At 42.9% G+C, this 57,409-nt stretch carries 59 protein-coding genes, 1 tRNA gene and 2 pseudogenes (1 of these 62 cut by a window edge); 54 read left to right on the plus strand and 8 right to left on the minus strand.

Annotation, left to right across the window (positions count from 1 at the left end; all coding sequences use genetic code 11):
• The 12 genes and pseudogenes from D8792_RS11855 to D8792_RS02020 all read left to right on the plus strand — a co-directional run.
• Positions 1-763, plus strand: a pseudogene (locus tag D8792_RS11855) (hypothetical protein); the annotation flags it as partial.
• 81 nt (positions 764-844) lie between these two features.
• Positions 845-3,109 carry a gp58-like family protein gene (locus tag D8792_RS11880; protein WP_514132993.1) on the plus strand — a complete coding sequence of 755 codons (2,265 nt, stop codon included), beginning with the start codon at positions 845-847 and terminating at the stop codon, positions 3,107-3,109.
• Between the two features lie 12 nt (positions 3,110-3,121).
• A complete protein-coding gene (locus D8792_RS01975; RefSeq protein WP_125372665.1) occupies positions 3,122-3,304 on the plus strand; it encodes a hypothetical protein in 183 nt (60 codons plus the stop codon).
• A gap of 2 nt (positions 3,305-3,306) precedes the next feature.
• The gene (locus D8792_RS01980; protein WP_125372666.1) at positions 3,307-3,651 is read left to right on the plus strand and encodes a hypothetical protein; all 345 of its coding nucleotides are present in this window, start codon (positions 3,307-3,309) and stop codon (positions 3,649-3,651) included.
• Between the two features lie 8 nt (positions 3,652-3,659).
• Positions 3,660-4,076 carry a phage holin family protein gene (locus D8792_RS01985; RefSeq protein WP_125372667.1) on the plus strand — a complete coding sequence of 139 codons (417 nt, stop codon included), beginning with the start codon at positions 3,660-3,662 and terminating at the stop codon, positions 4,074-4,076.
• Between the two features lie 3 nt (positions 4,077-4,079).
• Positions 4,080-4,412, plus strand: a complete 333-nt coding sequence (locus tag D8792_RS01990; protein WP_125372668.1) for a phage holin — start codon at positions 4,080-4,082, stop codon at positions 4,410-4,412.
• Positions 4,413-4,416: 4 nt separating this feature from the next.
• On the plus strand, positions 4,417-4,791 hold the full coding sequence (locus tag D8792_RS01995; protein ID WP_125372669.1) for a hypothetical protein: 375 nt from the start codon (positions 4,417-4,419) through the stop codon (positions 4,789-4,791).
• Positions 4,792-4,805: 14 nt separating this feature from the next.
• Positions 4,806-5,534, plus strand: a complete 729-nt coding sequence (locus D8792_RS02000; RefSeq protein WP_125372670.1) for a peptidoglycan amidohydrolase family protein — start codon at positions 4,806-4,808, stop codon at positions 5,532-5,534.
• Between the two features lie 921 nt (positions 5,535-6,455).
• Entirely contained in the window at positions 6,456-7,280 is an 825-nt protein-coding gene (locus tag D8792_RS02005) for a DUF695 domain-containing protein (RefSeq protein ID WP_125372671.1), read from the plus strand.
• Positions 7,281-7,318: 38 nt separating this feature from the next.
• A tRNA-Ser gene (locus D8792_RS02010) sits at positions 7,319-7,406 on the plus strand.
• 210 nt (positions 7,407-7,616) lie between these two features.
• Positions 7,617-7,997, plus strand: coding sequence for a CidA/LrgA family protein (locus D8792_RS02015; RefSeq protein ID WP_005590547.1), 381 nt, complete (start codon positions 7,617-7,619; stop codon positions 7,995-7,997).
• Positions 7,990-8,685, plus strand: coding sequence for an LrgB family protein (locus D8792_RS02020; protein ID WP_125372672.1), 696 nt, complete (start codon positions 7,990-7,992; stop codon positions 8,683-8,685). The genes D8792_RS02015 and D8792_RS02020 overlap by 8 nt, the downstream gene beginning before the upstream one ends.
• 57 nt (positions 8,686-8,742) lie before the next feature.
• Here D8792_RS02020 and D8792_RS02025 read toward each other — a convergent pair whose 3' ends face one another.
• Both D8792_RS02025 and D8792_RS02030 read right to left on the minus strand, forming a co-directional pair.
• A complete protein-coding gene (locus D8792_RS02025; RefSeq protein ID WP_125372673.1) occupies positions 8,743-9,291 on the minus strand; it encodes an NADPH-dependent FMN reductase in 549 nt (182 codons plus the stop codon).
• 87 nt (positions 9,292-9,378) lie between these two features.
• Positions 9,379-9,825, minus strand: coding sequence for a MarR family winged helix-turn-helix transcriptional regulator (locus tag D8792_RS02030; protein ID WP_125372674.1), 447 nt, complete (start codon positions 9,823-9,825; stop codon positions 9,379-9,381).
• 85 nt (positions 9,826-9,910) lie between these two features.
• Here D8792_RS02030 and D8792_RS02035 point away from each other — a divergent pair, with 85 nt between their 5' ends.
• The 7 genes from D8792_RS02035 to D8792_RS02065 all read left to right on the plus strand — a co-directional run bounded on the left by D8792_RS02035 (position 9,911) and on the right by D8792_RS02065 (position 18,219).
• Positions 9,911-10,399 carry a cell wall elongation regulator TseB-like domain-containing protein gene (locus D8792_RS02035; protein ID WP_125372675.1) on the plus strand — a complete coding sequence of 163 codons (489 nt, stop codon included), beginning with the start codon at positions 9,911-9,913 and terminating at the stop codon, positions 10,397-10,399.
• Positions 10,396-11,574, plus strand: coding sequence for a pyridoxal phosphate-dependent aminotransferase (locus tag D8792_RS02040; RefSeq protein WP_125372676.1), 1,179 nt, complete (start codon positions 10,396-10,398; stop codon positions 11,572-11,574). Before D8792_RS02035 ends, D8792_RS02040 begins: the two co-directional genes overlap by 4 nt.
• A gap of 2 nt (positions 11,575-11,576) precedes the next feature.
• The gene (locus tag D8792_RS02045; protein WP_125372677.1) at positions 11,577-11,942 is read left to right on the plus strand and encodes a VOC family protein; all 366 of its coding nucleotides are present in this window, start codon (positions 11,577-11,579) and stop codon (positions 11,940-11,942) included.
• A 20-nt stretch (positions 11,943-11,962) separates the two neighbouring features.
• Entirely contained in the window at positions 11,963-13,309 is a 1,347-nt protein-coding gene (asnS, locus tag D8792_RS02050) for an asparagine--tRNA ligase (RefSeq protein ID WP_125372678.1), read from the plus strand.
• Between the two features lie 157 nt (positions 13,310-13,466).
• Positions 13,467-14,654 (plus strand): MFS transporter, encoded by a 1,188-nt coding sequence (locus D8792_RS02055; protein ID WP_125372679.1) that lies wholly within the window; start codon positions 13,467-13,469, stop codon positions 14,652-14,654.
• Between the two features lie 96 nt (positions 14,655-14,750).
• Positions 14,751-16,493: an ABC transporter ATP-binding protein gene (locus D8792_RS02060; protein ID WP_125372680.1), complete on the plus strand. Its 1,743-nt coding sequence runs from the start codon at positions 14,751-14,753 to the stop codon at positions 16,491-16,493.
• The gene (locus D8792_RS02065) at positions 16,483-18,219 is read left to right on the plus strand and encodes an ABC transporter ATP-binding protein (RefSeq protein ID WP_125372681.1); all 1,737 of its coding nucleotides are present in this window, start codon (positions 16,483-16,485) and stop codon (positions 18,217-18,219) included. Before D8792_RS02060 ends, D8792_RS02065 begins: the two co-directional genes overlap by 11 nt.
• Positions 18,220-18,294: 75 nt before the next feature.
• Here the strand turns inward: D8792_RS02065 and D8792_RS02070 are convergent, their stop codons facing one another.
• The 3 genes from D8792_RS02070 to D8792_RS02080 all read right to left on the minus strand — a co-directional run bounded on the left by D8792_RS02070 (position 18,295) and on the right by D8792_RS02080 (position 23,106).
• Positions 18,295-19,821, minus strand: coding sequence for an ATP-binding cassette domain-containing protein (locus tag D8792_RS02070; RefSeq protein ID WP_125372682.1), 1,527 nt, complete (start codon positions 19,819-19,821; stop codon positions 18,295-18,297).
• Positions 19,822-20,191: 370 nt separating this feature from the next.
• Positions 20,192-20,932, minus strand: coding sequence for an amino acid ABC transporter ATP-binding protein (locus D8792_RS02075; protein ID WP_005590533.1), 741 nt, complete (start codon positions 20,930-20,932; stop codon positions 20,192-20,194).
• Positions 20,932-23,106: an ABC transporter substrate-binding protein/permease gene (locus D8792_RS02080; protein ID WP_125372683.1), complete on the minus strand. Its 2,175-nt coding sequence runs from the start codon at positions 23,104-23,106 to the stop codon at positions 20,932-20,934. The genes D8792_RS02075 and D8792_RS02080 overlap by 1 nt, the downstream gene beginning before the upstream one ends.
• A 166-nt stretch (positions 23,107-23,272) precedes the next feature.
• Here D8792_RS02080 and D8792_RS02085 point away from each other — a divergent pair, with 166 nt between their 5' ends.
• The 5 genes from D8792_RS02085 to D8792_RS02105 all read left to right on the plus strand — a co-directional run bounded on the left by D8792_RS02085 (position 23,273) and on the right by D8792_RS02105 (position 27,943).
• Positions 23,273-24,220, plus strand: a complete 948-nt coding sequence (locus D8792_RS02085) for a CPBP family intramembrane glutamic endopeptidase (RefSeq protein WP_125372684.1) — start codon at positions 23,273-23,275, stop codon at positions 24,218-24,220.
• Positions 24,221-24,378: 158 nt separating this feature from the next.
• On the plus strand, positions 24,379-26,367 hold the full coding sequence (gene uvrB / locus D8792_RS02090) for an excinuclease ABC subunit UvrB (RefSeq protein WP_125372685.1): 1,989 nt from the start codon (positions 24,379-24,381) through the stop codon (positions 26,365-26,367).
• Positions 26,368-26,389: 22 nt separating this feature from the next.
• Complete coding sequence (locus tag D8792_RS02095; RefSeq protein ID WP_125372686.1) at positions 26,390-26,887, plus strand: GNAT family N-acetyltransferase; 498 nt, start codon at positions 26,390-26,392, stop codon at positions 26,885-26,887.
• A gap of 35 nt (positions 26,888-26,922) precedes the next feature.
• Positions 26,923-27,468: a DUF1697 domain-containing protein gene (locus D8792_RS02100; protein WP_125372687.1), complete on the plus strand. Its 546-nt coding sequence runs from the start codon at positions 26,923-26,925 to the stop codon at positions 27,466-27,468.
• Positions 27,461-27,943, plus strand: a complete 483-nt coding sequence (locus D8792_RS02105; protein ID WP_125372893.1) for a hypothetical protein — start codon at positions 27,461-27,463, stop codon at positions 27,941-27,943. Before D8792_RS02100 ends, D8792_RS02105 begins: the two co-directional genes overlap by 8 nt.
• 564 nt (positions 27,944-28,507) lie before the next feature.
• On the opposite strand, the gene D8792_RS02115 is transcribed toward D8792_RS02105, so the two are convergent.
• Positions 28,508-29,284, minus strand: coding sequence for an XRE family transcriptional regulator (locus tag D8792_RS02115; RefSeq protein ID WP_125372689.1), 777 nt, complete (start codon positions 29,282-29,284; stop codon positions 28,508-28,510).
• A gap of 91 nt (positions 29,285-29,375) precedes the next feature.
• Positions 29,376-30,218: a DegV family protein gene (locus D8792_RS02120; protein WP_125372690.1), complete on the minus strand. Its 843-nt coding sequence runs from the start codon at positions 30,216-30,218 to the stop codon at positions 29,376-29,378.
• 126 nt (positions 30,219-30,344) lie between these two features.
• Here D8792_RS02120 and D8792_RS02125 point away from each other — a divergent pair, with 126 nt between their 5' ends.
• The 7 genes from D8792_RS02125 to D8792_RS11630 all read left to right on the plus strand — a co-directional run bounded on the left by D8792_RS02125 (position 30,345) and on the right by D8792_RS11630 (position 37,570).
• A complete protein-coding gene (locus D8792_RS02125; RefSeq protein ID WP_015605159.1) occupies positions 30,345-30,917 on the plus strand; it encodes a TetR/AcrR family transcriptional regulator in 573 nt (190 codons plus the stop codon).
• 327 nt (positions 30,918-31,244) lie between these two features.
• Positions 31,245-31,586: a LytTR family DNA-binding domain-containing protein gene (locus D8792_RS02130; protein ID WP_125372691.1), complete on the plus strand. Its 342-nt coding sequence runs from the start codon at positions 31,245-31,247 to the stop codon at positions 31,584-31,586.
• Position 31,587: 1 nt separating this feature from the next.
• Positions 31,588-32,319, plus strand: coding sequence for a response regulator transcription factor (locus D8792_RS02135; protein WP_061422713.1), 732 nt, complete (start codon positions 31,588-31,590; stop codon positions 32,317-32,319).
• Between the two features lie 32 nt (positions 32,320-32,351).
• Positions 32,352-33,698, plus strand: coding sequence for a sensor histidine kinase (locus tag D8792_RS11355; protein WP_142999390.1), 1,347 nt, complete (start codon positions 32,352-32,354; stop codon positions 33,696-33,698).
• 1,095 nt (positions 33,699-34,793) lie between these two features.
• The gene (locus D8792_RS02150) at positions 34,794-35,657 is read left to right on the plus strand and encodes an ABC transporter ATP-binding protein (RefSeq protein ID WP_125372693.1); all 864 of its coding nucleotides are present in this window, start codon (positions 34,794-34,796) and stop codon (positions 35,655-35,657) included.
• 71 nt (positions 35,658-35,728) lie between these two features.
• Positions 35,729-36,814: a hypothetical protein gene (locus D8792_RS02155; RefSeq protein WP_446677389.1), complete on the plus strand. Its 1,086-nt coding sequence runs from the start codon at positions 35,729-35,731 to the stop codon at positions 36,812-36,814.
• Positions 36,815-37,171: 357 nt separating this feature from the next.
• Complete coding sequence (locus D8792_RS11630; protein ID WP_125372696.1) at positions 37,172-37,570, plus strand: hypothetical protein; 399 nt, start codon at positions 37,172-37,174, stop codon at positions 37,568-37,570.
• Positions 37,571-37,814: 244 nt separating this feature from the next.
• Here D8792_RS11630 and D8792_RS02175 read toward each other — a convergent pair whose 3' ends face one another.
• Positions 37,815-37,985 (minus strand): DUF3042 family protein, encoded by a 171-nt coding sequence (locus D8792_RS02175; RefSeq protein ID WP_005590510.1) that lies wholly within the window; start codon positions 37,983-37,985, stop codon positions 37,815-37,817.
• 82 nt (positions 37,986-38,067) lie between these two features.
• On the opposite strand from D8792_RS02175, the gene miaA reads away from it, so the two are divergent.
• The 23 genes and pseudogenes from miaA to rfbB form a co-directional block, all read left to right on the plus strand.
• Positions 38,068-38,952 (plus strand): tRNA (adenosine(37)-N6)-dimethylallyltransferase MiaA, encoded by an 885-nt coding sequence (miaA, locus tag D8792_RS02180; RefSeq protein WP_125372697.1) that lies wholly within the window; start codon positions 38,068-38,070, stop codon positions 38,950-38,952.
• A 31-nt stretch (positions 38,953-38,983) separates the two neighbouring features.
• A complete protein-coding gene (gene hflX / locus D8792_RS02185) occupies positions 38,984-40,222 on the plus strand; it encodes a GTPase HflX (protein ID WP_125372698.1) in 1,239 nt (412 codons plus the stop codon).
• Positions 40,215-40,838, plus strand: a complete 624-nt coding sequence (locus D8792_RS02190) for a cystathionine beta-lyase (RefSeq protein ID WP_185758384.1) — start codon at positions 40,215-40,217, stop codon at positions 40,836-40,838. The genes hflX and D8792_RS02190 overlap by 8 nt, the downstream gene beginning before the upstream one ends.
• Positions 40,839-40,848: 10 nt before the next feature.
• The gene (gene rnz / locus D8792_RS02195) at positions 40,849-41,778 is read left to right on the plus strand and encodes a ribonuclease Z (RefSeq protein WP_125372700.1); all 930 of its coding nucleotides are present in this window, start codon (positions 40,849-40,851) and stop codon (positions 41,776-41,778) included.
• Between the two features lie 39 nt (positions 41,779-41,817).
• Positions 41,818-42,309, plus strand: coding sequence for a DUF7832 domain-containing protein (locus D8792_RS02200; RefSeq protein WP_125372701.1), 492 nt, complete (start codon positions 41,818-41,820; stop codon positions 42,307-42,309).
• Between the two features lie 23 nt (positions 42,310-42,332).
• Entirely contained in the window at positions 42,333-43,088 is a 756-nt protein-coding gene (locus D8792_RS02205) for an SDR family NAD(P)-dependent oxidoreductase (RefSeq protein WP_125372895.1), read from the plus strand.
• Positions 43,089-43,094: 6 nt separating this feature from the next.
• Complete coding sequence (locus tag D8792_RS02210) at positions 43,095-43,814, plus strand: class I SAM-dependent methyltransferase (protein ID WP_125372702.1); 720 nt, start codon at positions 43,095-43,097, stop codon at positions 43,812-43,814.
• A 15-nt stretch (positions 43,815-43,829) separates the two neighbouring features.
• The gene (locus tag D8792_RS02215) at positions 43,830-44,378 is read left to right on the plus strand and encodes a hypothetical protein (protein ID WP_125372703.1); all 549 of its coding nucleotides are present in this window, start codon (positions 43,830-43,832) and stop codon (positions 44,376-44,378) included.
• Positions 44,379-44,504: 126 nt separating this feature from the next.
• Complete coding sequence (locus D8792_RS02220; RefSeq protein WP_125372704.1) at positions 44,505-45,557, plus strand: acyltransferase family protein; 1,053 nt, start codon at positions 44,505-44,507, stop codon at positions 45,555-45,557.
• 219 nt (positions 45,558-45,776) lie between these two features.
• On the plus strand, positions 45,777-47,996 hold the full coding sequence (gene recJ / locus D8792_RS02225; protein ID WP_125372705.1) for a single-stranded-DNA-specific exonuclease RecJ: 2,220 nt from the start codon (positions 45,777-45,779) through the stop codon (positions 47,994-47,996).
• Positions 47,997-48,117: 121 nt separating this feature from the next.
• Positions 48,118-48,630, plus strand: a complete 513-nt coding sequence (locus D8792_RS02230; protein ID WP_005590499.1) for an adenine phosphoribosyltransferase — start codon at positions 48,118-48,120, stop codon at positions 48,628-48,630.
• A gap of 100 nt (positions 48,631-48,730) precedes the next feature.
• On the plus strand, positions 48,731-49,672 hold the full coding sequence (gene metA, locus D8792_RS02235; RefSeq protein ID WP_125372706.1) for a homoserine O-acetyltransferase MetA: 942 nt from the start codon (positions 48,731-48,733) through the stop codon (positions 49,670-49,672).
• Between the two features lie 9 nt (positions 49,673-49,681).
• The gene (locus D8792_RS02240) at positions 49,682-50,362 is read left to right on the plus strand and encodes a DnaD domain-containing protein (RefSeq protein ID WP_125372707.1); all 681 of its coding nucleotides are present in this window, start codon (positions 49,682-49,684) and stop codon (positions 50,360-50,362) included.
• Between the two features lie 67 nt (positions 50,363-50,429).
• Positions 50,430-51,218 (plus strand): glutathione-dependent disulfide-bond oxidoreductase, encoded by a 789-nt coding sequence (yghU, locus tag D8792_RS02245; RefSeq protein WP_125372708.1) that lies wholly within the window; start codon positions 50,430-50,432, stop codon positions 51,216-51,218.
• 119 nt (positions 51,219-51,337) lie between these two features.
• Positions 51,338-52,027 carry a tRNA (adenine(22)-N(1))-methyltransferase gene (locus D8792_RS02250; RefSeq protein WP_125372709.1) on the plus strand — a complete coding sequence of 230 codons (690 nt, stop codon included), beginning with the start codon at positions 51,338-51,340 and terminating at the stop codon, positions 52,025-52,027.
• Positions 52,014-52,811, plus strand: coding sequence for a Nif3-like dinuclear metal center hexameric protein (locus D8792_RS02255; RefSeq protein ID WP_125372710.1), 798 nt, complete (start codon positions 52,014-52,016; stop codon positions 52,809-52,811). The genes D8792_RS02250 and D8792_RS02255 overlap by 14 nt, the downstream gene beginning before the upstream one ends.
• Positions 52,812-52,822: 11 nt before the next feature.
• On the plus strand, positions 52,823-53,935 hold the full coding sequence (locus tag D8792_RS02260) for an NAD(P)/FAD-dependent oxidoreductase (protein ID WP_125372711.1): 1,113 nt from the start codon (positions 52,823-52,825) through the stop codon (positions 53,933-53,935).
• On the plus strand, positions 53,932-54,972 hold the full coding sequence (locus tag D8792_RS02265) for a hypothetical protein (protein ID WP_125372712.1): 1,041 nt from the start codon (positions 53,932-53,934) through the stop codon (positions 54,970-54,972). Before D8792_RS02260 ends, D8792_RS02265 begins: the two co-directional genes overlap by 4 nt.
• 110 nt (positions 54,973-55,082) lie before the next feature.
• Positions 55,083-55,553: an 8-oxo-dGTP diphosphatase gene (locus D8792_RS02270; protein ID WP_125372713.1), complete on the plus strand. Its 471-nt coding sequence runs from the start codon at positions 55,083-55,085 to the stop codon at positions 55,551-55,553.
• Positions 55,554-55,575: 22 nt separating this feature from the next.
• Positions 55,576-55,653 (plus strand): annotated as a pseudogene (locus D8792_RS02275) (zinc transporter); the annotation flags it as partial.
• 76 nt (positions 55,654-55,729) lie between these two features.
• Positions 55,730-56,599, plus strand: coding sequence for a glucose-1-phosphate thymidylyltransferase RfbA (gene rfbA / locus D8792_RS02280; RefSeq protein ID WP_125372714.1), 870 nt, complete (start codon positions 55,730-55,732; stop codon positions 56,597-56,599).
• A gap of 4 nt (positions 56,600-56,603) precedes the next feature.
• Positions 56,604-57,197, plus strand: coding sequence for a dTDP-4-dehydrorhamnose 3,5-epimerase family protein (locus D8792_RS02285; RefSeq protein WP_125372715.1), 594 nt, complete (start codon positions 56,604-56,606; stop codon positions 57,195-57,197).
• 140 nt (positions 57,198-57,337) lie between these two features.
• Positions 57,338-57,409 carry the beginning of a dTDP-glucose 4,6-dehydratase gene (gene rfbB, locus D8792_RS02290; protein WP_125372716.1) on the plus strand. The gene runs 975 nt beyond the window's last position, so only the first 72 of its 1,047 coding nucleotides appear in the window; its start codon is at positions 57,338-57,340; its stop codon lies off the right edge, out of view.

Genomic DNA, 57,409 nt, shown 5'->3' on the forward strand with positions numbered 1-57,409 from the left:
CAAGTATCTTGGGCACAACGCCTTGAAAATCGTTGGGCAAGACCCAGCTGGCAAGGACGGCGGAAACCCTAAAATCACTTATCCAGCTACTGGGCAATATGGCAAAGTAGCGCCGGGAAGCATGACCAATCAGAATGTGACCATCAGCTTTTATGCCAAAGCAGAAAATGCTGGAACGATTTTACGGTCAAGACTTGGAAATATTGGTTATAAAGACGGGAATGTGACCTTGACCACGGAAGTCAAGCGNTATGTGGTTAANNTNNCGANNNNTTGGACTGGGTTGTCNAANTTAACGACNAACGAATGGCTGTTNAATCTCAACAGAGCNGACACGGTCTGGATTTGGATGNCAAAATTTGAAGTAAGCGACACAGATACGCCTTACTCAGAAGCCCCTGAAGATGTCGAAAATCAAATCTCAGCTGTTGNATCCAGTTTTAAACAACGAGCNGACTCNNTCGAAGCTGGCGTATCTAGCTTGCGTGAGGGGCTCAAGACTAAGGCTGACAGTAGTGCCTTGAACTTGCTCTCAGACAGGATATCGGCCTCGGTCAAGTCTTTAGAGACCGACACACAGAATAAGCTGNACTCAAAATTGAGCACAGCTGAGTTTGANGTGCGAGCGAATCGAATCAGCCAAGAAATCATCAACGCTACCAAAGACAAGGCTGATAGAGCCTTGGTCACAGCAGAGGCTGGGCGGTTGCGTGAGGAACTTGCGAGCCTGTCGGTTGGCGGTCGGAATTATTTTTTAAATTCCGACTTCGAAATCACATCTGGAAACAAAGGAATCAAGGTCCATCCTGATTTTGTCAAGCATGCAAAAGGAAAGAAAATTGTGATGAGTGTGCAGGTTTCGGGAGAAAATGTTGTTGCCCAAAACCAGGGAAGATTTGGTTTATCTGCATCCGCAGGAATTGCTGGCTCAGTACACAGAGATTGGCCTGAGGTTTGGGAGACGGGAACAGGAAATATCTCTAAGAAACGAATCTATCAGGTCTTTGATTTCAAAGATAATTGGGTTGATTTTGTTGCGAACCTATACATCCAGACTGGAGCTGGAGCAGTTGCCGGCTATCCAAAACTCGAAATTAGTACAGTACCGACTGACTGGTCACCCGCCCCTGAAGACGCAGACGGCCTCATCACCGAGGCCAAGGCTACCTTTGAGCGCACGGCTCAAGGCTTGCGCACAGACTTGTCAGCGGTCCAAGCCTACGTCAACTCTGACGGCACGAGAGCAGAAGCCTTGCGCACTTTCTCCCGTGAGGAAACAGCACGCCAGCTAACAGCTGAGCGTAAGGCTATTGAGGCTGGCTACGTTGCCAAAGCGCAGCACACTGAAGACGTGCGGAGCATAAGCAGACGCTTTGAGGAGCTGGCAGTAGGTGGACGAAATCTTGCGTTAGGAACAAGCAAAGAATGGTCTACGCCTTTTACAAACTTTTCTGGGAATGCGAATGTTTGCCCATCTCTCTACAAAGTTTTGACTGACGGCTTGCAAGTCGGAGACACATTGAGGTCTAAGATCATACTCAAATATACTGATGTCCGACCAGCGACTGGTAAAACGGCGACTGTCTGGATGCAAGGCAATGGAAATGTGACTGGATGGACAGCTGGATCTTACAATGGTAGCCCTGCTAAAACCATTAGCGGTAGCGGAGAGATCACATTCGAACACTCTTTTAAAATCACAGAAAATCATCTGAAGAATGCCTACTGGAATTGGATGTTTAGGACTGATTTTATCGCGAGCGGATCGCTTGAGTGGCGACTTGCCAAGGTTGAGAGCGGGTCAGTGTATACGAGCTGGTCACCCGCTCCAGAGGATGCAACGAGCTACGCAGACACAAAGCTGGCTGAATTTAGGCAAGGCATAGACGGCCAACTGGCCAGCGTGCAAGCCGCCCTCAACACAGCCAACGGCTCATTGACGAGCTTTAATACGTGGAAACAGTCGGCTCAGGAAACGCTGAATAAAGTCGGCAGGGTCGAGACTGGCCTAAACGAAACCAAGACTAGTTTGGCGGAGTTTAAGCGCACGGCAGAAGGTCAGCTGACTACGATTACTCAGCAAATCACAGGCAAAGCCAGCCAGACTGACTTTCAACGCGTACAAGAGACTAGCAAGCTCTATGAGCGATTGATTGGCTCGACTGAAAAAGAGGTCGCAGACAAGGTCTCTCGCATGACTCTGAGCAACGAGCTGTTTCAGGTCGAGGTCTCGAAAAACCTCGGTCTTCGAACAGTGCAATATCAGATAGCAAATGCCTGGGCAGTGCAAAACCTAAATTCGAATGGCGATATCGTCAGTCAAATCAATATGACTGGTCCGAACGTCCGCATCCAAGGTGAGTCTATCCACTTGGACGGGAAAGCTTTGATTGACAACGGGATCATCAAGAATGCCATGATTGAAAGCATGCTGGCTGATAAAATCACAGCAGGAACGCTCAACGCAGCGAATGTCAACATCATCAATCTGAATGCTAATAAAATCGTCGGTTTAGATGCGAATTTTATCAAGTCCAAGATTGAGCTAGCATTTATCGAGTGGATGAAAGGTAAGGTCATTACGGCGCAGAATAATGCGATGCAAATCGACCTCAACAATGGACAAATCAATTACTACACAGATCGAGCTGCCATGAGACGGGTTTTAACAGGTTATCCTACCCAATTCGTAAAATTTGAGACTGGAGCCGTCGTTGGCAAAGGCCTTGCTGGCGTTACGGTAATTGGGTCTAATAGAGGAGGTAACGAAGATGCTAATAATGGCGGTTTCGTTGGAATCCGTGCTTGGAACGGACCTGATGTTGACCAAATTGATGTTGTAGGGGATTTAGTCAGATTGACTAGTTCTCCGTACAATTCGCCCGATGGGTGGAATGTCATAACATTGCCTAATAAATTGGGAATTGACGCTTACAACGCCTCTGATCGTCCTAGTTCGCTTTTAAGCATAGGTGATGTGAGATTGTACCAAAACGCTAAAACATACACAAGCTTAAAAAATATATTGAATCAATTTAATACAAACTTTAAACATTTAGTAAACATCACAGGCCGAGGTGATGTTATTCGTACTTGGGACTCGATTTAAAAAGGAGAAAATATGAACGAAAATATCCAATCTAAGCTAGCGATTGAAATCGCTAGTAAATCATTAACAATTGCAAAACTTGAAGCTCAAAAAGAAGAGCTGCAAGCGCAACTGCAGCAGGCTTTAGAGCGTAATGCAGAGCTTGAAAACTCGCTTGAAACAAGCGCAGCACCAGAGACAGAAAAAGGGGAATAATTATGACTACAACTGCTGAAAACACTTTACTCGATCTTAAAAACATCACAGAACCTTTTGATTTGGCAACCGCCCTCAACTACATGAAGGAAAATGGTGAGTTTATCCGCTGCAAGAATGCTACGAATGACTTTTATATGTACCGAGATGTCCAAAAGCGCCCTGTCATCGTCAATGGCCGTCGTCAATTTAAAGACGTAGAAACTGTCTGGGCATTTACTCAATGGGGCGGTACAACTACCACAATCAACGTCTCAGACCTGTTTAACCTTGAGTACCACATCATGACTTTTGACGCAGAGGGTAACCCAGATTGGACAGAGCCAAAAACAGAACATAAAGAGTAGGGGTGTATATGCAAATTGAATTTTTCAATTTTTTTAGAAGTGTAATCCAGACTGAAGATGGATTGGTATTGTACGCCCTGGCATTGATTGTATCAATGGAAATCATTGATTTTATAACAGGTACGGTTGCGGCTATTGTGAATCCTGACATTGAGTACAAGAGCAAAATCGGCATCAATGGACTCCTTCGCAAGATTTTAGGAGTCCTCTTGCTGATGATTCTCATCCCGATGTCCGTGCTGTTGCCTGAAAAAACAGGCTTCGCATTCTTGTACTCGATTTATCTCGGGTACATCGCATTTACATTCCAATCACTCATCGAAAATTACCGAAAATTAAAAGGAAATGTCACTATTTTTCAGCCAATCCTGAAAGCATTTCAGAGTTTGCTTGATAAAGATAATGATAAAAACAAAGGAGAGTAATACATGCAACAAATCACAGAGCTTGTTTTAAGCTCAGCAATTGGCATTCTGACTATTTTAGCAGGAGTCGCGGTTAAGGCGGTCAAGGAATTTTTGATCGCAAAAGGTGGAGAGAAATCAATCAAAATTGTCGAAATCTTGACCAAAAACGCAGTAAATGCTGTGGAGCAGATTGCGAAAGAGACCGGATTTAAAGGTGAGCAGAAGCTTGCTCAGGCAAAAGGGGCGATTCTCACCGAGCTGGAAAAATATAACATCTACATGGCAGATAAAGACCTCGATGTCTTTATCGAGGCCGCAGTAAAAGAAATGAATGAAAATTTGAAAGGAAAATAAAAAAATGACAAAAGTAAAAGTAACTGAATATGCAGAAGGAAATTTTCGTTTTGGCTTCGGGTCAAAACTCTATCTAGCTCGAAATGAAGAAGCTCAAGTACGAGCTCATATCTCTACACCAGCGACGCAACGCTGGGATAACGGACAATATACCTTGACCGAAAGAATCGCAGAAGGCTTTAAGCCTGCGCATCCTGTAACATTTACAGCTAAGGTGATTTCTCAAGGTAAAATTCATCCACAAGCTACGATTGATTTTGTCTTAATGCCAGATGGACGTGTGCTGGTCAATGCTAGCAATGTGCGTCAATTGCCTACACCGCTGCAAATCGTGGGCGAGGTGACTTACATCATTGATGCTAGCCAGTTTGATAAATAGGAGGAGAAAAAACAATGGGAATTAACGTCGAACAATCAATTGCATGGATGGCAGCTCGCGAGGGAGCAGTTACCTACTCCATGGACTATCGAAATGGTCCATCTAGCTATGACTGCAGCTCGTCTGTTTACTTCGCCTTGCGCTCTGCTGGGGCATCTGACCACGGCTGGGCGGTCAACACGGAAGCTATGCACGACTGGCTCACTCAAAATGGCTACGAGCTAATCGCTGAAAACCAAGGCTGGGATGCCCAGCGGGGTGATATCTTCATCTGGGGACAACGCGGCTACAGCTCAGGAGCTGGCGGCCACACAGGTATCTTTGTGGATGCAGATAACATCATCCATTGTAATTATGGCTATAACGGCATCACAGTCAACAGCCATGACCAAATCTGGGAGTACAACGGATGCCCGTACATCTACGCTTACCGATATACTGGCGCGGCAGCACCTACGCAGTCGGCACCAGCTATCCAGCAAGCTGCCACATCTCAATTCGAGCATGAGCTAGATGTAAATACCCCACTGGCAAATTCGGATATGCCTTATTACGAAGCGAGCTTAGCAGATGATTATTGGGTCGAATCCGCTCCAAATTCTGCTAGCCCGGATAAGGAATTTCTGCCTGCAGGTACTCGGGTGCGAGTCTATGAAAAAGTCAACGGTTGGTCACGGATCAACCATCCTCAATCTGATCAGTGGGTAGAAGATGCCTATCTGGTTGACGCTACAGAGATGTAGACGCAGCGGAAACTGCGATAAACAAAAAATATAATTTCTTAAATTTTAATCTACCCCGGCCGAAAGGCTGGGGCTTTTTTCTGTTATAATGGAAAAATTTAAAATTTTCCGTAGTGATAGACTTGGCAGACTGGCAGCGATGCTGGTCTGTTTTCTCGTGATTTTTCACGCGAAAGCCAAGCGATTTGATAATCTCCTAAAATGTGATATACTATTAAAGTTAAAGGAGCTTCGCGGAATTTTGAAAGAGAGTCAGAAAAAGAGTTACAAATCAGAAAATAAGCTGATTTAACTGAGATTTCGACACTCCCACCGGCTCCATTTTTGGTTTCTAAACCTTTCTAAAACTTCTTAAAACGTTGATTTATCAGCGTTTTTTATTTTATACTTTCTAAACCTTTTTAAACTTTTTGAAAAAGGGATACAACAAGAGGCTGGGACAAAAGTCCTAGCCTCTCAATTGTCTTTGGATTGTCGAGCAAGACGCAGTGGTTGAGTGGGCTCTATTACGCTGATTTCATCAGCTTTTACAGCCTTACTCAACTGTCGGAGGTGGGACGACGAAATCGAATTCTAACGAATTACCGATTTCTGTCCCACTCTCTAAAAATCAATATAATTTGCTAAGCGTTCTCTCATATCCTTCTTTGAAAATAGAATAGAGCGCATGAAACAGATGTTCTTTATAATGTCCTTCAACCTATCAAAGTAGACCAACAGATATCTCGGTCTGTTTTCGCAAAAATTAAACGATTTGATAATCTTTTAAAATATGATATACTAGTAAAGTTGAAGGAGTTTTTCGGATTTTTTAGAAAGAGTTAGGAAAAGGACTAGAAAACAACAAATGTATTGATTTTAAAGCTTTTCTGACTTCTCCATTAAGCTCCATAGGGATATGTAAATGAGGTTTTTAATGATATGAGTTTTTTTGGAAAAATCTTAGGGAAGAGTCAAGATAGTCATCTACCCATTGAGGAAGTTTCTGTTGATTTAGAAAATCTTCCGAATGAATGGGGCTCTTTTTCGACCCTTATTGATGACCGAATGGCTAGTATCCGTCTAAATTTAGCGTTGAATTCTATTGCTCCCTATCCATCCTATACTTATGCACTACGTTTGAGAATTGCTATTTTGAATGTTGATCCAGAAACAGGGTTTCCAGATTATGACGAATTTTCTAATTTGAACCTCATCGAAGATCGTCTTTCAGAAGCGATGAAGCGCATTGCGGCTATCTATGTCGGAGTAGTCATCACAGATGGTCATATAGAATTTTATTACTATTTGAGAGATAGAGAGCGGCACATGCCGATTATTGCTCAGGTAATGGAGCAGTTTTCGAAGTATCAATATAATTCAGCTACTCTGGTGGATCCTGAATGGAAACAATACTTTGACTTCTTGTATCCAAATGAATATGAGTACCAATCTATTTTAAACCAGCGTATCTGGTATCGCCTAGAAAAAGAAGGGGACGACCATAATCAACTACGGGAAATCAGGCATCAGTTTAGTTTTGAGACTTACGATGATCGTGTTTCCTTTATGGGGGATGCCTCTGCTCTTGATTATGATATTTCTTCTAGGAAAAAAGAAGAAGGCGATCCTCGTCCTTACAAACTAGAAATATCCCGATTCGATACCACAGAGCTCCCTAGCATCAACCAACATGTTTGGGAATTAATAGAAATTTCGAAAAAATATAACGGAAAGTATAGCGGCTGGAGCTGCAATGTGGTATAATGGATAAAGTTTTGAGAAAGCAAGTCTTTCTCTTGTATGGAAGATTACTCAAGAGGCTTAAGAGGCTGTGTTGGAAACGCAGTAGGCGTGTAAAAGCGTGCGTGGGTTCGAATCCCATGTCTTCCGTTGTATGTCAAGAAGCGCCTAAAGGCGTTTTTTTTGATAGCAGGACGAAGAACGATAATCACTTTGTTTAATGCTAGATCCGCGGAATGCAGAAGCAAGTATAGTTGTAAGCAATCAGATGGATTCGTTTCCATCTTTTTTATTTTAGAAAAACCTTGAAATTTTTCTGAAAAGGAGTAAACTGTACATAGAAAGTTTTGGAGGTTCTGCATGAAGTTATATGTCCAGTTGATGATTATTTTCTCGATTTCCATCATTGGAGAGGGGATATCAAGTGTCTTCCATCTTCCCATTCCAGGTAGTATTATCGGCTTAATCTTGCTATTTCTTGCTCTGCAGTTTAAGTTATTGAGACTCCGCCACGTCAGTATGGTCGGCAATTTTCTGTTAGCCAATATGACCATTCTTTTTCTACCTCCGGCAGTTGGGATTATGGATAAATTTCATGTGATTGCTCCTTACCTGCTACCGATTATCTTGATTATCCTTGGTGCCATTGTTTTAAATGTGATCGTCATTGCCCTTGTCGTACAGTTCATCAAGCAGCATTTTGAAGGCGATTATGAGGAAGGAGGGATGGATCATGTCTAATCTTTGGAGCAATCCACTATTTGGTCTCGCCTTGTCCATTTTTGCCTACCTCATCGGGATGCTGATTTTCCGTAGATTTCCTCATCCTCTGACAACGCCTCTCCTTTTAGCAGCGATTTTGGTCATTGCTTTCTTGAAATTAACAGGTATTTCTTATAAGGACTACTATGTCGGTGGGGCTTATTTGAACAATTTAATCGTACCGTCTACGGTTGCTTTAGGAATTCCGCTTTATAAAACCTTCCACCTGATGAAACACCATGCTCGTAGTATTCTGCTAGGAACCTTTGTGGCTGTGGTGGTCAATACGACTTTCACGGCTCTACTTGCAAAATTCTTTGGGATGGATTTCTTTTTAGCGATTTCCCTATTTCCAAAATCTGTCACAACAGCGATGGCAGTAGGCATTACTGATAAAATGCAGGGGCTGACAACTGTTACCTTGGTGGTTGTTGTGGCGACAGGTATTTTGACAAGTGTCATGGGACCGACCATTCTTAAACTGCTAAAAATTAAGGATCCAGTAGCGATTGGTCTGGCTTTAGGAGGGACTGGTCATGCGGTTGGTACGGGAACGGCCTTTAAATATGGACAGGTTGCAGGAGCTATGGCCGGCCTTGCAATCGGTGTGACAGGAATCATGTATGTGATTGTCAGTCCAATCGTCGCAGCCATCATTTTAAAATAAGAAAAAACATGGAGCAGTCTTTCTGAGAAATTTTGCTTCATGTTTTTTTATTTTATCTTAGTTGATAGCTGCTAGGAGGGCATCTGCTTGGGCAGATAGCTCAGCAAGCTTGTCTTCTGCAAGGACTAATTGACCAGTTCCCCAAGCTTCTGGATTGATACCGACACCAGTAAATTGGTCAACCACATTCATGCGAATAAATGGAAGGAGGCTACGGTAGTGCTTGAAGACTTCGTCAGGTGAAGTGCCGTTAGCAACAGATGAAACAGTCACCACTTTGGCATTGAGGGCAGAAGGGCCGCTTGGGTCTGACAAATCAAGTGCGCGTGAAGTCCAGTCGAGCAAGTTTTTTACAACGCCTGGGATAGCCCAGTTGTAGACAGGTGAGAAGATCCAGATAGCATCAGCTGCAAGGATTTCTTCACGAACCTTGGCAACAGCAGCTGGAGCTGGACTTTCGAGGTCTTGGTTAAAGAATGGTACATCCTTGTAATCAAGGTAAGCTACCTCAGCTTTACCAGCTAGAGCCTTTTCTGCTTGAGCTGCCAACTGATGATTGAATGAACCTTGACGAAGTGAGCCAACAATAAATAGTACTTTAGACATAAGTGTGTCCTCCATTTTATCTTTATTTAAGAGGTGCTCCTCTTGTTACTATCTATGTTACAACAATTGTCACTAATTAGCAATAATTTAGCTCAGCTTTTTGAAAGTTTTTAAAATCCGCACTAAATCTTCTTTGTCGTTTTGGGAGAGGAGGTCAGTTATGTGGCGGATATTGGCGATGTGCTCTGGCAAGACAGTCTCGATCTTTTTCTGGCCTTGGTCGGTTAGTCGGATGAGGAAGGAGCGGCGATCATTGGGATCGCAGCTGCGACTTATCCAGCCATCTCTTTCCATGTTTTTGATAACAACCGTCATATTTCCCGAAGTAGCCAGCATGCTATCAATCAAATCTTGAATCCGCAACTCTCCTTTACTATATAAGGTTTCCAAGACGGAAAATTGGGTAGGCGTCAAATTGTGCTTTTTAAAAATTTGAGCTTCGAGATTTCGAATAGTGCGCTCCGCCTTATGAAGAACGATAATTGTCTTGAGGTCAAGTAGAGTCTCGTTATCTAGGTTTTCAGTTATTCTCATAGCAATATTTTATCAATAAATAGTAATAAATGCAAATGTGATAAAAGTCCTAGAAAAATCAGGCTATTTGTAGTATAATGATTCAGTGAAACATAAAATTAAAGAAAGGGCTAAATTTCCTATAAGGCACTATGCCATTGGGCTTTTCCTAGTCCTAACGGCGCTTGTTTTTTCATTTTTTACGATCTTGCACCTTGCTATCGAGCCTTGGCAGTCAGCCAAGGAAGGTTCTCAAAAAATCGCTAAGGAATATGCAGATTTGGAAAGTCTGACGAGCTTTGCGATTTACAATGGCAAAGAGTCCTACTATAGCTTGATTGGGACAACTAGTAAAAAAGAGGAAGAAGCTGTTCTGATTTCCAAAAATTCCAACAAAATCCATGTCTATCGCTTGCAAGATGGGATGAGTCAGGCAGAGGCAGAACAAGCAGCCAAGGAAAATGGAGCGACTTCTATTGATAAGACCACTTTTGGTTACTTAGACGGTCAGCCTGTTTGGGAAATTAAGTCTGGAAGCACTTATTACAATATCGGATTTGAAAGTAAGACATTGCTCAGCAAGGAGGGGCTATGAAATTATCCAATCGTGTTTTAAATATGGAAGAAAGCGTGACCTTGGCAGCGGCAGCTAGAGCGAAAGCTTTAAAGGCTGAAGGCAGGGATATCCTTTCTTTGACCTTGGGAGAGCCGGATTTTCCGACGCCTAAGAATATCCAACAAGCAGCGATGGCAGCGATTGAAGATGGCAGAGCTAGTTTTTATACGGTAACAAGTGGTCTGCCTGAGCTGAAAGCAGCGGTTGTAGACTATTTTGCCAAGTACTATGGCTATGAGATTCAGCCTAATCAAGTGACAGTGGCAACGGGTGCTAAGTTCTCTCTTTACACCTTCTTTATGAGCGTGATTGATCCAGGGGATGAAGTCATCATTCCGACGCCTTATTGGGTTAGCTATGCTGATCAGATCTTGATGGCCGAAGGAAAGCCTGTTTTTGCTCAAGCGACAGAGGAAAATGACTTTAAGGTGACGGTTGCCCAGCTGGAAGCTGCCCGCACTGAGAAGACTAAGGTCTTGGTTCTGAACTCGCCATCCAATCCGACTGGTATGATTTATACAGCAGAGGAGCTGCTGGCTATCGGAAATTGGGCTGTTGAGCATGATATCTTGATCTTAGCCGATGATATTTATGGCCGCTTGGTCTATAACGGCAATAAATTCACACCGATTTCTAGTCTGTCAGAGGAAATTCGTAAGCAAACAGTCGTCATCAATGGTGTTTCCAAGAGCTATTCTATGACGGGCTGGCGGATTGGCTATGCTGTAGGTGAGCCTGAAATTATCTCAGCGATGAGCAAGGTTGCAGGGCAAACGACTTCTAATCCGACAGCGGTGGCGCAATATGCGGCTATTGAGGCCTTGACGGGTAGTCAGGATACGGTCGAAAATATGAGATTGGCCTTTGAAGAACGCCTAAATACTATTTATCCTTTGCTGGCTCAAGTGTCTGGCTTTGAAGTTGTCAAGCCTCAGGGGGCCTTCTATCTCTTCCCAAATGTTAAAAAAGCGATGGAAATGAAAGGCTATACCGATGTGACGGCCTTTACCACAGCGATTTTAGAAGAAGTAGGTGTGGCTCTAGTGACAGGTGACGGATTTGGTGCGCCAGAAAATGTCCGCCTCAGCTATGCGACTGACATGGATACACTAAAAGAAGCGGTTCAACGCCTCAAGGATTTCATGGAGAAGTAAGAATGATTGATCATTTTGAGATTAAAGTAAAGGATTTACAAATTTCAAAAGACTTTTATATAAGCTTTCTTGCTCCTCTTGGCTACGAATTGGATTTTAGAACTGACTCTCTACTCAGTTTTGTTGCCCCCAACAGTCCTCATCCTGGTGGAGATTTTTGGTTAGGAAAGGGAGAGCAGTCTCCTATTCACTTTGCTTTTTTTGCAGAAAACCACGAGCAGGTTCGAACTTGCTACAAGGCGGGTTTGAAGGCAGGTGGAAAAGATAATGGTGCACCTGATTATCGGAGTGATCATCTACCTTATTATGCAGCTTTTATCCTAGACCCAGATGGAAATAATGTCGAAGTAGTCTGCCACAAAGAATAAAAATAGAAAAGAGAAAAAACGTGTCGAAGAAAAATGTAACAATTATTGATGTGAAAAATCATGTTGGTGAAGAAGTAACGATTGGTGCTTGGGTAGCCAACAAGTCAGGAAAAGGGAAAATTGCTTTCTTGCAGTTGCGCGACGGTTCTGCCTTTTTCCAAGGTGTAGCTTTCAAGCCTAACTTTATTGAGAAATTTGGCGAAGAAGTAGGACTTGAGAAGTTTGATACTATCAAACGCTTGAGCCAAGAAACGTCTGTTTATGTGACAGGGATTGTCAAAGAAGACGAGCGCTCAAAATTTGGCTACGAGCTTGATATTACAGATATCGAAATCATCGGTGAATCAAATGACTATCCAATCACGCCAAAAGAACACGGAACTGATTTCCTCATGGATAACCGTCACTTATGGCTGCGTTCTCGTAAGCAAGTGGCTATGATGCAAATCCGCAATGCCATTATCTACGCTACCTATGAATTCTTTGACAAGAATGGCTTTATGAAGTTTGATAGTCCAATCTTGTCAGGAAATGCGGCAGAGGATTCGACTGAACTCTTTGAAACAGACTACTTTGGAACTCCAGCATACTTGAGTCAGTCAGGTCAGCTTTATCTGGAAGCGGGAGCTATGGCTTTGGGCCGTGTTTATGACTTTGGACCTGTATTTCGTGCTGAGAAATCAAAAACTCGCCGTCATTTGACAGAGTTCTGGATGATGGATGCGGAGTATAATTTTGTTACTCACGATGAGTCACTCGACTTGCAGGAAGCTTATGTCAAAGCCTTGATTCAAGGTGTATTGGACCGTGCTCCTCAAGCTTTGGAAACATTGGAACGTGATGTAGAACTCTTGAAACGCTATATTGCTGAGCCTTTCAAGCGTGTTAGCTATGATGAAGCGATTGACCTCTTGCAAGCGCATGAAAATGATGAAGATGCAGACTATGAGCATTTGGAACATGGTGATGACTTCGGTTCACCACATGAAACATGGATTTCAAACCACTTTGGTGTACCAACCTTTGTCGTGAACTACCCAGCAGCCATCAAGGCTTTCTATATGAAACCAGTTCCTGGAAATTCAGATCGCGTCCTCTGTGCAGACTTGCTTGCTCCAGAAGGCTACGGTGAAATCATCGGTGGCTCTATGCGTGAAGAAGATTACGACGCACTGGTCGCTAAAATGGAAGAGCTTGGTATGGATACATCAGAATATGAATTCTACCTAGATCTTCGTAAGTATGGATCTGTTCCACACGGTGGATTTGGTATCGGTATCGAACGGATGGTAACCTTTGTAGCAGGAACCAAGCATATCCGTGAAGCCATTCCATTCCCACGTATGTTACACCGTATTAAACCATAAAAATGAATCAAACGCCCGTGTGGCGTTTTTTCAACAATGAACTATGAAATAATCCAAATATAGAATTTTAGAGAAAGAAGAGGTAGGAGTCATGTAAACAGCAGATTAACAAGTGACAAAGGATAGAAATTAGAAAACACTTGTTAAAGGAGAAAATATGTTTAAAAGAAGTTATCGGAAAAATATCGGTCTTATGGCCGGAGTAGAATTTTTTGCCTTTCTAGGCATTACCAGTTTTTGGATTTTATTTCTAAGTCAAAACGGCATGTCTCTTTGGCAGATTGGGCTTTTGGAAAGTATTTTTCATGCGACTAGCGTTATTTGTGAAATTCCTTCTGGGATGTTGGCGGATCGCTTTTCCTACAAGACCAATCTTTATCTGAGCCGGATAGCCGGGATTGTGTCTTCTGTTCTCATGTTGGCCGGGCAGGGGAACTTTTGGGTTTATGCACTGGCTATGATGATCAGTGCTTGGTCCTATAATTTTGATTCGGGGACAAGCGCAGCTATGGTCTATGATTCGTCCGTAGAGGCGGGACTCAAGGAACGGTATCTGTCCATCTCCAGTTTCATGTCTGGAGTGGCTGAAGCGACCCGGTCTTTGGGAACGGTCTGGGCTGGATTTTTTGTCCATGGGCAGTTGCATCTGACCTACTATATCATGATTGGCACCTCTATCGTCGTTCTTTTCTTGACTTGGATGCTGAAGGAGCCAAGTGTCAAAGCAGAGAAAGCGGAACGCCTGACCATGAAAAAGATTATCTGGGCTGTCAAAGAGGAGTTGCAGAGAAATCCCAGCCTTTTCATCTGGATGATTCTGTCCCAAATCATCGGAACACTGATGTGTATGTTTTATTTTTATTATCAAAATCAATTGCCTGATTTAAAAGATTGGCAGATTTCGGTGGTCATGCTGATTGGCAGTGTTTTGAATATCTTGGCAGTCTATCTGGCCAGCAAGGTCGGAAAGAAGTATTCAGCCTTGAAACTTTTTCCATTATTAGTCCTTCTGACTGGAGTGACTTACCTATTGTCCTACTTTGGAACGCCGATCATCTATATTTTAATTTATCTAATCAGCAACGCCTTGTATGCACTTTTTCAGCCGGTTTTTGACAATGATTTGCAAAAGCAGTTGCCAAGTGAGGTACGGGCGACCATGCTCAGTGTCTATTCTATGATGTTCAGCCTGAGTATGATTGTTATTTTCCCTCTGACAGGCTGGTTGATTGATCGTTTTAGCTTTGACTGGTCTTTCATTGCTTTGGGCATATTTTTATTAGTAGTGACGCCATTTTTGTATATGGGTCTAAAGAAAATAAGCCAGAGCTTACAAAAAGTCTAATATCAATGTTCTCTTTCTGATGTTCAGAAGGAGAATATTTTTTACCCTTTGAAAATTATGGTAAAATAAATACAGTTTAATGGAGAAGAAGGCAGTATGAAAGATTTATTGAAATATTTCAAGGGCTATATCAGGGAGTCTTTGCTGGGGCCCTTGTTCAAGCTTTTGGAAGCTAGTTTTGAACTCTTGGTTCCGCTTTTGATTGCGGAAATTGTGGACGAGACCATTCCTAGACACGACAGCTCCCATCTTTACTGGATGGTTTTTCTTTTGATGGGCTTGGCTGCGCTGGGCGTGGTGGTAGCAGTGGTAGCCCAGTATTATTCGTCCAAGGCGGCAGTGGGCTTTACCCGCCAGATGACGAGTGACCTCTATCAAAAGATTCTTCGCTTGCCCAAGGCTAGTCGGGATGAGCTGACGACTTCTAGCTTGGTGACTCGACTGACCAGTGACACCTACCAGATTCAGACGGGCATCAATCAATTTCTTCGTCTCTTTCTGCGGGCGCCTATCATTGTTTTCGGCTCTATCATCATGACCTTTACTATCAGTCCGGTTATTACTTTGTGGTTCTTGCTCATGGTGGCGGTGTTGACGGCTATTATCGTCCTTATGTCTCGTCTGATGAATCCTCTCTATGCCAAAATTCGTCAGCTGACAGACCAACTGGTCAATTTGACGCGTGAGCAGCTACAGGGCATGCGGGTCATACGCGCTTTCGGTCAGACCCAGCGCGAGGTTCAGACCTTTCGCAATCGTAATGAGCTCTATAAAACTTGGCAAATCAGGACTGGAGCTCTGGCTAGTCTGATTAGTCCTCTGACCTTTCTCACAGTCAATGGTACTCTGATTGCTGTGATTTGGCAGGGGAATGCTTTTATTGGCAAGGGATTGTTGACCCAGGGGATGCTAGTGGCCTTGGTCAATTATTTATTGCAAATTTTGGTGGAATTGCTCAAGCTGGCGATGCTGGTCAACTCACTCAATCAAAGCTATATCAGTGCAGGCCGCATTAGTCAGGTATTCGAGCAAGCAGAAGAAGATGTCCTGCAGGAATTAGTGCAGGAAACAGCTCTGCTAGATCAAGCCATTAAAGCCCAGCAGGTCAGCTTTTCTTATCCAAATGCAGCTAGTCCAGCCCTGATAGATCTGACTTTTGATTTGAAAAACGGCCAAACTTTAGGTGTTATTGGCGGAACAGGATCAGGTAAGTCTACCCTGGTTCAGCTGCTGGCTCATCTTTATCCTGTGGCTGCTGGTCAGTTGACCATCTTTTCCCAAGGACGCAGTCCTAAAAATCTGAGTGAATGGCGGTCTTGGATCAGTCTGGTACCTCAGAAGGCAGAGCTTTTCCAAGGAAATGTTCGCTCCAATCTGACTTTAGGACTGTCAACTAAGCCAACAGACGCAGACTTGTGGCAGGCTTTAGAGATTTCTCAGGCGGCGGACTTTGTCTCTCAGAAGAAAGGTGGCTTGGATGCGACTGTAGAGGCCTTTGGTCGGAATTTTTCTGGCGGTCAGCGTCAGCGTTTAACCATTGCCAGAGCTGTCTTGCGGAGGGCACCTTTCTTGGTTTTAGATGATGCGACCTCAGCTCTGGACTATTTGACAGAGGCTAGACTCTTGCAGGCTATTAAGAATGAATTGACTGAAACCAGTCTAGTATTGATCTCTCAGCGGACCAATAGCTTGCGCTCAGCTGATCAAATTTTAGTCCTAGATAAGGGAGAACAGGTGGCTCTTGGTCGCCATGAGGAACTCTTAGCTAGCTCTGCTATTTACCGAGAAATTCATCACTCACAGCATAGTCAAGGAGAGGAGGGTAAGCATGAAGCATAAGACATCACCTAGCAGCTTGAGGCGTTTGACTCGAGATTTGCTGCAGTCGCGCTGGCTCTTTCTCCTAGCTAGTCTGGGAACGGTGGCTCAAGTGGCTCTGACTGTTCTTCTACCAGTTTTAATCGGGAATGCGGTTGATAGCGTTCTTCTCCCTCAAGCGGAGCAGCATTTGATGCCGATTTTGGGCCAGATGCTGCTGGTTATCTTAGCCAATACGCTGATTCAGTGGCTCAATCCCTTGCTCTATAATCAGCTGGTCTATCGCTATAGCCAGCAGCTCCGCCAAGGCGTTATCAAGAAAGTACACTATCTCCCTTTGGCCTATCTGGATCGGCAGGGAACCGGCGACTTGGTTAGTCGGGTGACGACGGACTTGGAGCAGCTCAGCAATGGCCTACTTATGGTCTTCAATCAATTTTTTGTTGGTTTGCTGACAATTTTAGTGACTATCATTAGCATGGCCAGATTGGACCTTTTCCTCCTGCTTTTGGTTCTGCTTTTGACGCCCCTTTCTCTTTTCTTAGCGCGCTTTATAGCCAAAAAGAGTTTTAGTTTTTTCCAACGGCAGACGCAGGCGAGAGGGGCACAGACCCAGTTGATTGAGGAAAGTCTGACCCAGGAAAGTTTGATTCAGGCTTTTAATGCTCAGGAGCAGTTTGATACAGCTTTTACCCGCAGTAATCAAACCTATGCTGACTATTCGCAGGCGGCTATTTTCTATTCTTCGACGGTCAATCCTTCGACTCGTTTTATCAATGCCCTGATCTATGCTTTGATTGTGGGCTTTGGGGCTGTCCGTATCATTCAGGGAACAGGCTTTACGGTTGGGCAGCTAGTGACCTTTCTCAACTATGTCAACCAGTACACCAAGCCTTTCAATGATATATCGTCAGTCATGTCGGAATTGCAGAGCGCTTTAGCTTGTGCAGAGCGGATTTACAGCGTTTTAGACCAAGAAGAAATAGCGGAGTCTGGTCAGGAAATTCTTCAGTCTGAAGATGTCGAAGGACAGATTAGCTTTGAGCATGTGGCTTTTGGCTATGAGCCTGGCAAAGAGTTGATTCAGGATTTGAATATAAGGATTCCAGCAGCTAGTAAGGTTGCTATTGTCGGGCCAACTGGTGCGGGCAAGTCAACCCTGATCAATCTCCTCATGCGCTTTTACAATGTTGATAGTGGTCTTATTTCGCTAGACGGTACTCCCATCAGTCATTACACCAGAGCCTCTTACCGTCAGCAGTTCGGTATGGTACTGCAGGAGACTTGGCTCCAGACGACGACCATTCATGACAACATAGCTTTTGGCCGGCCAGATGCTAGCCGAGAAGAGGTCATTGCAGCTGCCAAGGCGGCCAACGCTCATTTCTTTATCCAGCAACTGCCTCAGGGGTATGATACCTACCTGGCGGATGCAGGGGACTCCCTTTCTCAAGGTCAGCGACAGCTCTTGACCATTGCGCGTGTCTTTTTGGCTGTTCCTAAAATCCTAATCTTGGATGAGGCGACTTCCTCTATCGATACTCGGACAGAAGTCTTGATTCAGGAGGCCTTCAGCAAGCTTATGATAGGACGGACTAGCTTTATCATCGCCCATCGCCTGTCTACTATTCAAAATGCTGACATCATCCTCGTCATGGTAGATGGCAATATCGTCGAACATGGTAATCATCAGGAGCTCATGACAGCCAGAGGTGTCTATTACCAAATGCAGACGGCGCAGGAGTAGAAGGAGAGCTTTATTAAAGTTCATAGATTGATACTAAACAAAACGAAAAGAGTTGGAATTTCCAACTCTTTTTGCTTATAGTTTAACTTCCTCCAACCCTGTTTCTGTCAGTTTATAAATCTTCTGGCAGACTTCTTTGAGAAAGATGCGGTCGTGGGAGACAGCGATGATGGCGCCAGGATAGGTCGCCAAAAGCTGGCGAACCTGAGGCTGAGAGGTGGGAGAGAAGTTGCGGGTTGGCTCGTCCAGAAGGAGGACATTGGGACGGTCTAAGACTAGTTTGAGCAGGAGGAGCTTGGCTTTTTGACCTCCGGAAAGCTGCCCAATCGGGTGGCGGGCCTCGTCGCGCGTGAACTGGAGACTAGCTAGATGGGTCAGAATTTTCTCCTCCTGAGCCTTGTCGCCAGAGGGAGCCAGAAAGACCAAAGGAGAGCTTTCGTCATCCAGCAAGTCGCCATAATGCTGGGGCATGTAGCCCACTCGCATGTCTGTCCGCTCGCGCAGAATCCTCCATATTTCCTTAAGTAGAGTAGATTTTCCTGCGCCATTAGCACCAATCAGTCCGATTTTTTCCTGACCGCAGACCTCTAGAGTCAGGTTTTCCGCTAACTGTCGTCCGTCTGTTTCCAGTTTCATGCCTTCTAATTTTAGGATTCTTTTGGTCAATGGCAGAGCTTCTATGTCTGAGAAGTGAAGGCTGATGGCATCTTCCTGTGTCGGGATTTCGGTCATTTCAGCACCTGCCTTTTCAAATCGTTTGCCCTGCGAGAGGACGTTTTTCATCTTCTTAGCTAGTAGTCGGCCTTGGACATCATTTTTGGTATTTCTCAAGGCATTCTCAACATTTTGCTTAACCTGTCGGTGTTTTTCCATGGTCTTAGCGTGTTCTTCCCGTTCTTTCCGTGCCAATTGACCTTGTTTTTCAAAAGCCTCCTGACGCTGATGGCGGTAATTTTCATAGTCCAGACTTTTGACGCTGGTTCTAGCCTCCTGTTTCTTTTTGATTCGCTCCAGATGAACAATCTTGGTCGCAGCTTGAGTGAGGAAATGCTCGTCGTGAGAGACGAAAAGGACCGTTCTCTGGCTGTGGCTGATAAAGTTTTCCAGCCAAGTCAGAGTTTCGAGATCGAGGTCATTAGAGGGCTCGTCAAGAAAGAGAATGTCCCAATCACTGGCTAGTTTCTTGATAAGCTGAACTTTAAGCTTTTCTCCTCCAGATAGACTAGAGAGCAGCTGTTGACTGGCAAAACGTTGGCTGTCAAAGTTGAGCTCTCCAGCATAACGGTAGAGCTTGGCATAGTCCAGCTCTGTATCAAAATCAGCAAAGAAATAGTCATTGAGGGTCAGTTGGGCATCTTCTGAAGGCAACTGCTGGGGCAGGTAGACAGCAGCAGTATAGGACTTATCAATCTGTCCGCTGTAGCTGACATAGGAGCTGACCAGTCGCTCGTCTAGCAGGAGCTTGAGTAGGGTGGACTTGCCATTGCCCTCCTCACCGATAATAGCGACCTTGTCTCCTTGATTGATGGTCAGTGTCAGATCTTTGACCAGCTCCTTCAGGTCTTTTAGGTGGGTAATGGTTAGATTTCTTATTTGCAGCATAGATGTCTCCTTCGTTTTATAATACAAAATACAGCCCTGCTTTATTTAGCAGAGCTGTTGAGATTGCACAAAGAAGACACTTGAGTGTCCAAGTAGGATCATTCGTTTCTGGGCTTTCATCTTGCACTGTCATAGGAGCGACAGGATTGATCTAAAGATAAGCAAATAGATGCTTGAAAGCACAAAAAAACGAAAGTCCCGCGGATATGCAGAAACATGACAAAATCTACTAAATAAAGTTTCCTTTAAAAAATAGACTTAATTTTTCATGTCTCCGTGTACCTCCGAAATCATTCTACCCTTAGTCTAGCAAAAAGGGCAGCATAAGTCAATAAAAATCCTGAAAGATTACTTCCAGGATTCGTCATATTTATACGTTGAGTACCTTGTCCAAGAAATCCTTGAGACGTGGATGCTGAGGGTTATCGAAGATTTGGTCTGGTTTGCCGTCTTCTAGGAATTCACCGTCAGCAGTGAAGATGACGCGATTAGCAACCTGACGAGCAAAGCCCATTTCGTGAGTCACGATCAGCATGGTCATGCCCTGCTGAGCCAGATCCTTCATAACGTTGAGAACGTCACCAACCATTTCAGGGTCAAGGGCGGAAGTCGGCTCGTCAAAGAGCATGATGTCTGGGTTCATAGCCAATCCTCGAGCGATGGCCACCCGCTGTTTTTGTCCTCCTGACAGGCTATCTGGTTTGGCATCAGCCTTGTCTGCCAGCCCAACCTTCTCCAAGAGCTCCATACCAAGCTTGTCTGCATCAGCTTGGCTCATTCGCTTGTGCTCAACAGGAGCGAAGGTGATATTTTGCAAGACAGTCATGTGTGGGAAGAGGTTGAAGTGCTGGAAGACCATCCCAATATCTTCACGAACATGGTCCACATTGGTAGCCTTGTCTGTCAAATCATAACCGTTGACAGTAATGGTTCCACTGGTAACTTCTTCAAGCAGGTTCAGGCTGCGTAGGAAAGTTGATTTACCTGATCCAGAAGGACCAATGATACAAACAACATCTCCCTCATAAAACTTCGCACTAATCCCTTTTAGCACTTCATTTTCCCCATAGTATTTATGTAAATCATTAACATCAATTTTTAATTTAGCCATTAGTGAATCCTCTTTTCTAAGCGTTTAGCCAATCTTGTTAAGAGTGTGATGATGACCAAGTAGAGCACTGCTAGGATAGCATACATCTTGAAGCTCTGATAGTTACGGGCAATGATAATTTTACCTGTTTGGAAGAGTTCAACAAGTCCGATAGCTGATACGATAGTTGTATCCTTGAGAGCGATGACGAACTGGTTGACAAAGTTTGGTAGCATGATCTTGGTTGCTTGAGGCAGGATAATCTTGCGCATGGTCTTTCCATACGAGATACCTAGACTTCGGCTAGCTTCCATCTGTCCGACTGGAACGGCTTGAATCCCTCCGCGAACAATCTCAGCGATATATGCACCAGCATTAAGTGACAGAGCAATTGTTCCTGCAACGAAGTCGTTAATCGGACTTTGGTGACCAGTCATAGATTCAATGAGGTTTGGAATTCCCCAGAAGATGAAGGCAGCCAAAATCATAAGTGGAATACCTCGAATAACGTCAACAAAAATTTCTGAAATGATGCGAAGCGCTTTGATAGGGCTGACGCTGAACATTCCAAAGATAATCCCGATTACCATGGCAATGGCAAAGGAAATCAGTGCTAAAGCAATGGTAATTCCAAGTCCGCTCAAAAGTTGTTTGTAGTTGTTTTGGAGAAGTCCCCAGATAGTTGTTTCATCAACGGTTGTGGAATTATCCTTCTCAGCTGAGAGATATTTATCAAGGATTTCTTGGTATTTACCATTGGCTTTTAGATTAGCCAAACCATTATTGAACATTTCGATAAGCTCAGGGTTGGTGCCTGCTTTTACTGCAAAAGCAACTTCACCACTTGGTGTTCCTTCGATTGGCGTCTTCATTTTCTTGCCTTGGTTGATGGCATATTTGACAACAGGCTCATCGTCCATAATAGCAGCGACAGAGCCGGAATTCAGACTATCATACATAGAAGAACCGTCTGAAAATGTTTTGATTTTGTAACCGTATTTGCTTTGATTTTCGACGAGGAATGTTTGAGAGGCTGTACCGTTCTTGACTCCGACGGTCTTTCCTTTCAAGTCTTCATAGGAGCTAATAGTGCTTGATTCTGTCACCGCAAGGATAGAGTTAGCAGTGTAGTATGGTTCAGAAAAATTAAAGGTTTCTTTGCGGGCCTCTGTCACGGACATCCCAGCAATCATCCCGTCGGCCTGTCCAGATTGAACGGCATTGATGGCAGCGTCAAAGCCAGGGTTAGAAATTTCAAGTGTAAAACCTTGGTCTTCGGCAATGGCTTTGATCAAGTCCATGTCAATACCAGTGTATTGGTTGCTATCATTTTGGAAAACGAAAGGAGCAAAGGATGAGTCACTGGCAATCGTATATTTAGCTTTGACTGGAGTGGCTTTTTGTCCAGACTTGGTTGTGGTCTCTGGTACTGCTGAATTGGTTGAAGTTTTGGAAGCAGCAGTCCATTTGTTGATGATGTCCTTCAAGGTGCCATCTTTTTTCATCTGAGCCAAGGCTTCGTTAAACTCAGTTACCAGATATTCGTATTTGCTGCCTTTTTTGACACCAAATGCGAAGCTACCAACGGCCTCACCCTTCATTGAGATTTTCAGATCTTGCCCTTGACTGATTGCATACTCGATAACGGGTTGGTCATCCATGGCTGCGTCAACCGCTCCGGCTGCTAGGCTGTTATACATGAGGTCGCCTGTATCAAATGTTTTGATAGTAAAACCGTACTTGTCCTTGATTTTTTCAAGAAAACGTTGCGCGGCAGTACCGTTTTTGACACCGACTGTTTTTCCTTTAAGTTGATCGTAAGACTTTATTGTATTCGCCTTGGTCGTTGCAATGACAACTTTTGTGTCATAATATGTGTCAGACATGGTAAAGACTTTTTCGCGTTCAGCAGTCTTGGTCATACCTGCCATAATGGCATCGGCTTGTCCTGCTTGAACCGCATTAACAGCCGCATCAAAGCCAGGGAAGGACATTTCATATTCCCAGCCTTTGATGTCAGCTACTTTATTGATAATATCAACATCAATTCCTTTATATGTCTGGTCTACATCTTTAAATTCAAATGGGGCATAAGCCGTGTCAGATACGATTTTGATGGTATCTGCATGAATAGTTGTTCCTAATGCAAAGATAGGGAACAATGCTAGCAGAAAAGCTATGATTTTTTTCTTCATACTTTCTCTCCTTTGTTAGAATATTGTCTGATTATATCAGAAAAATTTGAAAANGGCAAATATTTTCTGTTTCGATGTCATATCTTCTGACATAACAACGAATATTGGCTCTTATACTATTATGATAAAATGTGTTATAATAGATAAATCAAGAAAGGAGATTTCTATGTTTAAATCACGCATGTTAGATAATGTGAAGCTGTCGCGCTATATTCCGCCGATTTGGTTAGCAATTCTGATCTCTATTGGCTTTATCCAGCTAGGAGAAATCCTTGCATTCATTGGAATGATTCTGATTGGGATCATCATTGGAACTGTACTTGCCATGGTAAATCCTACAGCTGACCGAGCAACAGTTATGGAAGTGTTCGGGCATTATAGTATCTTTTTTCAGCTGGGTAGTTTTTTCTTTATGGCCTTACTTGTTTTTCTGTGGGTCAAGTTTCGAGAAAAGAGACCTTTCTCCAGTCTGGGCTTCTTTAAGGAAGGATGGCTGAAAGAACTGGGCAAAGGATTTCTGATTGGTTCGATACAGTTTTCGCTTATCGTTGCCCTGCTCTTGCTGACCGGATCTGGGAGACTAGAATTGGCAGAGCTTAGTTTAGAGCCAGTTCTCTTTATTCTTGCCCTGATACCTTTTTGGATTCTGCAAGGTGGCACGGAGGAGTTGGTGACGCGTGGCTGGCTTTTTCCAGCGGTTAGTGCCAAATCAAATATTCTTGTCGGTGTCTTGGTTTCCAGCGCTCTATTTGGGGCAATGCACCTCCTCAATGCTGGTGTGACTGTCCTTTCTATTGTTACTATTATCTTGGATGGGATTTTTGCCTGCCTACTCATGATCAAGTATGATAATATGTGGGTCTTGGCTGGTATGCATGGCGCTTGGAATTTCGTCCAAGGAAATGTCTATGGCATCCAGGTCAGCGGGAACGGAGCTACTGCCTCTGTCTTTAATTACACTTCTCAGACTTCTATTGATTGGCTTTCAGGAGGAGCTTTCGGTGCTGAAGGATCTATTTTTGCTACTATCGTTCTGATTGGCAGTATTGCCTATCTTTACTGGTCGCTCAAGAAGGAAAATCGCCTACCTCAGGCATTGATGTTTAAGAAATAAAGACATCGCTCAGCTTAGCTGGGCGATTTTTGATGTTAATGAATGATCAGAATGCAAGACTAGCCGTTCTTAGAGATTAGTTACTAAATCAGAGCCAAAGGCAGAGAAAATGAGGCAAATATGGTAAAATGATAGAAGCACAATTTAAGGAATAAAAGATGATTAACAGAATAACAGATAATAAATTTGAATTGGTTTCTAAGTACGAGCCTTCAGGTGACCAGCCCCAAGCTATCGAGCAGCTGGTGGACAATATTGAGGGAGGCGAGAAAGCCCAGATTCTCATGGGAGCGACTGGTACTGGTAAGACCTATACCATGAGTCAGGTTATCGCTCGGGTCAATAAGCCGACTCTGGTTATCGCCCATAATAAAACGCTGGCCGGCCAGCTTTATGGTGAGTTTAAGGAGTTTTTCCCCAATAACGCGGTGGAATACTTCGTTTCCTACTATGATTATTACCAGCCTGAGGCCTATGTGCCTTCCAGCGATACTTATATCGAAAAGGATAGCTCGGTCAATGACGAGATTGATAAGCTCCGTCACTCAGCGACATCTGCCCTCTTGGAACGGAATGATGTGATTGTCGTGGCTTCGGTCTCTTGTATCTATGGTCTGGGATCGCCTAAGGAATACTCTGATAGCGTGGTTAGTCTGCGCCCTGGTCTAGAGATTTCCCGTGACAAGCTCCTTAATGACTTAGTAGATATCCAGTTTGAGCGCAATGACATTGACTTTCAGCGGGGGAAATTCCGGGTTCGTGGTGATGTAGTGGAGATTTTCCCAGCTTCTCGTGATGAACATGCTTTTCGGGTGGAGTTTTTCGGAGATGAGATTGACCGGATTCGTGAGGTTGAAGCCTTGACTGGTCGAGTTTTGGGCGAGGTGGACCATTTGGCCATCTTCCCAGCTACTCACTTCGTGACCAATGAAGACCACATGGAAGTAGCCATTGCCAAGATTCAGGCGGAGCTGGAGGAGCAGCTAGCTATCTTTGAGAAGGAAGGCAAGCTTCTGGAAGCCCAGCGCTTGAAGCAGCGTACGGAGTACGATATCGAAATGCTGCGTGAAATGGGCTATACAAATGGTGTTGAAAACTATTCTCGCCATATGGATGGTCGAAGCGAAGGAGAGCCTCCTTATACCCTTCTGGACTTTTTCCCTGATGATTTCTTGATTATGATTGATGAGAGTCACATGACCATGGGACAGATTCGGGGTATGTACAATGGTGACCGCTCTCGCAAGGAGATGCTGGTTAATTATGGTTTCCGCTTGCCGTCTGCCTTGGACAACCGCCCGCTGCGCCGAGAAGAATTTGAGAGCCATGTTCATCAGATTGTCTATGTATCGGCTACGCCGGGTGACTATGAAAATGAACAGACGGATACAGTTATTGAGCAAATTATCCGGCCGACAGGGCTTCTGGATCCAGAGGTGGAAGTTCGTCCAACTATGGGACAAATTGATGATCTTTTGGGTGAAATCAATGCCCGTGTTGAAAAGAATGAGCGGACCTTTATCACAACCCTGACCAAGAAGATGGCGGAAGACTTGACGGACTACTTCAAGGAAATGGGTGTCAAGGTCAAGTACATGCACTCAGACATTAAGACCTTGGAACGGACCGAGATTATCCGAGACCTGCGCCTGGGTGTCTTTGACGTTCTGGTTGGGATTAACTTGCTGCGCGAGGGAATTGACGTGCCTGAGGTTAGTCTGGTGGCAATTCTTGATGCAGACAAGGAAGGTTTCCTCCGCAACGAGCGTGGTCTTATCCAAACCATTGGCCGGGCAGCCCGCAACAGTGAGGGGCATGTTATCATGTATGCGGACACCATGACCCAGTCCATGCAGCGTGCTATCGATGAAACTGCCCGCCGTCGGGCAATCCAGATGGCTTATAATGAAGAGCATGGCATTGTACCGCAGACCATCAAGAAAGAAATCCGTGACCTGATAAGCGTGACCAAGGCAGCCCTGCCAGACAAGGAAGAAACTGTCGAAATCGAAAGCCTCAATAAGCAAGAGCGCAAGGACATGATCAAGAAACTGGAAGGTCAGATGCAAGAAGCTGCCGGACTTCTGGACTTCGAACTAGCCGCACAGATTCGCGATATGATTCTGGAAATAAAGGCGATGGATTGAGGAATATCAAGGAGAAAAATAAATGGTCATCACTATCAAAACAATGGAAACAGCTGACGAGATAGAAAGTAAATCCAGAGTTCATTGGCAGACATGGCGAGAAGCTTATGATGAGATTTTGCCTGCGGAATTTCAAGAGCAGATGACCTTGGATAAGTGCCGATTTTATAGTCAAAAGTATCCTGAAAATACCTTGATCGCTTTGGATGATACTAAAGTGGTTGGCTTTGTTAGCTACGGTGATTTTCGAGATCCAGCTACGATAGCGGGTGAAATTATCGCTTTATATGTCTTAAAAGATTATTGTGGCAAGGGTGTAGGACATCAGCTCATGCAGGCTGCATTTGTTGCCTTGGATAGTTATCCAGAGATTTTATTATGGGTGTTAGAAGATAACAAACGTGCCATCGCTTTCTATGGAAAAATGGGTTTTGTTTTTGACGGCGAGGAAAAGGTCATTGACTTAGGAAAAGCCATGAAAGAAAAACGGATGATTTACATGAGAAACTCGAACAGTTAGTCTGAAAACAATAGATATATTTTTAAGGAGCACATATGCGTTATGCACTTTTACTTCGCGGCATCAATGTCGGCGGAAAAAACAAGGTCGTTATGGCTGATTTGAAGAAGGATTTGGCTGGGTTGGGTTTTGAAAATCCGGTTTCCTATATCAACAGTGGCAATCTTTTCTTTGATAGCGAGGAGCAGGAGGAGAGGATTCGGGAGATATTGTCGGCTTATTTCAGTCAGTCTTATGATTTTCCTTTGCCTTTCGTCCTTGTCAGCTCTGCCATGCTTCAAGAAGAAACAACCAATTTGCCTACTTGGTGGCAAGATGAGACAGCCTTTCGACGCGATGTTCTCTTTTATCTGCCGGAGACAGACAGGGAGAGTGTCCAAGAGCTGGCTGGCAGCTGGGCGAATGACAAGGAGCAGCTGCATTTTGGGCAGACGGCTTTCTTTTATAGCAATGCTGATCAAGCGGACTATCTTAAGTCCAACTATCATAAGAAACTCCTCAAATCCAGTTTTTACAAGCAACTAACTATCCGAAACGGCAAGACTTTCCAGAAGATTGTGGAGTTGGTTGGAAATGAGTGAGATAAATTTGGAAGATACAAGGGAAGAAAAAGCGAAGCGCTGGAAGTTTTCTAAAGTTATTTGGCTAGTGCTCTATCTCTTGTTGTTTATCTTTGTCTTGCTGCATTTTGGGTTGAGTCCGTTGGGCTTGGCCTTTACTCCGCTCCTGTGGAACACATGGCTTTTTCTTCTGTCCGTGGTCGTATTTTGTCACTTATGGTTTCTCTTTTTGAAAAAGAGAGAGTTTCGCTGGTTTCATCTCATCTGGGGGATCCTAAGTGTACCTCTTACATTGTTTATATGGTTTACAATTTTCTTTCATTTCTCTATAGCCAAATCAGAAAATTCTGTCCCGATCAATATGGATTACGGGATAGATGGAAATGAAGTTATTTTACGAAAAGGCTTTTTATTTGGGGAATATGATGAATACCATGATTTAGCCAATCCCTATATTATGAAAACCAAGGTCAATCGTGTTCGCTATATTGATTGATGCAAGTCTTGTCAATGAACTTTAGCTCCAAAGTCTGTTCAAACAAGCTAGTAGAGGGAGGTGTGTGAATGTGAATAGAAATAGGAATGAGTGGACTTGGCTAGATAAAGTGAATACATGGCTCAAATGTCATGGGTTTCTAGCTTGCTTATTGGATTTCTCCGTCCTTATGCTTTTCACAATGATTACGGGCATCCTAGTTTTTCAAATCCCCTTCCTCCCTACATATTTAAAGAGTAATTATGTTTTTCCCTTGTTTATAAATATTCTTGTTTTACTGTACTATGCCTATGGTTCTATTCTCCGTGAAAATAGTGCAAAGATGGGCACTTCTTTGAAAGACTTAGTTAATCCCCTTCTTTATATAAATCCTATAGCTCTTTTGTTTCATTACTTTGGAATGAAGAGCCGCCATCATAGAACTATTTTGTTACCATTGCCTACTTTGGATCATCGCTATGTCTGGTTCCCGATTGTCACTTATATTATTTTCTTTCTGATAGCAGTAGTCATTACGATTGCAAGCAAGGGGAGTAAGAAAAAATAGAAAAGCCGCTTTATGTACTAAAGTGGCTTTTGTGCTTGGTCTGATAAATCTAAGGGCATAAAGGCGGCCATGACACGGCCGATGACCTTGGGTTCTTCTTGATGCGGGATAAATTTGTCGCTGTATTTTTTATTGAGAGAGATGAGGCGGATGCCAGTTGGATCGTTGAAAACTCTTTTCAAAATGGTTTGCCCGTCATAATCAATGGCATAGATAGCGCCTGCAAATTCAAAATGCGTATTCTTGACAAGTGCTACAGATCCCTGTGGATACTTGGGTTCCAGCGAATCTGTCCGAATCCAGAGGGCGATATCATAGTCAAGCTCTTTGTCTAACCAGACGATGTCAGCTTGTTCGGGCTTGTTCAAGAAAGTCTGGAAGCTTTCATAGACCTTGTAAGGAAAATAATCATCTTTTAATCTTTCCTCAGTCGTTTGATTTTCCAGCTCTTTTTTAGCAAACTCTGTTACAGCCTGTCTGTGGGTCTGGTCTAGGGCTTGGAAAATATCTGCGAACTCTAGCGAAAATGACGTAGGGTTATGAACTGATAAATAGCGAGGATCTAGCTCTTGAACGTCCATATCAAAGAAGTCTGCAATTTTTTGCATATTTTCTAGGACAGGCAGGGAATTTCCTTTGATATAGCCAGTAAGAGTGCTGGCTGGAATTCCTGTTCCTCGGGAAAGTTCAATTTGTTTGATTTGCTTTTCCTTCAATAAAGTTTTGATTTTTTTAGAAATGAGTCGCATTGCCTCCTTATCTTGGGGGCTGGCGACACCGCGTCCTCTTGCCATGACTTTTACTCCTTTTCTTTCTTCTATTTTAACGAATTAAATCGAAAAAGTAAAGAGCTGAATACGGATATTCAGCTCAAAAAGGAGAGGATTAGATTTCGTAGCCCATCAAGAGGCCGCCTTCTTCTGCGTAAAAGCTGCAAAGTCCAGAAGTTGGTAGGAATGAAATGTCGGCAGCTGGGAATTTTTCCTTGATGACTTCTGTAAATTGCTGGCAAAATTTCTCGTTATTGCGATGAGCAATGATAATGCGGCCGCCCCTATATCCAGCTTTCAGAACTTCATCGACAGCAGCGGTCAGAGCCTTTTTAGCCCCTCTAGCTTTTTGGAGGAGCTCCAGAGTACCGGTATCGCTGGCTTCGCCGACCATGCGAATATTGAGGAGGCCGACAACCGCACCGATTAGCTTGCTGAGACGACCATTTTTGACCAGATTATCTACCTTAGCCAGGACAAAGAGAAGCTTTGTGTTTTTTTGGTAGTGGGTAATGGCTTCCACGACTTGCTCGAAAGAAAGTCCTTCTTTGATGAGGTCGTTCAATTTTTTGACGATCAGATCGACCTCGCCACCAGCCGAAAGGCTATCAATGACATGGATATTTGCTGTTGGATGTTCTTCTAAGAAGAGCTTTTTGGCTAGCTGGGCGCTATTGTGGCTACCAGAAAGGGAGCCTGTAATCGTCACGACAAAGATATTTTCAGCTCCTTCAAAGCTTCTGAGGTAGTCATCAGGGCTTGGGCAGGCTGATTTTGAAGCGGTTGAAGTAGCGTACATTTTTTCCATCATGTCATCAATATCGAGATGAGCGTTATCTACAAAAATCTCATTATCGATCTGAATGGTCAGCGGCACGCTCTCAAACCTTGTCTGGTTGGCCAGATCTGTGATCTCACGGTAGTCACAGCCAGAATCGGCAACAATTTTCCAAGTCATTTAGTTTCTCCTGCTCTATCAGTTCTCTACATTGACAAAAAACATGTCTTTTCTTACAATTATAACATGAAGATGCTTTGATATAAAGCCTTAATTCTCAGCTGATACAGGAAGAAAGAAATTGTTATGGCGGAAAAGAAAATATCAGAAAAATCCCTTGCAAATTTAAAAACTTATAATCAAGAATCTAATCGAATTACAAAGGAATCCTTGGAAATTTCTCTGATGCAACTGTTAGAGAAAAAAGATTTGAAAAAGATTACCATCTCTGAATTAGTCGAGCGGGCTGGGGTTTCGCGCGCAGCCTTTTATCGTAACTATAGCTCCAAAGAAGAAATTCTAGAGGGAATTTTCAAAAATACGGTTCAGGGAATTGTCGACAAGCTGGAGCAGTTTAATTTCAAGACAGAAATGTACCAGATCTGGCTTTTTCTTTTTAAGGAAGCCAAGAAGGAAGCACGTGTCATTAGTCTGGCCATTGACTATAATTTTGAAAAGTTGCTGACGCAGGCGGTCTTTGATTTCCTTGAAAAGCGTAGCAAAGGTGGGAAGAAGACAGCTAATTCCTATATGAATTCATTTTGGAGTTCTGCGGTTGTTTCGGTGCTTTCCAAATGGATCAAAGAAGGCATGAAGGTTCCAGCTGAAAAGATTGCTGCTTTGGGCATGCCCCTTTTCCCACAGAAAAAGAAAAAGTAAGAGTTCGTACAACTGTTTGGTACCAATACATCAGACTGAAATAATAGATCGAGGCTGGGACAAAAGTCATAGCCTCTCAATTGTCTTTGGATTGTCGAGCAAGACGCAGTGGTTGAGTGGGCTCTACTATGCTGGTTTCATCAGCTTTTACAGCCCTACTCAACTGTGCGGAAGTGGGACGACGAAATCGAATTCTAACGAGTTATCGATTTCTGTCCCACTCTCTTAGTGCTTCTGAGACCATTTAAGACTTCTCAGCTACCATTTAGGATTTGGGAGTCATTTGCGATGCGACCTGTGCTATGCTAGAGCAAAGGAGATAGACAAATGGCTACTATCATAATCAAAGACGGCAACGCCCTTCGAAAGCTGGAACTTTCGACAATTTACTATATCCAGTCTCATCCTCAAAAGCCTCACATCGTTCTTATCGTGACTAGACAAGGCAACTACAGCCATAGGGCTTCTCTGACTGAGCTGGCTAAGCTCTATCCTGATGCGCTGGTTCACTGTAATCGTCAAACACTGGTCAATTTAGCCAAGGTTCAAGGATTTGACAGGGAGCGTAAAAGCTTGTTCTTTGAGCAGTCTGACTTAGGAGATATTGTCTGCTCAAGGCGTCATTTATCCAGTCTCATCAAGCGCTGGTCTCAGGAAGGAAGAAAATAAGATGAAAATTTTTGTATTAGAAGACGATCTTAAGCAACAAGCCTATATGGAGTCAACCATTCAGGGAATTTTGGAAAAGAACGGCTGGGAATGCCAGTTTTTAGAAATCTATGGCAAGCCGGACATGCTGATTGATGCAGTAAGGGAACGGGGGAGCCATCAGATTTTCTTTTTGGATATTGAGATTAAGCAAGAGACGCAGAAGGGACTAGAGGTGGCAGGAAAGATTCGCAAGTTGGATCCCTATGCTCTGATTGTATTTGTGACGACTCACTCAGAATTTATGCCCTTGACTTTTCGCTATCAGGTATCAGCTTTTGACTTTATTGATAAAGGTTTACCTGAGGAAGATTTTATCAAGCAGATTGAGCAGGACCTAGCCTATCTTTACGAGAGAAAGGACAGTTTTCAAGCTGAAGAGACTTTTCTCTTTGAAAATTCCAAGTCAGATTTTCAGGTGCCTTTTAATGAAATCTATTATTTTGAGACATCAGAAGTGCCTCATAGACTAGTTCTCTACACCAAGAAAGAGCGCATCGAATTTTACGGACAGCTTTCTGAGATTACAAAGCAGGACAAGCGTCTCTATCGCTGCCATCGCTCTTATGTGGTCAATCCAGCGAATATCTCTCAGCTGGATAAGATAGAAAACATAGCCTATTTTCCTAATGGCGCTAGTTGCTATGTATCACGCCTCAAGATGAAAGGATTACGGACAGCTTTAAGGCAGTAGGGAAGTACTAAGATAGAAGTGGGAGAGGAATTATGGTTATAGGATTAGAAATTGTTTTAGATCTTATTCAAATTTTAATATTATTTGTTATATATTCACGTATTAGTGGTAATAGTTTGAGCCGATATCAATATATTCTGGCGATTATAGTTTATTATGTTTCTGGCTTTATAATAGTATTTTTCTTTTATAGCTCTATTCTTTCTTTAGTGTCTTATTTATTTATGCCTCTTTTCTTTTTGATTTTTAGCTTAGTAATAAGTAAAAATGTATCAAAATATTTATCGATTTTTTATGGTCTTTTCCCAGTTGTCCTTTGGAATCTACTGCATCGCTCTATAACTTTTTTTATCCTACCTGGCTTAGGTTTTTCGAATATTCAGCAAATTAGCCATAATAAAACTCTATTAACTATCTCAGCACTGACTGCAAGTATTCTCTCATTTGTAATTCCTATTGTGCTCCAATATAATTTTGAAATATTGAATAAACAGCAGAACCCTAGAGAAAATAGAAAAATAATAATCTTTTTGAATATTTCCATGTTAATTTATTATTTACTAGTTCAAATTTTTTCTTATTTGGAAGTGATGTATAGAATAGACGCTTTATTATATAGAGAGTTGGTCGTAGTTATTTACATTATTATTTTCCTTATCTCGCTTAATATCCTAGATCGTAATTTGCGAGAGCGAATTCAACAGCAGTTAAGTGAACAAAGAGAGTTACAGTTGAGAAATATGTCCGATTACAGTCAGCATATTGAAGAACTTTATAATGAGTTGCGAAGTTTCCGGCATGATTACATCAATATTTTAAGGAGTCTGAAGTTGGGAATTGATACGCACGATTTACCAGCCATCGAGCAGATTTATAACCAAGTCCTTAAAGACTCAGGTCAAGCGCTCAACCAATCTAAATATGATTTGGGTCGTCTGTCCAATATCCACAATGATGCTCTCAAGAGCGTCTTGTCAGCAAAATTTCTAGAAGCTCAGAGCAAGGGAATAGAAATTGGCTTGGAAGTTCCTCAAGAAATCAAACCTCAAGGAATGGAGTTGCTTGATTTTATCACGATTGTTTCCATACTGGCTGATAATGCTATAGAAGCAGCAGTGGAGACTAGTCATCCAGTGGTTTCTTTTGCCTTTTTAGAGCATGAAGATAGACAGATTTTTATTGTTGAGAATACAATAAAAGAGTTTTCTATCCATTCCGATACTATTTTTAAAAAGGGCTTTAGCACTAAAGGAGAAAATAGAGGGCTTGGTCTCTCCAATGTTCAAAATATTATCAGCCACTATCCCAATGTTTCTCTGCGTACCACTAGTCATGATCACTCTTTTAGACAAGAGTTGGAGATAAAACGAATTTATTAGATTGCGAATGATTAGATTTTCTACTTGATTTAACTCAATGAGATTAACAAGAACTGTTTATGAGTAAAAAAAGACAATTTAAGGTTTTTAGTGCCACACCTGTTTAAAAGTGCTATAATTAATATAGGGTTTAAGAATACGAAGGCACTAAGAGAAATACCTTGTTTAGAGATAAATATAACTTAAACTCAAACTGTTGTCTGGTTTTTTTGTTATTTAATTGTTAGGAGTGACAAGAAATGAAGAAATTATATAGCAATACATATCTAATGCGATTTTTAACTGCCCAGCTTCCTAGTCTGGCTTTATTCGTTATGATTTTAAGTAACCAGATTTTTAAAGCATCGCTTCTAGTTCAGATTTGTTTTTATTTGATACTTGTGAGCAATCTTGTGTTGAATCTTTATTTTATGAACCAAGTGAAAAAAGAAAGCAGTTCCGACATCTTATCAAACCAAATTTTCTTTACTATTTTGACTTTGGCTCTGTTTATATTTAGTTCTTACAGACTGATAACGATTAGTGATGAATTTCAAAAATTAATTGCTCTGATATCCACTATTTTATTATTTATCTTACTTATTCTACTTATTTGGGGAATAAAATATGCCAAGGTAACTAGTAGAAAACATAAAACAAATTAGATTTGCTAAATTGAACAGTCTATCGCTATACTCTCTCTGTCTTACTTTTTCGTGATGTTTTCTAAGAATATTTCTTATAGCATTTTTTTCAAGAAGACGATACGGAATATCCTGCTGGTCAATTCTTTCTCATGCTCTTTGTAATTTTATAGTTTTGACTTTATTATTTCAGTAAAACCAGCATTTGCTTCCAGCAAGTGCTGTGTTTTTTCTTTAAATGACCATTTAGGATGAAATACAGACTGTTTATGATTTTCGGCTTGTTATTTGGAGAAAGTGCGCTATAATCTAAGCAGATTAAGATTGACTTTGCAAATGGTTGAAGTCTGTTAAGACAAAAAAACTTTTAATCAAAAATTTATGTTATAATAACAGTATAATAATCGTTTGTAATTTTGGGAAAAAGGTGATTTGCTATATCTAATGGCGCTTTTTGGAACGGAGGGCATCTATGAAGTTAGAAATGATAGGCATCAGCAAGAGCTATGGCTCTAAGTCTGTGCTCAAAGATATTTCCTGTGAATTTACTGAGGGAGTTTATGGTTTGCTTGGGGCAAATGGTACAGGTAAGACGACCTTAATGAATATCATTTGTGATCTCATAAAGCCGAGCCGAGGAAGGATAAAGTTTGATAAGGTCTCACATACAGAAGACTATATCCAGTATCTCGGATTCTTGCCTCAAGATTTTTCTTATTACCATAACTTTACTGGGATCGATTTCCTTTTATATATGGCTGCTCTTAAGGGGATGACGAAGAAACAAGCCAGAGAAGAGAGTGATAAGTTTTTGAAACTTACTGGTTTATATGATGTTCGGAAAAAGAAGATTGCTTCCTATTCGGGTGGGATGAAGCAAAGACTCGGCATTGCGCAGGCACTTCTCAATAATCCCAAAATATTGATTTTAGATGAGCCAACCGTGGGTCTAGATCCTAAGGAAAGGGTGAAATTCAGAAATATTATCAGTGAGCTATCGGCTGATAAAATCATCCTCTTATCTACCCATATCGTATCGGACGTAGAAGCGATAGCCAAGGAAATCCTAATCCTAAAAGATGGAAATTTTGTGGAGAGAGGTAGTGCTAAGGAACTTCTTTCACTCATTGAGGGGCAAGTTTGGGAATTTCGTGTTTCCGAGCGTGAGTGGCAGCGTTTTGCAAAGGATTATGTCATTGTGAATGAGCGGATAGAACCAGATGGTATCGTCTTGCGGGTTATTAGCGATGATAGTCCTTTCAAAGGGGCGCAACGGATAGTGCCAAGTCTGGAAGATTTGTATATTTATTACTTTAGAGAGGAGGTAAATGGATGATAGCTTTAGTTCCTTTTGAATTGAAAAAATTATTAAAAAAGAAATCAGTTTTAGGTGCAGTCATGGCTATTATGTTGGTTTTAGCTGGATTGTTTTATGCAAATTTTTTTAATGATGGTCAGATTAGCGGGTCTTCAGCTGATCGAATACATGGAAGACAAGCGGTTGTGATCAAACAAAAGATTGCTGAAGAGCATACTGGTTATTTATCTGATGATTTAATGGGTAAAATCGTTAATGACTATGCAGCCAATATGCCCTATTTTAAACAGAATGATTTGTATGATATGTTTTCCTGGTATGCCATTGATCGTCTCGTCCCCAATTCTCAAGAAATTTTAACAGATACCTATAAATCTGATGATGTCTTACATTATGACCAGATTAGTCTCAAGTCACAAGAAGAGCTGCAATCTCATTTCCCTTTAAAAACGTTAAAGCTGGGAAATTTTGCTCCTTGGCATAAGTTGTTTAATACCTTAAATGCTGCTTTTAGTTTAATGGTGGTATTTGTGATCTATATTTGCTGCTCTGTTTTCTCAGGTGATCGAGCAAGAAAGATGGATTCATTGCTTTTGACAACTAAATATGGTCGCAANCAGTTAACGATTGCAAAAATCNTATCTGTTTTTGGAATTGCTACTTTAACATTTGTCCTTGTTAATAGCCTTGTTTTGCTGGTATTTGGTACCTACTTCGGTTGGAGTGGTTGGGATACCAGTGTCCAGATGAATTTGGAATGGATTTCAACCATTTATAATATTTTGCAATTTCCTGTCCAGATGAACCTCTTAGAATTGTTAATTCGCCTTATTCTATTCCAGTTTGTTGGTTTACTCTTTATTCTTGGGGTGATGGTTCTCATATCTAGTTTGACAAAGTCGCCTCTAGCAACATTTGCAAGTTCTGTAGGGATGTTCTTGGCTCCAGACTTTTTGATGAATATCTTCAGAGATGGTTTGATGAATAAGATACTAACTATTTTTTCAATTTCAACCGATGGAACGGAAGGAATCTTATTGAAACTTTCCAATAGCAAAGGATTTTTCTTCAATGATTTTACCGCAAATGGTGTCAGCGTGATCATTATCCGGCTCTCTCTCATGCTCCTCTGCTGTCTGATTACTTATCGGATCATCCGAAAAAGAGGACTTTAAACTAGCTGTTGTCTATTTTAGTTTATTTTAGAAAAGTAGTTTCGCTTTTCTGATGGAATATACAAGGAAAAAAGAGGTCACTAATATGGAAAAAAAATTGTTTTATAAAATTGCTCTGCTTATATCTTTTGTGCTAACGGCAGGAGGTCTATTATTAACACTCTGTAATTATTTATTTTTTAATTATCCGTTTTTAAACCAAACTACGGTAGGCCTAATTGTCTCGTTTTTAATGGTTTTGCTTATATTTTTTAGTTCTCATCATAGAAATAGGGATTGATTTTTTGATTACTTGAGAATAAAAAGAAAAACTGCTAAAGGCATTCTTTGCAATTATCTTTTAAGGGAGTTGATTTTATGACTAATACTAGGCGAGCAGTAGTTGCTACGAGCTTAGGTTTCATCTTATTGTTAGCAGTGGGAATTCTACTGCAGATTCGCTTTGGGAGCATGGTCTTTTTGCTAAGTCTATTCTGTTTCGCGGAAGCCTTTATCATCTGGTACGCGAAAAGTAAGTCTAAGTCGCAGATCAGTGGCAGTAGGAGCATTGAACTCTTTTGTCTCTATATCAAGCAGTTAAAAATCTTTTATATCACAATTTTGTGTCTTGCGATTCCTTTCGTTTTCCTGTCCTCTGAGCCCTCTTATAATTTATTTTTTGTGCTTGGCTTGTTAGTATTCTTGCTCTTAAGCAATTATATCTTTAGCTCTCATGGCATTCAGCCATCTAAGAAAGAGAGAAATGTAAAAGATTAGTTGTTTTATCTATAGCAGTTATTCAGCTTGCTGTTTTCTACAAAAGAAAAGAGGCTGGGACAAAAGTCCTAGCCTCTCAATTGTCTTTGGATTGTCGAGCAAGACGCAGTGGTTGAGTGGGCTCTACTAGGCTGATTTCATCAGCTTTTACAGCCCTACTCAACTGTGCGGAGGTGGGACGACGAAATCGAATTCTAACGAATGACCGACTTCTGTCCCACTCTCTTTTGTAACATGTGCAGGCTTAGTGTGCTACACGTTTGCGAGCGGCTTTCTTACGGTTTTCTTCGATGAAAGCTGCTTTTTGTTCCTCAGGTTCGATGACTTTTTTCTTAAAGGCATAGACTGCACCAGCAAGAGCAGCGACAGTACCTGCTACACCTGTAAGAACGCCTTTTCCAAATCCTTTAGCCATGTGATTTCTCCTTTTCTGAACTTTTATTATTTATGTTATAATTAATAGTAACGAAAAATCAAAATTTTTTCAAGGAAAAAAGATGAAAACCAAAATAATTGTGATAGTGGGGCCGACGGCAGTTGGGAAAACGGCTCTGAGTATCGAGGTAGCCAAGCGCTTCAATGGCCAAATTATCAGCGGTGACAGTCAGCAGGTCTATCGTGGCTTGGATATTGGCACGGCTAAGATTCGTCCTGAGGAGCAGGAGGGCATTCCCCATCATCTGCTGGATGTGAGGGAGGTTGGCGAGAGCTATTCGGCCTATGATTTTGTGACTGAGGCGGCTCAGGCTATTCGTGAGATTGAGTCTCAAGGTCAGCTTCCCATCATTTGCGGTGGCACAGGGCTCTATATCCAGAGCTTGCTCGAGGGCTATCATCTGGGCGGCTCCGTCCCTCACGAGGAGATTCTGGACTATCGGGCGCAGCTTGATAGTTGGTCAGATGAAGCTTTGTTTGGGAAAATAGCAGAGCTGGATATCAAGATTCCTCAGATAAATCGACGCAGGGCGATGAGGGCGCTAGAGATTGCTCAGTTAGGTGGGCAACTAGAAAACAGCCAGCCAGATTATGAAGCTTTGTTGATTTGTCTAGATGATGAGCGGGAGCGACTTTATGAGCGGATCAATCAACGGGTAGATCTGATGATAGAAGCCGGACTTTTAGAGGAAGCCCGCTGGCTTTATGAGCAAGCCCCGACCAGTCAAGCCAGCAAGGGCATCGGTTACAAGGAACTTTTCCCCTACTTTGAAGGTCAGATGAGCCTAGAAGAGGCGGTAGACAAGCTCAAGCAGAATACCCGCCGTTTCGCTAAGCGGCAACTGACTTGGTTTCGCAATCGGATGGCAGTGACCTTTTATCAAGTGGGAAATCCAGACTACAAAGAGCAGGTTATGGAAGACATCAAGAATTTTCTGGACAAGTAGCTGGCTGACCAAGTCTTAGTAAGGATAAGTAATGATAGAAACAGAGAAAAAAGTAGAGCGTGTCTTTTTGGTCGGTGTGGAACTAGCAGACACGGAAAATTTTGACCTATCCATGGAAGAACTGCAAAGTTTAGCCAAGACTGCAGGTGCAGAAGTAATCGGCTCTTATAGCCAGAAGCGGGAAAAGTACGATAGCAAGACCTTTGTCGGATCTGGCAAGTTAGAAGAAATCCGACAGATGGTTGATGCCGAAGAGATTTCGACAGTTATTGTCAATAACCGCTTGACACCTCGCCAAAATGTCAATCTAGAGGAAAGCTTGGGGGTCAAGGTCATTGACCGTATGCAGCTGATTTTGGATATTTTTGCCATGAGGGCTAGGAGTCATGAGGGGAAACTTCAGGTGCATCTGGCCCAGCTCAAGTACCTGTTGCCTCGCTTGGTTGGGCAGGGGATTATGCTCAGCCGTCAAGCTGGTGGAATTGGTTCTCGCGGGCCTGGTGAAAGTCAGCTGGAGCTCAATCGACGCAGTGTCCGTAATCAGATTCATGATATTGAGCGCCAGCTCAAAGCAGTGGAGAAAAATCGGGCAACCGTTCGTGAAAAGCGGCTAGAGTCCAGCATTTTCAAAATCGGCCTTATCGGCTATACCAATGCTGGCAAGTCCACTATCATGAACTGCTTGACCAGTAAGAGCCAGTACGAGGCAGACGAGCTTTTTGCGACGCTAGATGCTACGACTAAGAACATCAACCTCAGTGGTCAGCTCAATGTCACGCTGACAGACACGGTTGGCTTCATTCAGGATTTGCCGACAGAGCTGGTATCCAGCTTTAAATCCACACTGGAAGAGAGCAAAAATGTCAATCTGCTGGTACATGTTATTGACGCCAGCGACCCTCATCATGAGGAGCATGAAAAAACCGTCCTCGACATCATGAAAGAGCTGGACATGCTGGATATTCCCCGTCTGACTCTCTATAACAAAGCGGACAAGACGGAGGATTTCACCCCGACCCTGACTCCCTATTCTTTGATTTCGGCTAAGGCGGACAATAGCAGAGCTCTTTTGCAGCAAGTCCTGCTGGAGCGGATGAAAGAGCTCTTTGTGCCTTTTACCATCAAGGTAGCGCCGTCTAAGGCCTACAAGATCCATGATTTAGAGAAAGTCGCAATTATCGGAAATCGAGAATACATAGACGATATCGAAGCTATTTCAGGCTGGATTGCCGAAAAAAATAAATGGAAACTGGAAGAATTTTATGACTGATTTTATTGACTTGGCCCTCAAATACGGCGGTTTTACGAGCCTAGACAGGGTCTACTTAGAGCAAGTATTGGCTGGCCTGACGGAAGAGCAGAAGCTGAGCTTTATCACACCGCCACCTAGTGTTATCAACGCTTACTTTGCTGAGCTTTATCAAAAGAAAAGTCCGGAAGCTGCCACAGCTTATTTTCTAGAAATTACGCAAGCGCTGGATTTGTGGAATGCGGAGCCTAGCTTTGTAGAAAGCAAGCCTTTTGTCCGCCTCAATCTTTCTGGCAAGTCCTATGGATTTTGCTATGAGAGTGAGGAAGTTGGCTTGGTCTTTCCTGAAAAGCCAGAGCCGGTAACAGCTGGCTTGCTCTTTGAAATCGCGCAAGTCTTTCCCCAGTACTTGGTCTACGAAGAAACTGGGAGAATAAAAATGCTACCTCTCAAAGTCGAGTCTCAAGTCGTGGATAGTCAGGCGCTGACTGCCTTGACTGATTGGCAGCAGCTGGCGGATGGCAGCCAGAGAGTTCTGGGTTACAATCAAGATGAAGTCAGTCAGCTGGCCCAGTCCTATGCTGGCAGAAAATACTATCACTCGCAGAATCGCTCTGCCATGATTTATATCATTTAGAAAGAAAAATATGCAATTACAATTTTTAGGAACCGGAGCCGGTCAGCCGTCCAAGGCCCGCAATGTGTCTAGTCTTGTCCTCAAGCTTTTGGAGGAAATCAATGAAGTCTGGATGTTTGACTGCGGCGAGGGCACCCAGAATCAAATCTTGGAAACTACCATCAAACCTCGTAAGATTTCAAAGATTTTCATCACGCACCTGCACGGCGACCACATTTTCGGTTTGCCGGGTTTCCTCTCTAGCCGAGCTTTTCAGGCCAATGAAGAGCAGACGGATTTGGAAATTTATGGACCTGTCGGTGTCAAGAATTTTGTGATGACAAGCCTGCGCGTGTCTGGTTCCCGCCTGCCTTATCGGATTGATTTTCATGAGTTTGATGAAAACGGTCTGGGCAAGATTTTGGAGACGGAAAAATTCACTGTTTATGCAGATAAGCTAGACCACACGATTTTCTGTGTGGGTTATCGGGTGATGCAGAAAGATTTGGAAGGAACGCTGGATGCGGATAAGCTGCGTGAGGCGGGCGTTCCTTTTGGTCCTCTCTTTGGAAAAGTCAAAAATGGTCAGGACATCGTCCTAGAAGACGGCAGGAAGATTATTGCGGCTGATTATATCTCAGCTCCTCGCCCGGGTAAAACTATTACCATTTTGGGTGATACCAGAAAGACCGACTCAAGTGTTCGCTTGGCTGTGGCTGCGGATGTTCTGGTTCATGAAGCGACCTATGGCAAGGGAGATGAAAAGATGGCTCGCAAGCATGGCCATTCGACCAATATGCAGGCTGCGGAAGTGGCTAAGGAAGCCGGTGTCAAACGCCTCCTGCTCAATCATGTCAGCGCACGTTTCTTATCGAAAGACATTAGCCAAATGCGCCGCGATGCAAGTAGCGTCTTTGACAATGTCCATGTGGTCAAGGATTTGGAAGAGGTTGAGTTATAGTTTTCCAATTTAGGACAGTTTTGTTGAGAGGAAAATAAGATGGCAGTTGAAAATCGTTTATTCGATAAAGCTGATTGGTATGTTGAGGATGCATTAACCAACTATCTTTATGGTTATAACTTAGAAAATGAAGAATTAACACAAGATAATTACCGTGTGATTCATCGTTGGGCTGCGAATCACATTGGTTTCTTCGTGACCTGGCTCATCCAGCATGACGCAAAGGAAATGATGTCTCCTGATGAAGAAACCTCATTCCAAAGTGTTAAAGACGAGCAAACTTTGGGAGTCGATTATATTCTAGACTGGTGTGACGGAAAATTGGGAACAATGGATGTCAAAAAGGATTTTCAGACTTTTGTGAACGACTATTATGAGCATCAGTACATGAAGGATTATTCCGAATTTGTAGTCAATGACTTGTACGACCTACCTTTGGAATTTTTAGGTAGCTGGGATGATTATCATCTTTTTGCTCCAGTCATTGATCAAGCTTATGCTGACTATTTAGCTGGAAAAAGATTTCATTAATTAACAACATGAAAGGCAGAATAATGCGTACCATCATCATTACAGGAGCTAGCGGTGGGCTGGCTCAGGAAATGGTTAAGCTCTTGCCCGACGACCGACTGATTTTGGTTGGTCGGAGCAAGGCCAAACTGGAAAAACTCTATGGGGAAAATGACAATCTTGACCTAGTGGAGATGGATATTACAGACAGCTCAGCTTTGGAGAGCTTTGCTGAGCGGATTGACAGCCAATACGGCCGAGTCGATGTTCTAGTCAATAATGCTGGCTATGGGATTTTTGAAGAATTTGACAAAATCAGCTCCAGCGATATCGAGGCCATGTTTGAAGTCAATACCTTTGCCCTGATGAACCTGTCCCGTATCTTTGTGGCTCGCATGAAGCAGGTAGGTCAAGGTCATATCGTCAATATCGTTAGTATGGCCGGCCTCATTGCAAGTAGCAAGTCTAGTCTGTATTCGGCGACCAAGTTTGCGGCTATTGGCTTTTCCAATGCCCTGCGTTTGGAGCTTCTGCCTTTTGGGGTCTATGTCACGACGGTAAATCCCGGTCCTATCAAAACAGCCTTTTTCGATCAGGCAGATCCTGACGGTTCCTATGTGAAAGCAGTGGACAAATATATGCTTGAGCCTGACTTCGTAGCGAGTAAAATTGTCAGCTCCTTTGGCAAAAAGAAGCGGGAAATCAATTTACCTGGCATTCTCAATCTAGCCCACAAGCTTTATACCCTGTTTCCAAGAATTGCCGACAAGATGGCAGCCAATATGTTTAACTATAAGTGAGGTTTTATGACAGCTAATCTACAAGCTTACAAGGCACATCTGCAGGCGCCTTGGGGAAAACTGCAATATGATATTGTTTTAAGCTTTCTAGGGTCATTGGAAGATCAGAAAATTTTAGATTTCGGTAGCGGTTTTGGTATTGTGGCTGATTTTCTAGCGGAAAATAACCAAGTAACTGCCATCGAGCCGAACTCAGAAATGATTGCCGAGCGCAAGCAGGACTTTTCCTATGAACAATTGCAAGGTAGCCTAGAAGTTCTGCAAACATTGCCAGACCAGTCTTTTGATGTCATCGTCTGTCATAATGTCTTAGAGTATGTGTCAGAACCAGCCCTCTATTTGACAGAATTTTCCCGCCTCTTAAAAAAGGACGGCAAAATTTCTCTGGTCAAGCATCACGAGGTTGGGCGCATTATGCATACGGTGGTTTTTGAAAATGACCCAGAAAAGGCTCAGCAGCTTTTGGCGGGTCAGGAATATCAAACCCACAGCATGGGAGCTGCTAAGGTCTATCAGGTTTCGGAAGTGATTTCAGATTTGCCATTAGAAGTTGAGGATTATCAAGGAGTACGGATTTTTTACGGGTTGCAATCCAATGACTATAAAACTGCCCCTGACTGGGCTGAAAAGATGCTTGAAATGGAGCTGGCTGTCTGCAACCAATCGCCTTATCGAGACATCGCTGCCTTTCAGCATCTTTGGTTAAGGAAGGATAGAGAGATTTAAAATAAAAGGACTTACATGAAATTTTTAAAGAAACAAAAGGATTATTTTGCTTTATGCTACATTTATAGTTGGTTAGTTTTACTAATAGCCCCTCTATTAAGTATTTTTGCCTTATTCCTACTTGCTTTCGGTTTTGGCCAAGCATTTAGTACAGGCCAAACTTCTTCTTTAGAGTCTGGTATACTAATAGGTTTTCTTTTTTTAGTTTTGATTTGTATTTATGGAATTTTTTACTTTGTAATGTGGTTTAAATCACTAAGAAATTCGTTGAAAATGGGGAAATTCTCTTTTTTTGCAGCTCCAATAAGCTTAATAATGACGATGATATGTCAGTTACCTGTGTTTATCCTTATCTGCAAAGGTTTTTACTTACTCAGTCAGTACATATCAGAAATTTTCCTAGGTCAACTATACTCTGTGTTGGCATTTTCTCTTTATCTCTATTGCCAATATGGGAGAAAAGGAAAGAAAAGCAAAAAAATTCTATATCTTTCCCAAGTTATTAATTTTTTACTAGTTTTTCTTCTAGCTTATCATGTTTACTATCCTATATTTTTTAAATAATAGAGTTTGCAGATCTAAATTTTTAATAGAAAGTAGTAAGACAGGTAGACTGCTGCATTTCAGCATGTTTGGCTGAGCAAGCACTAAATCTATTTATTAAACATAATCTTCCTAGGGAGAATATTTATGGCAGAAAGAAATGTCAGAGAGACGGAGCAGTCGGTCAACTACGCCATGCTCAGTTTGTTTCAGTACATGGCTTCAATTTTGGTAATCTTGGTGCATTGCCAGCGGCTTTTTGAGAATGAAATCCTGCATTTTACTCAGAAAAGTATGTTTGGTCGTATGGCAGTGCCCTTTTTCCTGATTTCATCAGCTTTTATGCTTAAATCCGGCTTGGCTAAAAAGCAGGACATGAGGCTGTATATTAAGCATGTTTTGAAACAGTATCTTTTGTGGAGCGGGATTTATGTCCCTTATGCCTTGGCGTATTTTTGGACCTTGCCAGTTCAAAAACATTACGCTCCTTTGGCCTTGTTGGCTGGGCTTTTGTATATCGGATTATGTTATCAACTTTGGTACATTCCCGCCTTTCTCTTAGGGCTTTTACTTGTCCACTATGTTTATAGAAAATGGGGTGCCAGAAAGACGGGAATATTTTTACTCTTGCTTTATGTAATAGGCTCGATCGAGACATACTATGCTTATTTCTCAAATAGCTGGCTTACCCAGTCATTTGATGTCTATGCCAAAGTTTTCTTCACCACTCGAAACGGCATTTTCTATACTCCCATTTTTGTTTACTTGGGTTATCTCCTTTATGATTATCGGCATTTCAGCCTTTTCAGGGACAATGTTGGGAAAAAGCTATTCTTGTCTGGCCTTCTTTTGCTGCTAGATGGGTGGATTGTCTTTATTCATCAAGGGATTGACAAGAACTTCTTTTTGGCTTTGCCCCTCTTTGCTCTATTTCTGGTTAATTGGATTTTGCGTACAAGAATTGGTCAAAACTGGCATCTGTATCACCTTAAAGAATTGAGCGTTTTATATTTCTTTTTGCATCCAATTTTTATAGAATCCTCTTTTTATCTGCTCCAAAAGACTGATTTTGCCAAATGGCAGCAGGGAAGAATTGTATTTTTGCTAACCTTGCTCTTGACTCATCTAAGTGCAGAAGTCATTTTATTGACTCGGAAGCGCTTGTTCTTGAAGCAAAGACTTACAAAGGGAATAGGATGACGAAAGAAAGCTAGTGAGTCGGATATGATGATCGGAGAAGTCCTAGCTGGTAAGAGAAAATCCAGCAAAATTGCCCATGCTCAAATTTTAATCCAGTGAGGAAGTAAAGCATAAAGTGATGGAACAGAAGAAATATTCCGTACCTTTTTCTTCTGTTCTGTCGCTTTTTCATGTTATAATATTCAGACAAGATTGAACGGAGAAAGTGTTTCACTTATCATGATTAGCTCAAAATATGACTGGCAGTTTGCCACTAATTTTACAGACGAAAAATTTTTAAAAAAGGCTAAGAAAGCTGGATTAGAACCTGCAGCTGCCAGTCTTCTTTACCAAAGAGGTGTGCAGACTGAAGAGGCTTTACAAGAATTTTTGGAGCCTAGTTTGGACTTGCTTCACGACCCTTATGACCTGCATGATATGGATCGGGCAGTGGAGCGCATTCGTGCAGCGATTGAGAATTATGAGCAGATTTTGATCTATGGCGATTATGATGCTGATGGGATGACCTCGGCATCTATTGTCAAGGAAGCCTTGGAGCAGCTTGGAGCTGAGTGTCAGGTCTATCTGCCCAATCGCTTTACGGATGGCTATGGCCCTAATAGCAGTGTTTACAAGTATTTTATTGAAAATCAAGGCATCTCGCTCATTATCACGGTGGATAATGGAGTAGCGGGCCTTGAAGCTATCGAGCTGGCCCAGTCTCTGGGCGTGGATGTCATCGTGACGGATCACCACTCCATGCCTGAGGAGTTGCCAAACGCCTATGCGATTGTCCATCCGGAACATAGCGGAGCAGATTATCCTTTCAAGCATCTGGCTGGTTGTGGGGTGGCTTTTAAGCTGGCAACAGCCTTGTTGGAAGAAGTCCAAGTCGAACTTTTGGACTTAGTTGCTATCGGTACCATTGCCGATATGGTCAGTCTGACGGGAGAAAATCGAATTCTGGTCAAATACGGCCTTTCCGTTCTCAAAAATACCCAGCGGGTGGGTCTTCAGGAACTCTTCAAAATTGCAGGAATTCAGCCTGATGAACTGGATGAAGAAACAGTTGGTTTCCAGCTTGCTCCCCGACTCAATGCCTTGGGACGGCTGGATGATCCCAATCCAGCAGTTGAGCTTTTGACTGGCTTTGATGACGAAGAAGCTCGTGACATTGCGCTTATGATCAACCAGAAAAATGACGAGCGCAAGGAAATCGTCCAGCAGATTTATGAAGAGGCACAAACCATGCTGGACCCTAAGAGACCAGTGCAGGTGTTGGCCAAGGAAGGCTGGAATCCCGGTGTGCTAGGGATTGTCGCTGGGCGCTTGCTGGAAGAGTTGCACCAGCCAGTCATAGTGCTTAATATCGAGGATGGTATTGCTAAGGGCAGCGCCCGCAGTATTGAAGCGGTCAATATTTTTGAGGCCTTGGACAGCCACCGTGACCTCTTTCTAGCCTTTGGTGGGCACGCTGGAGCAGCTGGAATGACTCTTGAAGCAGACAAGCTGGCGGAGCTGTCTAATATTTTGACGGCCTACATTTTAGACAATGATTTGGATTTAACTGGCAAAACAGCTCTGTACTTAGACGAGGAGCTACACTTGCCAGAACTGACCCTTGATACACTCAAAAGCTTTGAAAAACTGGCGCCTTTTGGTATGGATAATAAGAAGCCGCTTTTTTACCTCAAGGACTTTAAAGTGGACAATGCTCGGACTATGGGGGCTGGCAATAGCCATCTCAAGCTGAAAATTTCTCAGCAAGATGCTACTTTTGAAGTAGTAGCTTTTGGGCAAGGAAGCCTGGCGACAGAGTTTGCCCAGACCAAGAATCTGGAGCTAGCTGTCAGCCTCTCTGTCAATAAATGGAATGGACAGACCAGTCTCCAGCTCATGCTGGTAGATGCCCGTGTGGATGGCGTTCAGCTTTTCAATATCCGAGGAAAAAATGCGACGCTGCCTGACAAGGTTCCAGTCTTGCGTTTCACAGAGGAGTTGCCAGATTTGACAAATAGCAGAGCAGTTGTGGTTTATGACCTGCCCGATGACTTGCAGGATTTGAAGAAGATTCTTCAATCTCAGGATTTCGAAGCAATTTACTTTAAGAATGAGATTGCCAAGCCTTACTATCTGACAGGTTATGGTACTCGTGAGCAATTTGCTAAACTTTACAAGACCATCTATCAGTTCCCTGAGTTTGATGTTCGCTATAAACTTAAAGAGTTGGCGGATTACCTGAAAATCGACCCAATTCTCTTGGTCAAAATGATTCAGATTTTTGAAGAGCTGGGCTTTGTCAGCATCACCGAAGGTGTCATGACAGTTAATAAGGAAGCTGAAAAGAAAGAGATTGACAGTAGTCATATTTACCAAGACCTCAAGCGCGTGGTCAAAGAACAAGAACTCATGGCTCTGGGCACCGTGCAGGAGATTTACGACTATCTCATGGATTGCTAGGGAAAAGGCCTCCTTGTTTTACAAATCTTTCATATCTAAAAAAATTGAAAGACTGTTAGAGCCTTTTTGAATAAAACATGGTATAATAGAGAGTAAAAAATTTTTTGAAAGAAAGAACATTATGAATTTAAAAGATTACATTGCAACCATTGAAAACTACCCAACGGAAGGGATTCTCTTCCGTGATATTAGCCCTTTGATGGCTGATGGAAATGCCTATAGCTACGCTGTACGTGAAATTGTTCAGTATGCGACTGACAAGGAAATCGACATGATCGTCGGTCCAGAAGCGCGTGGCTTTATCGTAGGATGTCCAGTTGCCTTTGAATTAGGAGTTGGCTTTGCTCCTGTCCGTAAGCCTGGCAAACTTCCTCGTGAAGTTATCTCAGCTGACTATGAAAAAGAGTATGGTGTAGATACTCTGACTATGCATGCGGATGCAATTAAACCTGGCCAACGCGTTCTGATTGTCGATGACCTTCTTGCAACTGGTGGAACAGTTAAGGCGACTATTGAAATGATTGAGCGCCTTGGCGGAGTTGTTGCTGGCTGTGCCTTCCTTATCGAGCTGGATGAGCTCAAAGGTCGCGAAGCAATTGGTGATTATGACTACAAGGTGTTGATGCACTACTAAAGATATAGCTTATTACTATATCTAGTTAGAGAAAAAGTATAATTGAAAACTATATCTCCTTTGAGTATAATNNGTATATTAAACAAAAGGAGATATTTTCATGCCTATCAANATTGATAAGAAGCTTCCCGCAGTTGAAATTTTAAGCTCTGAGAATATCTTTGTCATGGATGATGACCGGGCAGATCATCAAGATATTCGTCCCTTGAATATCTTGATACTCAATCTTATGCCCCAGAAAATGGTGACGGAAACTCAGATTTTACGTCATTTGGCCAATACGCCCTTGCAGCTGACCATTGAGTTTCTTTATATGACTTCTCATACGTCAAAGACCACCCAAGTGGAACATATGCAAACCTTTTACAAGACTTTTGATGAGGTCAAACATCGTTTCTTTGATGGCTTGATTATCACAGGAGCGCCAGTAGAGCATCTGCCCTTTGAGGCGGTAGACTATTGGGAGGAATTCCAGCAGGTGATTGAATGGTCCAAGACTCATGTCTTTTCGACTTTACATATCTGTTGGGGAGCTCAGGCTGGCCTTTATGCCCGCTATGGCGTGGATAAGCACCAGATGGAAGAGAAACTCTCAGGTGTTTACGAGCAGTCAGCTCCAAGCAATAATCTGCTTTTCAGAGGCTTTGATGATGAATTTATCACGCCTCATTCAAGGCATACAGAAGTACTGAAAGAAGATATTCTTAATCTGACTAATCTAGAGATTCTCTCCGAAGGAGAAGACACGGGCCTGTCTGTTTTGGCGAGCCGAGACTTGCGAGAGGTGTATAGCTTCGGTCATATGGAGTACGACCGTGATACCCTTGCCAAGGAGTATTTCCGTGACTTGGAAGCGGGCAAGGATCCTCATATTCCTGAGAATTACTTCAAGAATGATGATGTGAATGCAACTCCTTGTCTGCGCTGGAGTTTGGCGGCAGCTCTCTTTTTCAGTAACTGGGTCAATTATGCAGTCTATCAAGAAACGCCATTTGATTGGCAAAGTCCAGAGAATGATGCATCCTTCTTTGCTTATTTATAAAGAGGTACTATGACTTATTTAGCAGCTTACAAAAACGGCAACTTGGTTCTTCCAAGTGCCCTCTTTTTGCATTTTAAAGACATTTTTGATTCCAGCGATGATTTTTTGGTCTGGCAGTTTTTCTATCTGCAAAATACTACTTCATTGGAGGAGTTTGCGCCCAGTCAGATTGCGGAGCATATTGGCAAGACCTTATCCGAGGTCAATCGTTCCATGTCTCATCTGACAGAAAAGGGCTTGCTCCAGTACAGAACCATCGAACTGAATGGGGAAATTGAGGCGATTTTTGATGCTTCACCAGCCTTAGAAAAGCTAGATGAGATTCTAGGTACTTCCAGTCCTACTGGGTCAAGACAAGTGTCTGATGGCAACCTTCTCAAGGAACTAGTTGAAACCTTCCAGCAAGAGCTGGGGCGTCTTTTGACTCCCTTTGAAATAGAGGATTTGACCAAGACTATTAAGGACGATCAAACCAATCCTGACTTGGTCAAGGCTGCCTTACGCGAAGCGGTTTTTAATGGCAAGGCCAATTGGAAGTATATTCAGGCCATCTTGCGAAATTGGCGGCGAGAAGGCATTACAAGCCCAGCTCAGGTAGAAGCCAAACGGGCGGAGCGTGAAGCAAGTAATCCACAGAATGTAACGGTTTCGGATGATTTCCTCAATGCCATGAATTTGTGGAAGGACTGACTTTATTAGATTTGCAGTGGCCTGTTAGATATGACAGGCCCTTGATTTTATAAAAAAGGAGAAAAGTATGACCTATCAATTACCAAAAGTCTGGTCTGCTGTGGACAGCGACCAAGGAAAATTTTCAGGTATCAATCAGCCTACTGCGGGCGCGCGTTTTGAACAGAAGCTTCCTGTCGGTAAAGAACCTTTTCAGCTTTATTCACTTGGGACTCCAAATGGGGTCAAGGTGAAGATTATGCTGGAGGAACTACTGGCAGCTGGTGTGACAGAGGCAGCCTATGACCTCTATAAAATCAGCATCATGGATGGCGACCAGTTTGGCTCAGATTTTGTGAAAATCAATCCCAACTCCAAGATTCCAGCTTTGTTGGATCAGTCTGCTGATAAGCCGATTCCTGTCTTTGAGTCGGCTAATATCCTGCTCTATCTGGCAGAGAAGTTTGGAAAGCTGATTCCGTCAGATTTGGCTGGTCGGACTGAGGTGCTCAACTGGCTCTTCTGGCAGACAGGAGCGACGCCCTTCTTAGGTGGCGGATTTGGTCATTTCTTTAACTATGCTCCAGAAAAGCTAGAATATCCCATCAACCGCTTTACGATGGAAGCCAAGCGACAGCTGGATTTGTTGGACAAAGAATTAGCCAAGAAAGCTTATATCGCTGGAGATGACTACAGTATTGCTGATATTGCTATCTGGTCTTGGTATGGGCAGTTAGTACAGGATAAGCTCTATCCAGGAGCAGCTGAATTCTTGGATGTTGCATCTTATAAACACTTATCTGCTTGGGCGGAGAAGATTGCGGCTCGTCCGGCAGTCCAGTGCGGTTTAGCTGCTGAGTATCAAGAAATCAAATAAAAAATGACAAGTGGCGAGACAAAATCAGTTTATCGAAAAGCTGATTTTTCTTCCGCTGCTTTTTTTATACCCTTAAAAATGATATACTGAATAAAAGAACGTTTAGAAAAGAGTAAGCAATGCAAAAAAAGACTATTTCCCAGCGCTTGGAGCGAGTGGCTGCTTTTGTGCCGGATGGGGCAAAGTTGCTGGATGTTGGGAGCGATCACGCCTATCTGCCTATTTACCTGATTCAGCAGGGACGGATTGAGAAGGCTCTGGCCGGTGAAGTGGTAGAGGGGCCTTTTCAGTCTGCCCAGAAAAATGTGGCAGAGCATGGACTGACGGAGCAGATTGAGGTTCGCCTGGCCAATGGTCTGGCGGCTTTTGAATCGGCAGATCAGATTGACACCATCGTTATCGCTGGCATGGGCGGTCGCTTGATTTCAGAGATTTTGGAAAATGGAAGAGCTAAGCTTGGGTCTATTTCCCGCTTGATTTTGCAGCCCAATAACCGAGAGGATGAGCTCCGCAGCTGGCTGGTATCTAACGGCTTTCGTTTGCTGGCTGAGGATATCTTAGAAGAGGCTGGTAAGTTTTACGAAATCCTAGTGGCAGAAGCTGGCCAGCAAACTTTGACAGAGCAAGAAAAGCGCTTTGGGCCTTTCTTGCTAGAGCAGCAATCATCTGTGTTTAAACTAAGATGGCAAAAAGAACTGAAGAAACTTGAAGGAGCTCTAGCCCACATCCCAGAAAAAAATGAGCTAGAACGCTCTGCTATGTCCCAAAAAATCGAAAGTATCAAGGAGGTACTCCATGCTAGCAAGTGAAATCATCGCCCGTTATGAAGCCTATTGCCCGCAAGAACTGTCCATGGAGGGTGACATTTCAGGCCTGCAAATCGGGACCTTGGACAAAGAAGTGGACAAGGTTCTAGTGACATTGGATATTCGCGAGCAGACGGTGGCGGAGGCTATTGAAGCAGGTGCTGGACTGATTATCGTTAAACATGCGCCTATTTTTCGCCCGCTCAAGGACCTAGTGGCAGATAAGGCGCGAAATCAGATGATTCTAGACCTCATCAAGCATGATATTGCTGTCTATGTCAGCCATACCAATATTGATGTCGTGGAGGACGGGCTCAACGACTGGTTCTGCCAGCTATTGGATATTGAGGAGACAAGTTTTCTCAGTCATACAACCCCAGAACATGGTATTGGTCGTGTGGGGAAGATTGTGCCTCAGACTTTTGGGGACTTTGCAGCTAAGGTCAAGGAAACTTTTGGACTGGATAGTGTGCGTCTGGTCGCTTATGAAGAAGCGGATCTCAATCGTGTGATTGAGCGTGTAGCTATTTGTGGCGGCAGCGGTCAGTCCTTTTATCCGGAGGCTATTGCCGAGGGAGCGCAGGTCTACATAACAGGTGATATTTACTATCACACTGCCCAGGAAATGCTGACAGAAGGACTTTTAGCGCTGGATCCTGGACACCATATCGAGGTTCTGTTTACGGAGAAATTAAAAGAAAAGCTTGATACCTGGAAGGCAGAAGAGGGCTGGGAGATTGAGATTCTGGCTAGTCAGGCTTCGACCAATCCTTTCCGACATATTTGAGAGGGAGCGACATGAAAAAAGTAGCAGTAATTGGAGCTGGGATTGTCGGATCAACAGCGGCTTACTATTTGTCCAAATCCCCAGATGTGGAAGTGACTGTCTTTGATGACGGTAAGGGGCAGGCAACTAAGGCAGCCGCTGGCATTATCAGTCCTTGGTTTTCCAAGCGTCGCAACAAGGCTTGGTACAGGATGGCGCGTCTGGGCGCTGATTTTTATCAGGACTTGATTAGGGAACTGAAAGCGGCTGGAGTCCAGACGGACTTTTACCAACAGACAGGTGTTTATCTGCTGAAAAAGGATGAGAGCAAGCTACAGGAACTTTATGATTTGGCTTCTAATCGTCGTGAAGAGTCGCCGCTAATTGGGGACTTGAGTCTTCTCAGTCGTCAGGAAGCCCAGGAGAAATTTCCAGAATTGCAAGGCTTTGAGCGACTTCTCTATGCTTCCGGCGGTGCTCGTGTGGAGGGGGCGCTCTTGACGGAGACGCTTCTGAAAGCCAGCAAGGCAGAGTTGGTTGAGAAAAAGGTAAGCTTGACAGTAGAAGGAGAGCAAGTTCTGGTGGATGGTCGTAGCTTTGACTGTGTCATCTTAGCTGTGGGGGCTTGGTTGGGAGAAATCTTGCAGCCACTGGGTTATGCGACAGATGTTCGCCCGCAAAAAGGTCAGCTACGTGATTTTAAACTGGCTGAAAAGACGGACGACTACCCTGTTGTTATGCCTGAGGGCGAGCTGGATATCATTCCTTTTCTGGCGGGCAAGGTCAGTGTTGGTGCCAGCCATGAAAATGATCAGGGCTTTGATTTGACGATAGATAAAAAAATGCTGGATCAGTTGCAGCAAGAATCAGAAACTTATTTGCCAAGGTTGGCTACTGCAGGGATTTTAGGCGAGCGCGTGGGAACGCGGGCTTATACCAGCGACTTTTCTCCTTTCTTTGGCGCTGTGCCAGACTTGCCGCATGTTTACGCAGCCAGCGGTCTAGGCTCTTCTGGTCTGACAACTGGTCCGCTCATCGGACGCCAATTGGCTCAGATGGCTCTAGGAGAATCAGGACTGCTAGATCCAGCAGACTATCCTATTGAACGGTACGTGGAGAAGAAGATACTTAAGGAAAACAAATGATTATAATAATCCTCGTTTTACTTTTACTAGTAATATCAATATCAATTTCAATCCCACTTATTCTATTTACTAGACACAAAAGTCGTTCTCAACGTCCTCTTATTGCTCAAAATAATGGAGGAAATCAGGAACTAGCAAAGAATACAAAAAAGAAAATAGGTTTTGGAGTTTTGGGCTGCTTCCTATCTAGTGTGGTGATCGTTTGTTTCATGGCTCTTGTCTCTATGTTTCTGAGTTTCATAGATATGTGGGGAATTTTTGTACGGGTGCCGAAATATGAAATGGTACAGGCTGTTCAGCGCCCATATAAGCAGAGTGGTTTTGAAGGAACGGTCAGAGTTATAGATGCTAATAAAAACTATACCTCTTTTGCTGGTTATTTAATCAGTGCTGAGTATTCTGAGGAAATTGAGGGGAAAACGGTTAAGATCGGTGACCGAATTGAGTATTACACCTCTCGAGATGAGAAAAATGGAAAAACAGATATTGACCTACAGCTTGAAAAGGGAGACGCAATTTATCAAGCTTTCCCTAGTATCGCTTATAGGGGACTTGAGCTGAGTCCAGGTTATAGTGAAACTTTAGAGACTGTAAAAGATAGTTTTACAAAGGCAGATAAGAAGAAACTATATCTTGAATCCCTTGATTTTATGATAGATAAGGATGCACCAAATATTGATAAATACGAGGCTCTTATAAAAAAGAATCAGGAAGAAGGCCAGCCTTTGCAGGGCTTGTACCCAATCCCTATTTCTGACATGTTGGAAAAAGAGGCTCTTGCCATTGAAATGAAGGTAATTTTGAACGTGGAGCAAGACGATAGATCTATCATTGGTATTGGTCAAGACCAGAAGAATGATGATAAAATCAAGCAGATTTTACAAGAGCAGCTAGATTTAACGAAGCTACCAAATGCACGTTATCTTATGGTCATTAGTGTCGGGAAACATAGCAAGTATTTTGGATTTGGTAAATATGAAGTCATTGTTCAAAATCATCAGATCGTTCGATTTTCTATCCAAAATAAAGAATATTGAGTTGGAATAAGTTTTTTGGGGTGCTTGCTTTTAATTACAGCTTGTGGTTGTATAAGCATCATGAACGCGGTTTTCCTAGAGTTACTAGTTCCATGTGGAGAAGGTTTGATATGACAGAAACTATTTTGAATTGGGTCAATATTTGTGTAAAAAAAGATGATGAAATCCTACTGCTCAATCGCCAGCATGATAACTTTAAAGGGTGGATACAACCAGGTGGGAAGGTGGAGTTTCCAGAATCTTTTTTTGAAGCTGCAATGCGCGAGTTAAAAGAAGAAACGGGACTGACTGCTCTAAACTTGGAATTGAAGGGAATTTCAGGCTTCACTAATCCGAGTAAAAAAGAACGGTATGTGTATTACGATTTTCTTTGTACTGCCTTTGAAGGACAAGTCAGGGGAAACGATCATGAAGGGGAGCCCAAATGGTGGAAGATTTCGGAACTTGACCAAATAGATATGCAGGACGACATACGTGAACGTTTGCCTCTCTACTGGCGGAAAGGCTCTTTCGAGCGGATTCATTACTGGAATGAGGAAGAACACTGTATCGGGGCAACCAAGACGATTTTGTATGATTGATTTGAGAGGATAGGGAGAAGTTATGGACTGGTTACGGTCGCAGTCTGTGGTTATGCAGGCGTTCTTGGCTGGGCTTTTTACATGGAGATGTACTATTATTTAAAGAGAGTGAAAAGGATGACATCCGCTTTCAAAAATGGTAGAATAAGGAGAATACATTAAGAGAGGAAACTCATATGAAAGGTATTATTCTTGCAGGTGGTTCTGGTACACGTTTGTATCCATTGACCCGCGCTGCGTCAAAACAGCTCATGCCGGTTTATGACAAACCCATGATTTATTATCCACTGTCAACTCTTATGCTGGCTGGTATCAAGGACATCTTGATTATCTCCACTCCAACAGATCTGCCTCGTTTTGAGGATCTGCTGGGAGATGGCTCTGAGTTTGGTATCAAGCTTTCTTATGCAGAGCAGCCAAGTCCGGACGGGCTGGCACAAGCCTTTATCATTGGGGCTGATTTCATTGGAGATGACCGCGTGGCGCTGATTCTTGGGGATAATATTTACCATGGACCAGGTCTGAGTAAAATGCTCCAAAATGCTGCTGCTAGGGAAAAAGGAGCAACTGTTTTTGGCTACCATGTCAAGGATCCAGAACGCTTTGGTGTCGTAGAATTTGATGAAGATATGAATGCTATCTCCATCGAAGAAAAACCAGAACAGCCGCGCTCTAACTATGCAGTGACAGGACTGTATTTCTACGACAATGATGTCGTTGAAATTGCCAAGAACATCAAGCCAAGCCCTCGCGGAGAATTGGAAATCACTGATGTTAACAAGGCTTACTTGGATCGTGGTGACTTGTCTGTTGAGCTCATGGGACGTGGTTTTGCTTGGTTGGATACAGGAACCCACGAAAGTCTCCTAGAGGCAGCACAATATATCGAAACAGTTCAGCGTATGCAGAATGTTCAGGTGGCAAATCTAGAAGAAATTGCCTATCGTATGGGCTATATCACTAAAGAGCAAGTGCACGAATTGGCGCAGCCGTTGAAGAAGAATGAATACGGACAATACTTGCTCCGTTTGATTGGAGAAGCATAAGAAGATGACAGAACAATTTTTTGATAAGGAATTAGCAGCACGTGAGGTTCCCGGAATTCCTGGAATGCTAGAATTTGATATTCCTGTTCGCGGGGACAACCGAGGCTGGTTTAAGGAAAATTTCCAAAAGGAAAAAATGCTGCCGCTAGGCTTCCCTGAAAGCTTCTTTACAGAAGGGAAACTGCAAAATAATGTCAGCTTTTCTCGTAAAAATGTCCTGCGTGGTCTTCATGCTGAGCCTTGGGACAAGTACATCTCTGTTGCAGATGACGGTAAGGTGCTGGGTTCTTGGGTCGACCTGCGTGAGGGCGATACCTTTGGTAATACCTACCAGACAGTAATCGATGCCAGCAAGGGAATTTTTGTGCCACGTGGTGTAGCCAACGGCTTCCAAGTTCTTTCCGATACCGTTTCTTATAGCTATCTGGTGAACGACTACTGGGCTTTGGAACTCAAACCCAAGTATGCCTTTGTCAACTATGCAGACCCAGCTTTAGGCATCCAGTGGGAAAACCTAGAAGCAGCAGAAGTCTCAGAAGCAGACAAGAATCATCCACTACTCAAGGATGTCAAACCTCTAAGAAAAGAAGATTTATAAGAAGAGTGAATGTTTATTTTTATCATTTCCTTCTTTAACTTTTTAGGAATTCTATTTTCTGCTTTTTTAATTGCTGTTGCTCTTTTAATGTTGCAAAAATTATTCCTGATTCTAATTTCATTTTGGAGACAAGAAAATCAATGACTGAATACAAAAAAATTATCGTGACAGGTGGAGCTGGATTTATCGGTTCTAACTTTGTCCACTATGTT

The organism is Streptococcus cristatus, assembly GCF_003943505.1.
Taxonomy (GTDB): domain Bacteria; phylum Bacillota; class Bacilli; order Lactobacillales; family Streptococcaceae; genus Streptococcus; species Streptococcus cristatus_E.

Bases quoted from the DNA above. Each gene is read 5' to 3' on its own strand.
- D8792_RS11880 (WP_514132993.1), top strand. From the start codon at position 845: ATGAGTGTGCAGGTTTCGGGAGAAAATGTTGTTGCCCAAAACCAGGGA.
- D8792_RS01975 (WP_125372665.1), top strand. From the start codon at position 3,122: ATGAACGAAAATATCCAATCTAAGCTAGCGATTGAAATCGCTAGTAAA.
- D8792_RS01980 (WP_125372666.1), top strand. From the start codon at position 3,307: ATGACTACAACTGCTGAAAACACTTTACTCGATCTTAAAAACATCACA.
- D8792_RS01985 (WP_125372667.1), top strand. From the start codon at position 3,660: ATGCAAATTGAATTTTTCAATTTTTTTAGAAGTGTAATCCAGACTGAA.
- D8792_RS01990 (WP_125372668.1), top strand. From the start codon at position 4,080: ATGCAACAAATCACAGAGCTTGTTTTAAGCTCAGCAATTGGCATTCTG.
- D8792_RS01995 (WP_125372669.1), top strand. From the start codon at position 4,417: ATGACAAAAGTAAAAGTAACTGAATATGCAGAAGGAAATTTTCGTTTT.
- D8792_RS02000 (WP_125372670.1), top strand. From the start codon at position 4,806: ATGGGAATTAACGTCGAACAATCAATTGCATGGATGGCAGCTCGCGAG.
- D8792_RS02005 (WP_125372671.1), top strand. From the start codon at position 6,456: ATGAGTTTTTTTGGAAAAATCTTAGGGAAGAGTCAAGATAGTCATCTA.
- D8792_RS02015 (WP_005590547.1), top strand. From the start codon at position 7,617: ATGAAGTTATATGTCCAGTTGATGATTATTTTCTCGATTTCCATCATT.
- D8792_RS02020 (WP_125372672.1), top strand. From the start codon at position 7,990: ATGTCTAATCTTTGGAGCAATCCACTATTTGGTCTCGCCTTGTCCATT.
- D8792_RS02025 (WP_125372673.1), bottom strand. From the start codon at position 9,291: ATGTCTAAAGTACTATTTATTGTTGGCTCACTTCGTCAAGGTTCATTC.
- D8792_RS02030 (WP_125372674.1), bottom strand. From the start codon at position 9,825: ATGAGAATAACTGAAAACCTAGATAACGAGACTCTACTTGACCTCAAG.
- D8792_RS02040 (WP_125372676.1), top strand. From the start codon at position 10,396: ATGAAATTATCCAATCGTGTTTTAAATATGGAAGAAAGCGTGACCTTG.
- D8792_RS02045 (WP_125372677.1), top strand. From the start codon at position 11,577: ATGATTGATCATTTTGAGATTAAAGTAAAGGATTTACAAATTTCAAAA.
- D8792_RS02055 (WP_125372679.1), top strand. From the start codon at position 13,467: ATGTTTAAAAGAAGTTATCGGAAAAATATCGGTCTTATGGCCGGAGTA.
- D8792_RS02060 (WP_125372680.1), top strand. From the start codon at position 14,751: ATGAAAGATTTATTGAAATATTTCAAGGGCTATATCAGGGAGTCTTTG.
- D8792_RS02065 (WP_125372681.1), top strand. From the start codon at position 16,483: ATGAAGCATAAGACATCACCTAGCAGCTTGAGGCGTTTGACTCGAGAT.
- D8792_RS02070 (WP_125372682.1), bottom strand. From the start codon at position 19,821: ATGCTGCAAATAAGAAATCTAACCATTACCCACCTAAAAGACCTGAAG.
- D8792_RS02075 (WP_005590533.1), bottom strand. From the start codon at position 20,932: ATGGCTAAATTAAAAATTGATGTTAATGATTTACATAAATACTATGGG.
- D8792_RS02080 (WP_125372683.1), bottom strand. From the start codon at position 23,106: ATGAAGAAAAAAATCATAGCTTTTCTGCTAGCATTGTTCCCTATCTTT.
- D8792_RS02085 (WP_125372684.1), top strand. From the start codon at position 23,273: ATGTTTAAATCACGCATGTTAGATAATGTGAAGCTGTCGCGCTATATT.
- uvrB (WP_125372685.1), top strand. From the start codon at position 24,379: ATGATTAACAGAATAACAGATAATAAATTTGAATTGGTTTCTAAGTAC.
- D8792_RS02095 (WP_125372686.1), top strand. From the start codon at position 26,390: ATGGTCATCACTATCAAAACAATGGAAACAGCTGACGAGATAGAAAGT.
- D8792_RS02100 (WP_125372687.1), top strand. From the start codon at position 26,923: ATGCGTTATGCACTTTTACTTCGCGGCATCAATGTCGGCGGAAAAAAC.
- D8792_RS02105 (WP_125372893.1), top strand. From the start codon at position 27,461: ATGAGTGAGATAAATTTGGAAGATACAAGGGAAGAAAAAGCGAAGCGC.
- D8792_RS02115 (WP_125372689.1), bottom strand. From the start codon at position 29,284: ATGGCAAGAGGACGCGGTGTCGCCAGCCCCCAAGATAAGGAGGCAATG.
- D8792_RS02120 (WP_125372690.1), bottom strand. From the start codon at position 30,218: ATGACTTGGAAAATTGTTGCCGATTCTGGCTGTGACTACCGTGAGATC.
- D8792_RS02125 (WP_015605159.1), top strand. From the start codon at position 30,345: ATGGCGGAAAAGAAAATATCAGAAAAATCCCTTGCAAATTTAAAAACT.
- D8792_RS02130 (WP_125372691.1), top strand. From the start codon at position 31,245: ATGGCTACTATCATAATCAAAGACGGCAACGCCCTTCGAAAGCTGGAA.
- D8792_RS02135 (WP_061422713.1), top strand. From the start codon at position 31,588: ATGAAAATTTTTGTATTAGAAGACGATCTTAAGCAACAAGCCTATATG.
- D8792_RS11355 (WP_142999390.1), top strand. From the start codon at position 32,352: ATGGTTATAGGATTAGAAATTGTTTTAGATCTTATTCAAATTTTAATA.
- D8792_RS02150 (WP_125372693.1), top strand. From the start codon at position 34,794: ATGAAGTTAGAAATGATAGGCATCAGCAAGAGCTATGGCTCTAAGTCT.
- D8792_RS11630 (WP_125372696.1), top strand. From the start codon at position 37,172: ATGACTAATACTAGGCGAGCAGTAGTTGCTACGAGCTTAGGTTTCATC.
- D8792_RS02175 (WP_005590510.1), bottom strand. From the start codon at position 37,985: ATGGCTAAAGGATTTGGAAAAGGCGTTCTTACAGGTGTAGCAGGTACT.
- miaA (WP_125372697.1), top strand. From the start codon at position 38,068: ATGAAAACCAAAATAATTGTGATAGTGGGGCCGACGGCAGTTGGGAAA.
- hflX (WP_125372698.1), top strand. From the start codon at position 38,984: ATGATAGAAACAGAGAAAAAAGTAGAGCGTGTCTTTTTGGTCGGTGTG.
- D8792_RS02190 (WP_185758384.1), top strand. From the start codon at position 40,215: ATGACTGATTTTATTGACTTGGCCCTCAAATACGGCGGTTTTACGAGC.
- rnz (WP_125372700.1), top strand. From the start codon at position 40,849: ATGCAATTACAATTTTTAGGAACCGGAGCCGGTCAGCCGTCCAAGGCC.
- D8792_RS02200 (WP_125372701.1), top strand. From the start codon at position 41,818: ATGGCAGTTGAAAATCGTTTATTCGATAAAGCTGATTGGTATGTTGAG.
- D8792_RS02205 (WP_125372895.1), top strand. From the start codon at position 42,333: ATGCGTACCATCATCATTACAGGAGCTAGCGGTGGGCTGGCTCAGGAA.
- D8792_RS02210 (WP_125372702.1), top strand. From the start codon at position 43,095: ATGACAGCTAATCTACAAGCTTACAAGGCACATCTGCAGGCGCCTTGG.
- D8792_RS02215 (WP_125372703.1), top strand. From the start codon at position 43,830: ATGAAATTTTTAAAGAAACAAAAGGATTATTTTGCTTTATGCTACATT.
- D8792_RS02220 (WP_125372704.1), top strand. From the start codon at position 44,505: ATGGCAGAAAGAAATGTCAGAGAGACGGAGCAGTCGGTCAACTACGCC.
- recJ (WP_125372705.1), top strand. From the start codon at position 45,777: ATGATTAGCTCAAAATATGACTGGCAGTTTGCCACTAATTTTACAGAC.
- D8792_RS02230 (WP_005590499.1), top strand. From the start codon at position 48,118: ATGAATTTAAAAGATTACATTGCAACCATTGAAAACTACCCAACGGAA.
- D8792_RS02240 (WP_125372707.1), top strand. From the start codon at position 49,682: ATGACTTATTTAGCAGCTTACAAAAACGGCAACTTGGTTCTTCCAAGT.
- yghU (WP_125372708.1), top strand. From the start codon at position 50,430: ATGACCTATCAATTACCAAAAGTCTGGTCTGCTGTGGACAGCGACCAA.
- D8792_RS02250 (WP_125372709.1), top strand. From the start codon at position 51,338: ATGCAAAAAAAGACTATTTCCCAGCGCTTGGAGCGAGTGGCTGCTTTT.
- D8792_RS02255 (WP_125372710.1), top strand. From the start codon at position 52,014: ATGCTAGCAAGTGAAATCATCGCCCGTTATGAAGCCTATTGCCCGCAA.
- D8792_RS02260 (WP_125372711.1), top strand. From the start codon at position 52,823: ATGAAAAAAGTAGCAGTAATTGGAGCTGGGATTGTCGGATCAACAGCG.
- D8792_RS02265 (WP_125372712.1), top strand. From the start codon at position 53,932: ATGATTATAATAATCCTCGTTTTACTTTTACTAGTAATATCAATATCA.
- D8792_RS02270 (WP_125372713.1), top strand. From the start codon at position 55,083: ATGACAGAAACTATTTTGAATTGGGTCAATATTTGTGTAAAAAAAGAT.
- rfbA (WP_125372714.1), top strand. From the start codon at position 55,730: ATGAAAGGTATTATTCTTGCAGGTGGTTCTGGTACACGTTTGTATCCA.
- D8792_RS02285 (WP_125372715.1), top strand. From the start codon at position 56,604: ATGACAGAACAATTTTTTGATAAGGAATTAGCAGCACGTGAGGTTCCC.